Raw genomic sequence first — 56356 nt, 5'->3', positions numbered from 1 at the left:
AACCAGGCGGCGATGAGAAGAATTTCGCTGCAGGTGACAAAATCCTTTATACGCAAAGTGCGGTTGTGCTGGAAAATCTGATCAGCCAGTTCCTGTACAGCAAGGCGTCGGACGCCGCGTCGCCTGCTGCCGGCAGCGGCGACAGCGCTGCGCCGGCCGCTGCCCCTGCGGCAGCCCCCGCGGCTGCACCTTCCGCTGCGCCGACGGCTCCGACTCCTTCCGCCGGTTCACAAGAACCTGCCAACAAATAAAAAGAATCCACCGATGACTACCGCACTCAACAAGAACCTGCTGGGCCTGGCGCTGGTCGCCATCCTGTCTGGCTGCGCGACGCCACCGCCTTCCGGCGCCCCGGTTGGCCAGAATCCGCGTGACCCGCTCGAAGGCGTCAACCGCCAGGTCTACGCCTTCAACGACAGCGTGGACCGCGCCGTGCTCAAGCCGGTCGCTCAGGGCTACGTCAATATCGTCCCGGGTCCCGTCCGCAGTTGCGTGCGCAATGCATTCAACAACCTGGGCGACGTGTGGTCTGCCGCCAACAGCGTGCTGCAGAACCGCGTGCCGGAAGGCATCAACATGACGTTCCGCTTCATGTTGAACACCACGATGGGCGTCGGTGGCTGCTTCGACGTCGCCTCCAAGCAAGGCATTCCGCGCGTGCGCGCCGATTTCGGCCAGACGCTCGGCGTGTGGGGCCTGCCCACCGGTCCTTACCTGATGCTGCCGCTGCTTGGCCCCAGCACGATCCGTGAAGCCAGCGGCACCGCCGTGGACTTTGCCTTTGATCCGCTGGCCCTCAGCGCCGTTGTCGACAATGTGCCCGTCCGTAACTCGCTGTATGTGCTGAAGCTGGTCAACACCCGGGCGAACCTGCTCGACGTGGGCAACCTGCTGAACGACGTCGCGCTCGATTCCTACGCCTTCACGCGTGATGCCTATCTGCAGCGCCGTGACAGCATGGTCCGTGGCGTCAAGACCGACGGCGAAGGCAACCTGCCCGACTACTCGTTGCCTGACTACGGCGATGATCCTTCCACGTCGGCGACGCCCAATCCGACGGCGATCCCCGCAACACGTTGACACTGCAGGGGTCTGAACTCTGTGGTGTGCTACAGGTCAGACCCTTACTGCATTTCCCCTACAGGTTATCCATGAACGTACAAGCCCTTACCCAAGCGGCCCCGCAGCCGCTGTACCGCCGTTTTGCGGTGATTTGCGCGATGCTGGTTGGCCTGACCCTGGCTGTGACCGGTTTTCGCGCCCACGCGCAGGAAGCCGACGCGCCAGAAGCGCTGGTCCAGAAACTGACCAACGACGTGCTGGCCGCCATCAAGAGCGACGGCGCGATCCAGTCCGGCAACCCGCAGCGCCTGCTGCAGCTGGTCGACGAAAAGATCCTGCCGTACACCAACTTCGAAAAGACGACCCGTCTGGCCGCCGGCCGCTACTGGCGCCAGGCCACGCCTGAGCAGCAGAAGGCGCTGGTCAAGGAATTCCGCACGACGCTCGTCCGCACCTATAGCGGCGCCGTGTCGTCGGTCAAGCAGCAGACGTCGATCGAAATGCGGCCGGCCCGTCGCGAAGCCAATGCGACCGACACCGTCGTGCGCACGCAGATCAAGCAGCCCAACGGCGACCCGATTCCGGTCGACTACCGTCTTGAAAAGGCCGGTTCGGGCTGGAAGGTGTATGACGTGAACGTGCTGGGCGTGTGGTTGATCGAAAACTACCGCAACCAGTTCTCGCAAGAGATCACGAAGGGTGGCGTCGATGGCTTGATCAAGTCGCTGGCCGACCGCAACCGTTCGTTCGAGACTGCCGCCAAGTAATACGCAGGTCCGGGGGCAGGCGCCCCCGATCTTGCAGGCGCAGTGCTTATGCTTCGGGTCCCTGGCCATGCCATGGACCCGTTGTCGTTTCTGGCCGGGCGCCGGACGCGCGGGGCGAGTGCTGCGGCGCATACGCCTGGACGTCTGCGCGGCAAGGTGCGCAGCCCTGGATGTCCGCACTGTGGCGTCCGCGTAGCCGGCTTCCCGGCCTGATTTCCTGCCTTTCCGCGGCCGCGCCTATAATAGTGGGTTCAGCCTCCTGATCTGCCGGCGTGCACACGCCACCGCCCGCCGATCCCACGCAGCCGTCCTTGCAGCCCGCCATGCCATCCGCAGTTCGTATCGAACACGTTTCCAAGACCTATCCCGCCGCCACCTCCTGGTGGAAACGCGTGGGGGGCGCCTCGAAGGAAGGATTTCGCGCGCTGAATGACGTCAGCCTCGACGTCGCGCCGGGCGAATTCTTCGGCCTGCTCGGTCCGAACGGGGCGGGCAAGACCTCATTGATCTCCATCCTTGCCGGGCTGGCGCGCGCGTCGGCGGGCAAGGTGTCGGTCTGCGGGTACGACGTGGTCGACCAGTTTCGCGAAGCGCGCCGCTCGCTTGGCGTGGTGCCGCAGGAACTGGTGTTCGATCCCTTTTTCACGGTGCGCGAATCGCTGCGTATCCAGTCCGGCTACTTCGGGCTGCGCAACAACGATGCGTGGATCGACGAGATCCTGGAAAACCTGGGCCTGACGTCCAAGGCCGATACCAATATGCGCGCGCTGTCGGGCGGCATGAAACGCCGCGTGCTGGTTGCCCAGGCGCTGGTGCATCGTCCCCCCGTCATCGTGCTGGACGAGCCCACCGCCGGGGTCGACGTCGACCTGCGCCGGACGCTGTGGCAATTCATTGCCCGCCTGAACCGCGAAGGTCACACCATTCTGCTGACCACCCACTATCTGGAAGAGGCAGAAGAGCTCTGTCACCGCATCGCCATGCTCAAGAACGGGCGGGTGGTGGCGCTGGATACGACGCGGGCCCTGCTCGCGCGCGTCGGTGGCTCGCGCCTGGTGCTGCATATGGGCCCGGGCGGCTGGCCAGCCGGTCGCAACCCGCTGCTGGATGACCGGGTGGTCGACGTGCAGGGGGCTCGCGTCGCGCTGCGGCTCGAAGCCAGCCTGGAAGTCGAAGAGGTCCTGGCGCAAGTGCGTGTGGCGGGCGGCGTGGTCGAAGGCATTGAAGTCCTGCCTGCCGACCTGGAAGACGCCTTCCTCAATATCATGCACGACGATCCGGTGGCCGCCGCCGTCCTGAAGGAGGCCGCATGAGTTCCGTGCCTGGCACCCCCACTGCGCCCGCCGCGCCCGTGTTGCAGCCCGACCTGACCGCCGGGTCGGGCTTTCGTACGCTGTTCTACAAGGAAATGCTGCGGTTCTGGAAGGTGGGTTTCCAGACCGTTGCCGCGCCCGTTGTGACTGCCTTGCTGTACCTGCTGATCTTCGCGCACGTGCTCGAAGGGCGGGTGACGGTGTATGGCTCGATTCCGTACACGGCCTTCCTGATTCCCGGTCTCATGATGATGAGCATGCTGCAGAACGCCTTCGCGAATGCGTCGTCGTCGCTGATGCAGAGCCGCGTCACCGGCAACCTGGTGTTCATGCTGCTGCCGCCGATCACGCACTGGGAATTTTTCTGGGCCTACGTGCTGGCCGCCGTGGTGCGGGGCCTGGTGGTGGGAACAAGCATCTATATCGTTGCGCTGTTCTTTACCGGCCCGCACTTTGCCGCGCCCTGGTGGATGCTGGTGTTCGGCCTGCTGGGATCGGCGATCATGGCGGTGCTGGGCCTGATCGCGGGCATCTGGGCCGAGAAGTTCGACCAGATGGCGGCGTTCCAGAACTTCCTGATCATGCCGGCTACGTTCTTGTCCGGAGTGTTCTATTCCGTGCACTCGCTCCCGCCGTTCTGGCAGGCCGTGTCACACTGGAACCCTATCTTCTACACCATCGACGGCTTCCGTCATGGATTCTTCGGTGTGTCCGACGTATCGCCCTGGCTCAGCCTGGCGGTGGTCGGCGGCACTTTCATTGTGGTCGCGGCGATTGCGCTGCGGCTGCTGGCCTCGGGTTACAAGCTGCGCTACTGAACATGAATCTACCTCTCCCCACCCCTGAACAGGTCCGCCAGTACATTGTCGACGGCCTGGCCTGTGATCACGTCGATGTGCAGGGCGACGGTCAGCACTTCGAGGCAGTCATCGTCAGCTCGGCGTTCGAAGGCAAGCGCCCCGTTGCTCGCCACCAGCTGGTTTATGCCGCACTGGGCGAACGCATGCGCGCAGAAATTCACGCGCTGTCGATGCGCACCCTTACACCGCAAGAATACAAAGGCAATTGATGGACAAGCTGCTCATTACCGGCGGCACGCCGCTTCGTGGCGAGGTCGAAATCTCGGGCGCGAAGAACGCTGCCCTGCCCAGCCTGTGCGCGGCGCTGCTGACCGCCGATACCGTCACGCTGGAAAACGTGCCGGAACTCAACGACATCGGCACCACCCTGCGCCTGCTGCGCAAGATCGGCGTGCGCGCCGACCGCGGCACGCCCGGTGACGCATCCGACACCCACCGCGTCCGCCTGACCGCCAACCACATCGAATGCCTGGAAGCGCCCTACGAACTGGTCAAGACCATGCGGGCGTCGATCCTGGTGCTGGGCCCGCTGCTGGCGCGCTTTGGCGAAGCCAAGGTCAGCCTGCCGGGCGGCTGCGCCATCGGACAACGGCCGATCGACCAGCACATCAAGGGTCTGGCCGCCATGGGCGCCGACATCCGCATCGAACACGGTTTCGTGTTCGCCCGGGCGCGCAAGCTCAAGGGCGCGCGCATCCGCACCGACATGGTCACCGTCACGGGCACTGAAAACCTGTTGATGGCCGCCACGCTGGCTCAGGGCACGACAGTGCTCGAGAATGCCGCGCGCGAACCGGAAATCGTCGATCTGGCCGAACTGCTCATCAAGATGGGCGCGCAGATCAGCGGTCACGGCACCGACCGCATCGTGATCGAAGGCGTCGACAGGCTGCATGGCGCCACGCATCGCGTCATGCCCGACCGGATCGAAGCGGGTACCTTCCTGTGCGCGGTTGCCGCCACGGGTGGCGACATCACGCTGCGTCACGCCGACCCGAAAAGCATGGGCGCCACGCTGGACAAGCTGCGCGAAGCCGGCCTGAAGATGGAATGCGGCGACGACTGGATCCGCGCCTCGATGGCCGAACGGCCCCAGGCCGTGGGCTTTCGCACGCAGGAATACCCCGGTTTCGCCACCGACATGCAGGCGCAATTGATGGCGCTGAACACGGTGGCCGATGGCACCGCCATCATTGCCGAAACCATCTTTGAAAACCGCTACATGCACGTGCAGGAACTGCGGCGCCTGGGCGCCAGCATCGAGATCGACGGCCACACCGCCGTCGTGATCGGCACGCCCAAGCTGTCGGGCGCCATCGTCATGGCGACCGACCTGCGGGCCTCGGCCAGCCTGGTCATCGCCGGCCTGGTGGCCGAGGGCGAAACCACGATCGAACGTATCTATCACCTCGACCGCGGCTACGAACACATGGAACGCAAGCTTGTGAAGCTGGGTGCCCAGATCCGCCGGGTGGTCGGCACCGGAGCGCCTGAATGAGCGCCTTTTCCCCTGCCAATCCGCAAACCCCGATCACGCTGGCCCTGTCCAAGGGCCGGATCTTCGACGAGACCATGCCTTTGCTGGCCGAGGCCGGCATTACGGTGCTCGAAAATCCGGAAACGTCCCGCAAGCTGATCCTGCCGACCAGCGACCCGTGCGTGCGCGTCATCATTGTGCGGGCGTCCGACGTCCCCACCTATGTCCAGTACGGCGCGGCCGACCTGGGCGTGGCGGGCAAGGACGTGCTGATCGAGCATGCCGCCCAGCACCCGGGTGGGCTGTACCAGCCGATCGACCTGCGCATCGGCAAATGCCGCCTGTGCGTGGCCGTGCCCAATGGCTTCGATTACCCCAACGCGGTGCGCCAGGGCGCGCGCCTGCGCGTTGCCACCAAGTACGTCCAGGCCGCGCGCGAGCATTTCGCCGCCAAGGGCGTGCACGTCGACCTGATCAAGCTGTACGGATCGATGGAACTGGCGCCGCTGATCGGCCTGGCCGACGTGATCGTCGATCTGGTCTCGACTGGCAGCACACTGAAGGCCAACAACCTGGTCGCGGTGGAAGACATCATGGACATCTCGTCGCGGCTGATCGTCAACCAGGCGGCGCTCAAGATGCGGCGACATCGATTGCAGCCTTTGCTCGACGCCTTCTCGCGCGCCAGTCTGGCCATGCCTGGCTGACACGGGCGCAGCGGCCTCCGGGCCGCGGCCGAGACGGCGCGCAGGGGCTGCGATCCCGCAATCACGGCGCGCCCAGGCGCGCCCTCCGCAGGCTGGCTGCCTTTCCAGGCGCCGCCTGTCGGCCCCGAATCCCGAATTTCTGCAGAGCGTACCGCCATGTCTTTGATCCACAAACTGGATACCCGTAGCGACGATTTCCGTCACCAACTCACCACCTTGCTGGCGTTCGAGGCGTCCGAAGACGCGTCCATCGAACACGCCGTCACTGACATCCTGCTGGACGTCCGGTCGCGTGGCGATGCGGCCGTGCTCGAGTACACCCGCCGGTTCGACCGCCTGACAGCCGACAATATCGAAGCGCTGGAAATCCCGCGCAGCGAATGGCTCGCTGCGCTCGATGCCCTGCCTGCCGCCCAGCGCACCGCGCTGGAAAGCGCCGCCGACCGCATCCGCCGCTATCACAAGCGTCAGGTCATGCAGACCTGGACCTATACCGAGCCCGACGGCACGGTGCTGGGCCAGAAAATCACGCCCCTGGACCGCGTCGGCCTGTACGTGCCTGGTGGCAAGGCCGCCTACCCGTCGTCCCTGCTGATGAACGCCGTGCCCGCCAAGGTGGCCGGCGTGGCTGAAGTCGTCATGGTGACCCCGACGCCCGACGGCGTGCGCAATCCCCTGGTGCTGGCGGCTGCGGCGATTGCCGGCGTGGACCGCGCGATCGCGATCGGCGGCGCGCAGGCGGTGGGCGCCCTGGCCTATGGCACGGCATCGATCGCCGCGGTCGACAAGATCGTCGGCCCCGGCAATGCCTACGTGGCGGCCGCCAAGCGGCGCGTGTACGGCACGGTGGGCATCGACATGATCGCCGGTCCCAGCGAAATCCTGGTGATCTGCGACGGCAAGACGCCAGCCGACTGGATCGCGATGGACCTGTTCTCGCAGGCCGAGCACGACGAACTGGCGCAGGCCATCCTGCTGTGCCCCGACGCCGGCTACATTGCCGAGGTCGAAGCCGCCATCGCCCGCCTGCTGCCGACCATGCCGCGTGCCGAGATCATTCGCACCAGCCTGGCCAACCGCGGCGCGCTGATCCTGGTCAAGGACCTGGAAGAAGCCTGCGCGATCGCCAACGACATCGCGCCGGAACACCTGGAAATCTCCACCGAAAATCCCGATCGCTGGGCCGACCTGATCCGCCACGCGGGCGCGATCTTCCTGGGCCGTCACAGCTCGGAATCGATTGGCGATTACTGCGCCGGCCCGAACCACGTGCTGCCCACGTCGCGCACGGCGCGGTTTTCCTCGCCGCTGGGGGTGTATGACTTCCAGAAGCGTTCCAGCCTGATCAACGTGTCGCCGGCCGGCGCACAGACCCTGGGGCGCCTCGCGTCCGAACTGGCGCACGGCGAAGGTCTGCAGGCGCATGCGCGCAGCGCCGAGTTCCGGCTCGACGACTCGGGTTCCGATGCGTCGCGCGCCGACGCCGCCCGACCTGCCACGCCGGACTGACGCCATGACCGCCAGCGACGCCAGCACGGCCCGTGTGATCGCCGCGACCATCCGCCCGGATGTGCAGGCCTTGGCGCGCTACGCCGTGGCCGATGGCACGCAAGCCATCAAGCTCGACGCCATGGAAAGCCCGTACTCGCTGCCCGCCGATATCCAGGCGGCGGTGGCGCGCGCGGTGGGCAAGGTGGCGCTCAACCGCTACCCGAGCGCCGACCCCCGGCCGGTCAAGGATGCGGTGCGAACTGCGTTCGACATTCCGGCCGGCGCCGACATCATGCTGGGCAATGGGTCGGACGAACTCATCAGTCTTGCGATCCAGTCGACCTGCGTGCCGGGCGATGTGGTGATGTCGCCCTGGCCCTCGTTCGTGATGTACGAGGCCTTCGCCCGGCTGAACCACGCGACCTTCGCGGGCGTGCCCTTGACGGCCGACCTGCAGATCGACGTGCCTGCCATGGTCGACGCCATGGCGCGGCTTCGCCCCAAGATCGTGTTCCTGGCCGTGCCGAACAACCCGACGGGGCTGATGTGGAGCGCCGAGGCGATCCGCACCGTGGTGGAGGCCGCGCCCGGACTGGTCGTCATCGACGAGGCGTACCATGCCTTCGCGCGATCGACGTCCATGGACCTGGTGCTGTCGCATCCCAATGTCGTGATCGTGCGAACGGTGTCCAAGATCGGTCTGGCCGGCATGCGCCTGGGCTACCTGGCGGGGGCGCCGGCCTGGGTCGATCAACTCGACAAGCTCCGTCCGCCCTACAATCTGAATGTGCTGACCCAGGCGGCGATCGTTGCCGTGCTCGAGCACAAGCCCGTGCTGGATGCGCATGCCGCGCAGATCTGCGCCGACCGCGATGCGCTGATCGCGTCCCTGGCGGCGCTGCCGGGCGTGACGTCCTATCCGTCGGCCGCCAACTTCGTGCTGGCGAATTTTTCCGGCGCGGGCCCGCAGACCGGCAATGCGGTCCGCATCTATGACGCCCTGAAGGCCCGCGGCATCCTGGTGCGCAACGTGGGCCCCATGCATCCGCTGCTGGCCGAGTGCCTTCGCATCTCGATCGGCACCCCCGACGACAATGCTGCCCTGTTGGCAGCCCTGAACGACATTCTTCCTTCTATCCGGAACTGATCATGCGTACCGCCGAGATCACCCGCAATACCAACGAAACGCGCATCCGCGTGGCCGTCAATCTGGACGGCACCGGCAAGCAGAAGCTCAATTCCGGCGTGCCGTTTCTCGACCACATGATGGATCAGATCGCCCGCCACGGCATGTTCGACATCGAAGTGGACTGTGATGGCGATCTGCATATCGATGACCACCACACCGTGGAAGACGTCGGCATCACCATGGGTCAGGCGTTTGCCCAGGCCGCCGGCACCAAGGCCGGTTTGCGCCGCTATGGCCATGCCTACGTGCCGCTCGACGAGGCCCTGTCGCGGGTGGTCGTCGATTTTTCAGGCCGCCCGGGCCTGGAGTACAACGTGCCGTTCACCCGCGCAATGATCGGCCGCTTCGACGTGGACCTGGCCCGCGAATTTTTCCAGGGCTTCGTGAACCACGCGCTGATCACGCTGCACATCGACAACCTGAAGGGCGTCAACTCGCACCACCAGTGCGAAACGGTCTTCAAGGCCTTCGGCCGCGCGCTGCGCATGGCGCTGGAAGTCGATCCGCGCGCGGGCAGCACGATTCCGTCGACCAAGGGAGTGCTCTGACGTGACCACGATTGCCATTGTCGACTACGGCATGGGCAACCTGCTGTCGGTCGCCCGGGCCCTTGAACACGTCGCGCCCGAGGCCAATGTCCGCCTGTGCACCGATGCCGCCGGCATTGCCGCCGCCGACCGGGTGGTGTTTCCCGGGCAGGGCGCCATGCTCGATTGCATGCGCAACCTGGACGCGTCGGGCCTGCGTGACGCGGTGCTCGACGCGTCGCGCACCAAGCCGATGCTGGGCGTCTGCCTGGGCGAACAGATGCTGTTCGACCACAGCGAAGAAGGCCCGTCGAACGGCCTGGGCATCATGAAAGGCAAGGTCGTGCGCTTTGCCGGGAGCGCCTTCGACGGCGAGTCGCGCCTGAAGGTCCCCCACATGGGCTGGAACCGGGTCAAGCAGACCCTTGCCCACCCTTTGTGGGAGGGCGTGGCCGATGACACGTATTTCTACTTCGTGCACAGTTACTATGTCGTGCCCGAAGATGTAGGGGTAATTGCCGGGCAGACCGATTACGGTCTCGGCTTTACCTGCGCCGTGGCCAGAGATAACATCTTTGCAACCCAGTTCCATCCCGAAAAGAGCGCCAGCGCGGGCTTGCAGATCTACCGCAATTTCGTGCGATGGAACCCGTGATACGCATTCACTTCCTGCCGGCCTTCCTGGCCGGTTCTTCACTGGCTTGCCGCGTGCAGCCCTCCGACCCGAACGTCACTTTCTGACTCGTCATGCTCCTCATTCCTGCGATTGACCTCAAAGACGGTCGTTGTGTTCGCCTGCGTCAAGGCGACCTCGACGACGCTACCGTGTTTTCCGAAGAACCCGCGGTCATGGCCTCCCACTGGCTGGATCTCGGCGCACGCCGGTTGCACCTGGTCGACCTGAACGGCGCCGTGGCCGGCAAGCCCAAGAACGAGTCGTCGATCCGCGCGATCGTCAAGGCCGTCGGCGATGACATTCCCGTGCAGATCGGCGGCGGCATCCGCGACCTCGACACGATCGAGCGCTACCTCGACAACGGCATCTCGTTCGTCATCATCGGCACGGCCGCGGTCAAGAACCCTGGCTTCCTGCACGATGCGTGCAGCGCGTTCCCGGGCCAGATCATTGTCGGCCTGGACGCCAAGGACGGGAAAGTCGCGACCGACGGCTGGAGCAAGCTCACAGGCCATGACGTCATCGACCTCGCCAAGAAGTTCGAAGACTACGGCTGCGCGTCCATCATCTACACCGACATCGGCCGCGACGGCATGCTGTCGGGCGTGAACGTCGACGCCACCGTGCGCCTGGCGCAGCACGTGCGCATTCCGGTCATCGCTTCGGGCGGCATTGCCGACCTGCGCGACATCGAACAGCTGTGCGCGGTCGAAGAAGAGGGCGTCGAAGGCGCCATTCTGGGCCGCAGCATCTATGAAGGCACACTGGACTTCCAGGCCGCGCAAGCATTGGCCGACAAGCTCGGATCGGTCTGACGGCATGCTCACCCGACGCATCATCCCCTGCCTTGACGTGACCGCCGGTCGCGTCGTGAAGGGGGTCAACTTCGTGAACCTGATGGACGCCGGCGATCCGGTAGAAGTCGCTCGCCGCTACGACCTGCAGGGCGCCGACGAAATCACGTTCCTCGACATCACCGCATCCAGCGACCAGCGCGACATCATCGTGTCGGTCATCGAGCAGGTGGCGTCCCAGGTCTTCATTCCCCTGACCGTCGGCGGTGGCGTGCGCGAAGTCGGCGACGTGCGCCGGCTGCTCAATGCGGGCGCCGACAAGGTGGGCATCAACACGTCGGCGGTCACCAACCCGACGCTGGTGCGCGACGCGGCTCAGCGGTACGGCTCGCAGTGCATCGTGGTCGCCATCGACGCCAAACGCGTGTCGCAGCCGGGCGAAGCGCCGCGCTGGGAAGTCTTCACGCACGGCGGCCGCAAGGCAACCGGGCTGGACGCCATCGAATGGGCGCGCACCATGGCCAACTATGGCGCCGGAGAAATCCTGCTGACCAGCATGGACCGCGACGGCACGCGCTCGGGCTTTGACCTGGCGCTGACGCGCGCGGTGTCCGAAGCCGTGCCGGTGCCCGTGATCGCCTCGGGCGGCGTGGGATCGCTCGACGACCTGGCCAACGGCGTGACCGAAGGCAAGGCCGATGCGGTGCTGGCCGCCAGCATCTTCCACTATGGTCAACACACGGTCCAGGAAGCCAAGCGCTTCATGGCCGATCGCGGCATCGCCATGCGCCTGAATGACTGATGCAGCTGGATAATCGATAGCATGGCTTCAACCTCTGAAGCCGCGGACCTTTCCGCGGCATTTTCCCCGACGGCTTCGGCCGATGACGCCTGGCTCGACGAACTGGTGTTCGACGACAACGGCCTGATCCCGGGCATTGCGCAGGACGTGACCACCAACAAGGTGATCATGTTCGCGTTCCTGAACCGCGAATCGCTGCGCGAGACATTGCGCACCGGCAACGCCACCTACTGGTCGCGCTCGCGCGCCCGCCTGTGGCGCAAGGGTGAAGAGTCTGGCCACGTGCAAAAGGTGCGTGAACTGCGCCTGGACTGCGATGGCGACGTGGTGCTGTTGCGGGTCGAGCAAGTGGGCGGCATTGCCTGCCATACCGGCCGCGAACGCTGCTTCTACCGCCGTCTGGATACCGACGGCGGCACGCGCTGGGTCGAGACCGACCCGGTGCTCAAAGACCCCGAGAGCATCTACAAATGAGCGATTTCCTGTCCCGCCTGGCCGACACCATTGCCACGCGCCGCCCGGAGAACGGCGGTTCGCCCGACGCCTCCTACGTCGCGCGGCTGCTGTCCAAGGGTCCCGACTCGTTCCTGAAGAAGATCGGCGAAGAAGCGACCGAAACCGTCATGGCCGCCAAGGATGGCGATGCCGACCGTATCGTGTCCGAGACCGCGGACCTGTGGTTTCACTGCCTCGTCATGCTGGATTTCTACAAGTTGCGTCCTGAACAGGTGATCGCCGAGCTTGCGCGGCGTGAAGGCCTGTCAGGCCTGGAAGAAAAAGCGTCACGTCCTGCCTGAGGCCCGCCATGAGCGACAATTGCCTGTTCTGCAAGATCAGCCGCGGTGACATCCCGTCGCGCAAGGTCTACGAAGATGACGAGCTATATGCTTTTCATGACATTCATCCGATCGCGCCGGTACATTTTTTGGTGGTGCCCAAGCGACATATCACCTCGCTGCAGGATGTGTCACAAGAGGACGCCGGGGTGTTGGGTAGAATGACGGTCCTGCTTCCGCAGCTGGCCCTCGAACAGGGATGCCGGCCCGGACCGGAGGGCGGGTTTCGCGTCATGGTCAACAATGGTGCGGACGGTGGCCAGGAAGTCCCCCACCTCCACTATCATGTGATTGGTGGTCCCCGGCCCTGGAAGCGGGATTGAACCGGCGCTGACCACCCGGAATCGAGTACACGGAACTGAGTACCGAAGGCCAATCGGCGCTTCGGGTGACTGGACGAATTACCGCCTCGCGGCGCGGAGTATGCAATGGGAAGCTTTAGCATTTGGCACTGGCTCATCGTGCTGGTTATCGTCGTGCTGATTTTTGGCACCAAGAAACTGAAGAACATGGGCGGCGACATCGGCGGCGCGGTCAAGGGCTTCAAGGACGGCATGCGTGAAGGCGGCGAAGCAGGCGGCCCCACCACCACGCACACGACGGCCGATCCGAAGCGCGTTCCTGGCGAGACGATCGACGTCCAAGCCAAGGAAAAAGAACGCATCTGATAGCGGCGCGGCCTGCCGGCCGCGATCCGTGGTTGGCCCCAGCCGGACCTGTCCGGCTTGGGGCGTCTTGTTTTCTACTTATCTGCAACGGTGCGTGCTGAATGTTCGATGTCAGCTTTACCGAGATGCTAGTGATCGCCGTCGTGGCGCTAGTGGTCATCGGTCCCGAACGTCTGCCCAAGGTGGCCCGCACAGTCGGACATCTGCTGGGCCGGGCCCAGCGTTACGTCAGCGATGTCAAAGGTGACATCCGGCGCGAAATGGAACTCGACGAACTGCGCAATCTGCGCACGGAAATGGAAGAGGCGGCGCGCACCATCAAGTCGACCGTCGACACCAATGTCGAAGAAGTGCGCAAGGAACTGGATCACACGACCCGCGAAGTAAAAAGCCTGGCGGACGACGCCGCGCAGAGTGCGTCGACGGCCAGCGCCGCGGCGGACGTGGCGGTGCATGGCGGCGACGCCGTGTTCCTGCCCGAGGGCGCAGCGGGTGCGGCCCATGCGGCCGGCGTGTCGCCGCATGCCGATCCGGCCGATGCGGCGCCGGCCAGCAGCGTTGCGGCACACACGCCTGACGGCGCCGCGGCACACGTTCCCGAACTCGTTCCCGTGCCGAATCCCGCGATCACTCCGCGGGATTTGCCTGCCGACGCCCCCATGGTCACGCCCGACCCGGTGGTGACGGTTGCCTCGGCCCAGGTCACGCCGCAACCCGCGCCTCAGCCGTCCTCGGGTGCTGCGCCTGTCGCAGGCCAGCCGTCGGCTGACGACGGCGACGGCACCCCGGTGCCGCAGGCTTCACTGTTTCCGACTGACCAATTGCCGCCCGCCGTCCCGCCCGTTGCGAGCGTCGAGCCGGCCGCCGATACCCACCCAGCCGCAGCCCTGCCTGCGCGAGATCGGGAAAAAGCGTGAGCACAGAAGACAGTTTCATTTCCCACCTGGTCGAACTGCGTGACCGCCTGATCCGCGCCCTCCTGGCCGTCGGCGTCGTGTTCATCGTGCTGTTCCTGTATCCCGGCGCGTCCACGATCTATGACCTGCTCGCCCAGCCCATGCTGGCGACCCTGCCGCCCGGCACGCGCATGATTGCCACGGGCGTGATCACGCCCTTCATGGTGCCCGTCAAGGTGACCATGCTGGCCGCCTTCGTGGTGGCCTTGCCGGTCGTGCTGTACCAGGCGTGGTCGTTCGTTGCCCCCGGCCTTTACATGCACGAAAAGAAGTTGGCGCTGCCGCTGATTGTGTCCAGCACGTTGCTGTTCATCATGGGCATGTCGTTCTGCTACTTTTTCGTCTTCAAGACGGTATTCCACTTCATTGCGACGTTCGCGCCGCAGTCGATCACGCCGGCCCCGGATATCGAGGCCTACCTGAACTTCGTGATGACGATGTTCCTGGCCTTCGGCATCACGTTCGAAGTGCCGATCGCCGTGATCCTGCTGGTCAAGACCGGGGTGGTCACCACCGAGAAGCTGGCCGCCGCCCGGGGTTACGTGGTCGTGGGCGCCTTCGTGATCGCCGCGGTCGTGACGCCGCCCGACGTGGTCAGCCAGTTCATGCTTGCGGTGCCGCTGTGCATTCTGTTCGAATTGGGATTGTTGGTCTCTCGGTTCCTCAAGAAAAAAGAATCCGAAGATCGCGCGATCGTAGAAAAAAATTGAAATCGTCCCGCGCAGTGGCGGGGCGATTCGCAACTTGTTGGAGACTTGCATGCACGTGTTGAACAAACTGGCCGTCGCCATGGCGCTGGCCACGACGGCGCTTGCCGCACACGCCGACATCACTGTCGGCGTCAACGTATCCGCCACCGGTCCTGCCGCGTCGCTGGGCATCCCCGAGAAGAACACCTTCACGCTGATGCCCAAGACCATTGCCGGGCAGAAGGTCAACTACATCGTCCTCGACGATGCGACCGACACGACCACGGCCGTCAAGAACGCACGCAAGCTCACCACCGAAGACAAGGTCGACATCCTGGTCGGCTCCACCGTTACGCCCAATTCGCTGGCCATGATCGACGTGGCCGCCGAAACCGGCACGCCGCTGATTTCGATGGCCGCATCGGCCGTGATCGTCGAGCCGCTGGACGGCAAGAAGCGCTGGGCCTTCAAGACGCCGCAGAACGATGCGCAGATGGCGGGCGCGATCGTCGAGCACATGAAGGCCAACAACGTGAAGACCGTGGCCTTCATCGGCTTTGCGGACGCCTACGGCGAAGGCTGGTATTCGGAATTCAACAAGGCGGCCCAGGCTGCCGGCATCAAGGCCGTCACCAACGAGCGCTTCAACCGTACCGACACCTCGGTCACGGGGCAGGTGCTGAAGATGATGGCGACCAAGCCCGACGCCGTGCTGATCGGCGCGGCCGGCACTCCCGCCGCGCTGCCCCAGAAGACATTGAAGGAACGTGGCTACGCCGGCAAGTACTACCAGACCCACGGCGTCGCCAACAACGACTTCCTGCGCGTGGGTGGCAAGGACATCGCCGGCACCTTCCTGCCTGCCGGTCCGGTGCTGGTGTGGAACCAGTTGCCCGACAGCAACCCGGTCAAGGCGTCTGCCACCGAATACGTGCAGAAGTACGAAGCCGCCTTCGGCAAGGGTTCCGTCTCGACCTTCGGCGGCCATGCCTGGGATGCCGGCAAGCTGATCGAAGCCGCCGTTCCCGAAGCGCTCAAGAAAGCCAAGCCGGGCACGCCGGAATTCCGTGCCGCGCTGCGCGATGCGCTCGAGCAGGTCAAGAATGTGGCCGGCGCGCATGGCATCTTCAACCCGACCGCCACCGATCACGTGGGCCTCGACAACCGGTCACGCGTCATGGTGACGATCGAGAACGGCGGTTGGAAGCTGATCAAGTAAATCCAGGCGGAGGGTGGGCGAAGGCTCCGGCCCTTCCGGAGTCGAGATGGACCTCCAGATAGTTCTTTTCCTGGTGCAGGACGGCATCACCAATGGCGCGATCTACGCGCTGTTGGGGCTGGCGCTCGTCCTGGCCTTCACGGTCACCCGCGTGATCTTCATTCCCCAGGGCGAGTTCGTGGCCTGGGGCGCCCTGAGCCTGGCGGCGTTGCAGGCCGGCAAGCTGCCGGGCACCGTCTGGCTGCTGGTGGGCGCGGGCGCCGTGGTCGCCGTCGTCGAACTGTGGACCGCGTTCCGCGCCCGGTCATGGCGGCGCGTGCCGTCGGTGCTGGGCTGGAACGTGGTGTATCCGCTGGTGGTGCTGGCGATCGCGCGGTACGTGTCGTTCGTTGACCTGCCGTTGATCGTCCAGATCCTCTTCACCTTTGTGATGGTGGTGCCGCTCGGGCCGATGATCTGGCGTCTGGCATTCCAGCCCGTGGCCGAAAGTTCGGTGCTGGTGCTGCTGATCGTGTCGGTGGCCGTGCACATGGCGCTGGTGGGACTGGGCCTGCTGTTTTTCGGCGCCGAAGGCTCGCGCACCCCGCCGTTTTCCGAAGGCAGTTTTGAATTGGCCGGCGTGCCGATCAGCGCGCAGACCCTGTGGGTCGTGGGCTGCTCGCTGGCCCTGATCGTGCTGCTGTCCCTGCTGTTCGAACGCACGCTGTATGGCAAGGCGCTGCGCGCAACCGCCGTCAACCGGGTGGGGGCACGCCTGATGGGCATTCCGACCAGCCTGGCGGGCAAGCTCAGCTTCACGCTGTGCGCGCTGATCGGCGTGTTCTCGGGCATCCTGATTGCCCCCATCACCACCATCTACTACGACACCGGCTTCCTGATCGGGCTAAAGGGCTTCGTCGCGGCCATCATTGCCGGGCTGGCCAGCTACCCGATCGCGGCAGCGGGCGCACTGCTGGTGGGCCTGCTGGAAGCCTTTTCGTCCTTCAGCGCCAGCGCCTACAAGGAAGTGATCGTCTTCACCTTGATCATTCCGGTGCTGGTGTGGCGCTCGCTGTCGTCACGCCACGTGGAGGAAGAATGATGCGGGTGCGTCCTTCCTGGCTCGTTGCCGCGGGCGTGCTCGCGTTGCTGGGCGCCGTGTTCGGCCTGTCCGAATTCACCGTCACGCTGCTCAACTACATTGGCCTTGCGGCCCTGGTTTCGCTGGGCCTGGTACTGCTGACCGGGGTAGGGGGGCTGACGTCCTTTGGCCAGGCAGCCTTTGTCGGCCTGGGTGCGTATGCCACGGCCTGGCTCACCACCGCGACCTTGCCGACCTGGCTGGCGTGGACCGGAGGGTCGCCTTGGGCAGGGCTGCTGCTGGGGCTGTTGATTACCGGGGTATTTGCCTGGGTTCTTGGCGGGATCTCGTTGCGGCTGTCGGGCCACTATCTGCCGCTGGGCACCATCGCCTGGGGCCTGAGCCTGTACTTCCTGTTCGGCACGTTTGATTTCCTTGGCGGCCACACCGGTCTGTCCGGCGTGCCGCCAATCACGCTGTTCGGCACGCAACTGGTTGGCGGACGCGATCTGTTCTGGTTGATCTGGATCGCGCTGGGCGTGGCCATGCTGCTGATCAGCAACCTGCTCGACTCGCGGGAAGGCCGGGCGATCCGTGCACTCAAGGGTGGCATGGTGATGGCCGAATCCATGGGCGTCGATACCGCCCGGTCGCGCATCGCCATCTTCGTGATCGCGGCGCTGCTGGCCGCGCTGTCGGGCTGGCTTTACGCCCACATGCAGCGCTTCGTGAACCCGACGCCGTTCGGACTGGGTATCGGCATCGAATATCTGTTCATGGCAGTGATCGGCGGCGCGTCGCAGGTCTGGGGCGCGTTGCTGGGCGCTGGTGTGGTCACCCTGCTCAAGCAGTGGCTGCAGAACGTCCTGCCGTCCTTGCTCGGGGCGTCGGGCAGTTTCGAAACCATCGTGTTCGGCGTGTTGCTGGTCGTGTTGCTGCAGCGGGCGCGCGACGGTTTGTGGCCCCTGCTGGCGCAGCTCACGCGCAAGGTGCTGCCGTTCGCGCCGACCCATCGCACCATCGATACCGCTGCTGCGCCGCTGGCACGCCGTGCCATGCCCGAGCGGGGCGAAGAAGTGCTGGCTGCCGAACACCTGACCAAACGTTTTGGCGGCCTGGTGGCCAACAATGACATCAGCTTTTCGGTGCGCGCGGGCGAAGTGCTGGCCCTGATCGGCCCCAACGGCGCCGGCAAAAGCACCATGTTCAACCTGTTGTCGGGCGTGGACGATCCCACCTCGGGCGTGGTGCGCTTTCGCGGCGACGCTGTCACGGGCCGCAGCGCGCGGCGTATCGCGGCGCAGGGCCTGGGCCGGACGTTCCAACATGTGCGCCTGCTGCCGCAGATGAGCGTGATCGAGAACATCGCGATCGGCGCGCACCTGCGTGAGCGCCGCGGCATCGTCCACGGCCTGTTCACCGGCGCGCTCAAACTGGACCGGAAGGAAGAAGCGCGGCTCATGGCCGAAGCTGCCCGTCAGGCCGCGCGGGTGGGCCTGGGCGATCAGTTGTGGGTGGCCGCCGGGTCGCTTCCGCTGGGCCAGCAGCGCATGCTGGAAATCGCCCGGGCGCTGTGCGCCGACCCCTGCCTGCTTTTGCTGGACGAGCCGGCGGCCGGACTGCGTTATCTGGAAAAACGCGCCTTGTCGGACACCCTTGCCACCCTGCGCGCCGAGGGCATGGCGATCCTGCTGGTCGAGCATGACATGGACTTTGTCATGGGTCTGGCGGATCGGATCGTTGTCATGGAATTTGGCGAAAAGATCGCCGAGGGTCTGCCCGAGCAGGTCCAGAAGGACCCCCGCGTGCTCGAAGCCTATCTGGGAGGCGTCGAATGACCACAACGCCCGCATCACCTGATTCGGGCGGACAGGCCGGGTCCGCAAGCACGGCCGCCGCATCTTCGCCCGCCTTGCTGACGGTTTCCGACCTGCACGTTTCCTACGGCAAGGTCGAAGCCCTGCACGGCGCCGACCTGGTCGTGCCCGCTGGCAGCATCGTGACTGTCATCGGCCCGAACGGCGCCGGCAAGACGACCATGCTGTCCGCGATCATGGGCCTGCTGCCGTCGCGAGGCACGGTCGCCATCGACGGCGTCGTGCAGCCCCAGCCCGAGATTGAAAAGATGGTGGCGCTGGGCCTGAACCTGGTTCCCGAAAAGCGCGAGCTGTTTGGCGAGATGACGGTGGAAGACAACCTGCTGCTGGGTGCCTTTTCGCGTTATCGCCGCGGCGAGCGCGACCAGGCCGCGTCGATGGACGAAGTGTTCGTGCTGTTTCCCCGGCTGAAAGACCGCCGCAAGCAACTGGCCGGCACGCTGTCGGGGGGTGAACGCCAGATGCTGGCCCTGGGCCGCGCCCTGATGGCCAAGCCGCGCCTGCTGTTGCTGGACGAACCGTCTCTGGGGCTGGCGCCGCGGATCGTGAAAGAGATCTTCCACATCATCAACGAGCTGAAAGCGCGTGGCGTGGCCATCCTGCTGGTCGAGCAGAACGCGCGGGCGGCCCTGCAGACGGCCGACTACGCGTATGTGCTGGAAACCGGCAAGGTTGTTCTGTCCGGCCCGGCGGGTGAACTGGCCGATGACCCGCGGGTGGTGGAAAGCTATCTGGGATTGGGCAAGCACTGAGCGCGTGGCGCTGACGGCCGGGTAGCGATACAAGATTCCGTCGCCAAGACGCAAAAAAACGCCAGGCTGTGTCCAGCACTGGCGTTTTTTATTTGCGGTTGCAATGGGCAGGGGACACGCCCGCAACCCGTCCGCCCGCCTGCCTATCAAGGCGTCTGGGGTTCCCGGCGTGGCTGCGGCCGTGTGGCCACGGTCACCACGGAATCAAATTCCTGTCCGCCCCGCACCAGCTTGATCTTGACCTTGGTGCCCGGCGCCAGCGCGGCAATCGCGTTCAGCATGGTGGTCGTGTCGGTGATGCCCTTGTCGTCCACGGACACCACGATATCGCCGGTGCGGATGCCGGCCTTGGCTGCCGGGCCGCCGCGCACGACGCCCGCGATGATCACGCCTTCGCGGCGCGACAGCTTGAAGGCATCGGCCAGCTCGCTTGTCAGGTCTTGTGGTTCCACGCCGATATAGCCGCGCGTGACCGACCCGGACGTGATCAGCTGTTCCATGACCTGCCGCGCCGTGCTCACCGGAATGGCAAAGCCGATTCCCAGCGAGCCGCCCGACCGCGAATAGATCGCCGTGTTGATTCCCACCAGGTTGCCGCTGGCGTCGATCAGCGCACCGCCCGAGTTGCCCGGGTTGATGGCGGCGTCGGTCTGGATGAAGTTTTCAAAGGTGTTGATACCCAGGTGCGTACGGCCCAGCGCCGACACGATCCCCATCGTGGTCGTCTGCCCGACGCCGAAGGGGTTGCCGATGGCCAGCACCACATCCCCCACCGACAGGTCTTCGGCGCGGCCGAAAGTCACGGCGGGCAGGGTGGGCAGGGTCAGCTTCAGCACGGCCAGGTCGGTTTCGGGATCGGCGCCGACCAGCATGGCCTTGCCCTTGCGGCCATCGGCCAGGGCGACTTCGATCTCGTCGGCCGCTTCGATCACGTGATTGTTGGTCAGTACATAGCCTTCGGGGCTGACGATGACGCCCGAGCCCAGGCTGGATGTCTGTTGCCGGCGCGGATTGAACTCGTCGCCAAAGAAGCGCCGAAACACCGGATCATCGGCAAAGGGGTGCGTGTTCGACTGCGGCGCGTCCTTGCTGGTGAAGATGTTGACCACGGCAGGCGCGGCCTTGCGCGTCGCCAGCGCGTACGACGACGTTGCGGCCGCCGCCGGTGCGGTGGCGGGGGGCGCCGCTTCGAAGAAGGGAACCACCATGGCGCCGTTGGGGCCGCCGCTGCGCGGCAGCCATTCGGGGCGCAATGTCGCCACGATGAATAAAATGGCCAGACAGACAGTCGTGGTCTGGGCGAATATCAGCCATAGTCGGCGCATGTAAACACTTCTGGACGTAGGAGATTGACAATGATGGCAGGCGAACCACTGCAAACGCAAACCGGATTGCCCTTGCCGAACCACCCGGGTCCGGAGGAGCGGGGCAGCGTGCGCACCGAAGATCTGGTGTCATGGCTGGCCGCCGAGCTGCAGTCGGACCGGTTCCGCGACTACTGTCCGAACGGGCTCCAGGTCGAAGGACGCCCCGTGATCCGCCATATTATCGCCGGGGTGACGGCTTCCGAGGCAATTATTCGTCATGCGATTTCGGTCGGGGCCGATACGCTGCTGGTCCATCACGGCTGGTTCTGGAAGAACGAAGACCCGCGCGTGCGCGGCATCCGCCGCACCCGGCTGGCGTTGGCACTGGGGCACGACCTGAATCTGCTGGCCTACCACCTGCCGCTGGATGCGCATCCGGTGCTGGGCAACAACGCCCAGCTGGCCCGCGTGCTGGGCATCACTCCCAACCGGGTCGATGGCAAGCCGGAGCAGACGGGCAGCGATGGCCTGATCTGGATCGGCCAGGCCGAGGGCATCCGCACCGTGGGCGCCCTGGGCGACCGGATAGCCCAGCGCCTGCAGCGTCCGCCGCTGGTCGTGGGAGATCCGAACCAGCCGGTGTCACGCATCGCGTGGTGCACCGGCGCCGCCCAGGGCATGCTGCAGGACGCGATCGACGCGGGCGCCGATGCCTACATTACCGGCGAAGTGTCCGAACCCACCGTGCACCTGGCGCGGGAATCCCGCGTGGGGTTTGTTGCCGCCGGGCACCACGCCACCGAACGGTACGGCGTGCAGGCGCTGGGTGAGGCCATTGCCGCACGGTTCGGGGTGCGCGTGGATTTCGTCGACATCAACAATCCGGTGTGACGACCGGGCTGCGGGGTGGCTACGGTGCGGCTGCGGGGCGGGCCAGGATGGCCCGGGTGCCCCGGCAGGGCCTTGTCAGCTCAGGCGCTGGCGCGTCAGCGCATCGCGGATTTCGCGCAGCAGCACCACGTCTTCAGGCGTGGCCGCTGGCGCCGCATGCTCTTCGCGTTCGAAGCGTGCCTTGGCGCGGTTCATCAGCTTGATCATCCAGAAGATCACGAATGCCAGCAGGATGAAGTTGATCAGGATGGTGACGAAGTTGCCCCAGCCCAGCACGGTCGCGCCCGCTTTCGTCAGCGCGTCGTAGTTCATCGGCCCGCTGTAGTCTGCCGGCAACCGCAGGATCAGGAATTTGTTGCTGAAGTCGACCGATCCCCCCAGGATCAGGTTGACCAGCGGCATGATGATGTCCTTGACCAGCGAATCGACGATCTTGCTGAACGCCGCCCCAATGATCACGCCGACCGCCAGATCGACCACATTGCCGCGCATGGCGAACGCGCGGAACTCCTTCATGATGCTCATACCTGCCCCTTTCCCCGGTTGTGAACCTGCTGTCGCGCCAAGTATCAACTGCCTTTCACACAATGCGCAACCGTTTCCTCAACATCTGGGGAACTTTCACCATAAGCTGTAGAACACCGCAGTCATTACGGTATAATCGAAGGTTAAGAAGTCCCTGTAAGGTCGTTGACTCAGCCCGTTGCCTGAACCTTGTTGCAAGCGGCGCTCAACCACTGCACGGCACGAGACAGAATAGCTACAAAAAACGCACGCAAGAACATACGCAAGACCGCACGCAAAAACACGCTTAACAGAACACCGCACTAGCACCATCGCAATGAGTCATTGCCCGGTTTGCATGATTGCAGGCGGGCAATGGAAAGCACAACAGCGCATGACACGCGCGCATGCGGGTGACGGGTGACTGACGGAGACGGTTGTACCGGACAGTGTCCCAGCCTGGGCGTGCAGGAATGCACGAATCTAGTACTGCGGGCGGTAAATGCCGCGGGTTAAGGATCTGAGGGTCGTTCAATGAGTCAGGACAATGTGATGGATGCCGAACGCCGCTTCTGGGTTGGCACCACCTGTGCCGTCGGTGGCGCCGCTGCAGTCGGTGTCGCCGTCCCCTTCGTCAGCACGTTCGCGCCGTCCGAGCGCGCCAAAGCTGCCGGCGCGCCGGTCGAGGTCGACGTCGGCGACCTGAAGCCGGGCGAAATGCGCACGGTTGAATGGCGCGGCAAGCCGGTCTGGATCGTGCGCCGCACGCCGGAACAGCTGGCCTCGCTCAAAACGACCGACCCGCTGGTGGCCGACCCCAAGTCCGAACGCAATCCAGCCGAAATCACGCCTGAATACGCCCGGAACGAATACCGGTCCATCAAGCCGGAATATCTGGTTGCGGTCGGCATCTGTCCGCACCTGGGTTGCTCGCCCTCCACACGCTTTGCCGAAGGCCCGCAGCCCAGCCTGCCGGCCGACTGGAAGGGCGGCTTCCTGTGCCCCTGCCACGGTTCCACGTTTGACATGGCCGGCCGGGTATACAAGAACAAGCCATCGCCAGACAACCTGACGATTCCCCCCTACGAGTTCCTGTCCGATTCCCGCATCATCGTGGGTGTCGATGCCAAGACCAAAGCCTGACGCTGTTCCTCGGGTTGTTCGATACGGCGCGGGTCCGCCCGCGTTACTGAAACAGTACACACACGTTAGTGAATGCCGGATCCCGTCAGGTGCGCCATGTGCGCAGCAGGGGTCCGGTAAACCGCCGAGCAAAAGGAGCAGCACGTCATGGCTGGCGAGAAGAATGTCGAAACAACAGGCATCGTAGGTTGGGTCGACGCCCGCTTTCCGCTCACCTCGACCTGGAAAGCGCACCTGTCCGAGTACTACGCACCGAAGAACTTCAACTTCTGGTATTTCTTCGGTTCGCTGGCGCTGCTGGTCCTGGTGATCCAGATCGTGACCGGGATTTTCCTGGTCATGCACTACAAGCCCGATGCGGAACGCGCGTTCCAGTCGGTCGAATACATCATGCGCGAAGTGCCGTGGGGCTGGCTCGTCCGCTACATGCATTCCACCGGCGCATCCATGTTCTTTGTCGTGGTGTACCTGCACATGCTGCGCGGCCTGTTCTACGGGTCGTACCGCAAGCCGCGCGAACTGGTCTGGGTATTCGGCGTCGCGATCTTCCTCTGTCTGATGGCCGAGGCCTTCATGGGCTACCTGCTGCCCTGGGGCCAGATGTCGTATTGGGGCGCCCAGGTGATCGTGAACCTGTTCGCCGCGATTCCCTTCATCGGCCCTGACCTTGCCCTGCTGATCCGCGGCGACTACGTCGTGTCCGACGCGACCCTGAACCGCTTCTTCTCGTTCCACGTCATTGCCGTGCCGCTGGTGCTGCTGGGCCTGGTCGTGGCGCACATCGTTGCGCTCCACGAAGTGGGTTCGAACAACCCCGACGGCATCGACATCAAGAAGCACAAGGACGAAAACGGCATTCCGCTCGACGGCATCCCGTTCCATCCCTACTACTCGGTGCATGACCTGTTCGGCGTTGGCGTCTTCCTGATGATCTTCAGCGCGATCGTGTTCTTCGCGCCGGAAATGGGCGGCTACTTCCTCGAGTACAACAACTTCATCCCGGCCGATGCGCTCAAGACGCCGCCGCACATTGCCCCGGTCTGGTACTTCACGCCGTTCTATTCCATGCTGCGTGCCGTCACGTCCGACTTCGCCATGGTGCTGACCGTCCTGGCCGTGCTGGCCGCCGCGGCGATCTTCGTCAAGGGCCGCTTCAACTTCAAGCTGAAGCTGGCGATCACGGTGGTGTTGCTGGTCCTGGCCGTCCTGCTGCAGGTGTTCGACGCCAAGTTCTTCGGCGTGGTGATGATGGGCGGCGCGGTTGTGATCCTGTTCTTCCTGCCGTGGCTGGACCACTCGCCGGTGCGCTCGATCCGCTACCGTCCGGGCTGGCACAAGGCGCTGTACGCCGTGTTCATGATCAACTTCCTGATCCTGGGCTATCTCGGCACGCAAGCACCAAACGACGTCTTCAACCTCATGTCGCAGATCGGTACCTTGATCTACCTGGCGTTCTTCCTGCTCATGCCGATCTGGAGCCGCCTGGGTACATTCAAACCGGTACCTGACCGCGTGACGTTTGCCGCCCACTGAAGATTTCGACCGGGTCCGGGCGCCAACGCCCCGGACCGGCATGCCATTACGGATATCAAGATGAAGAAGCTTCTCGGTGCCCTGATCCTGATGCTGACCTGCTCGGGGGCCTATGCCGCTGAAGGCGGGTTCCCACTGGATACCGCGCCTTTCCGCAGCAACGACCTGTCGGCTTTGCAGAACGGCGCGAAACTGTTCGTGAACAACTGTCTGAACTGTCATTCCGCGTCGTCCATGCGCTATAACCGCCTGCGCGACATCGGCCTGACCGACGAGCAGATTGCCAAGAACCTGCTGTTCACAGGCGAAAAGGTCGGCGACCTGATGACAGTCGCCATGACGCCAAAAGACGCCAAGACCTGGTTCGGCGCCGCGCCGCCCGACCTGTCGGTGATCGCCCGCGCCAAGTCGGTCAACGCCGGCCCCAGCGGTTCCGACTACATCTATACGTACCTGCGCACTTTCTACCGCGACCAGGCCCAGGCCACCGGCTGGAACAACCTGGTCTTCCCCAGCGTGGCCATGCCGCATGTGCTGTGGCAGGAACAGGGTCCGCACACGGTCACCACCGTGGCCATGCACGCCGCCGAAGGCGAGCACGGCTGGGAGCGCATCACCACCGTCCATGACGAGAATGGCGTTCCGACCGTGACTCGGGAGCCCGTCCCGAACTATCATGGGCACGAAAGTTCGGTCAGCCGTATCGTTCCGAAGAACCCGGTCCAGGCCGCGGCCTTCGACAATCAGGTGGCCGACCTGGTCGCCTTCATGACCTGGATGTCCGAACCCGCGGCCCAGCAGCGCACCCGCCTTGGCGTCTGGGTTCTGCTCTTCCTTGCCGTGTTCACGATCATCGCCTGGCGACTGAACTCGGTGTACTGGAAAGACATCAAGTAGCATTTCAGGCTACATTTCCGGGGCCAGCGTCCGCAATGCGGCCGCTGGCCTTTCACGCTTCTATCTTTAACATCTCACGGGGACCCTGCCATGATGGTGCTTTACTCCGGAACCACGTGTCCGTTTTCCCAGCGCTGCCGCTTTGTGCTGTTCGAAAAAGGCATGGATTTCGAGATCCGCGACGTCGATCTCTACAACAAGCCTGAAGACATCTCTGTGATGAATCCGTATGGCCAGGTGCCGATCCTGGTCGAACGCGACCTGGTGCTTTACGAATCCAACATCATCAACGAGTACATCGACGAGCGTTTTCCGCATCCGCAGCTAATGCCCGCCGACCCCGTCATGCGCGCCCGCGCGCGTCTGTTCCTGTTCAATTTCGAAAAGGAACTGTTCGTGCACGTGACCACGCTGGAATCGCGTGAGTCCAAGAGCGACGAAAAGGCGCTGGACCAGGCTCGCCTGCAGATCCGCGACCGTCTGGCGCAACTGGCGCCCATGTTCCTGAAGAACAAGTTCATGCTGGGCGACGAATTCTCGATGCTCGACGTGGCCATCGCGCCCCTGCTGTGGCGCCTGGACCATTACGGCATTGAACTGCCGAAGAACGCGGCGCCGCTGCAGAAGTACGCCGAGCGGATTTTCTCGCGCCCGGCCTACATCGAAGCGTTGACGCCGTCCGAGAAGGTGATGCGCCGTTGATTCGGCACGTCCAGATAGCTGGCAGACACGTATGAGCGAAACCTCCACCAAGCCTTATCTCATCCGCGCGCTGCACGAGTGGTGTACCGATAACGGCTACACCCCGTTCCTTGCGGTCACGGTCGACGAACGTGTCACCGTGCCGCGAGAGCACGTCAAGGATGGCGAGATCGTGCTGAACGTCGGCCGTCTTGCGACCAGCAAGCTCGATCTCGGCAACGAGTACATCGAATTCCAGGCGCGCTTCGGCGGCGTCGCACGCCAGATCTCGGTGCCGGTTGACGCCGTCACCGCCATCTATGCGCGCGAAACCGGCCATGGCATGGCCTTCGAAGCCACACCGCCCGCCGCCAAGCGGCCGGTCGGGCTGGCTGGCGCGGTGGATGACGACAGCACATCCAACGCAGCCGACGGCGAGGCATCGTCCGACCATGGCGCCCGTCCGGCTCTGGCGGCCGTGCCCGCGCTGGACGACGACGCAACGGGTTCGGAGTCCGACGACGACACCGATCCGCCATCGCCGCCCACACCGGACAAGGGTCGTCCACGCCTGACGGTAATTAAATAAGGCGTCTGCTCCAGAGGTCCGCATTTTCGTGGCTATAATGCTGACCTTGTTGCCGGCTTAGCTCAGTTGGTAGAGCAGCGCACTTGTAATGCGAAGGTCATGGGTTCGACTCCTATAGCCGGCACCATCCAGAATCATTGATGTACGACGAAGGGCCAGTCCATTGGACTGGCCCTTCGTTCGTCTGGGCAGTAATAGCGCAAGACTTGCATGCTGACGCAAGCGCTTGCCTGACGATACGCATGCGTCTTCAACCGCTTCCCCTTCGGCGAGCGCCCTGGTCGCTGGCCTTTCATTGCATGCGGCCGGCTTCTGGACAAAGCGCCATTTGCGTTCAGCAGTACGGACGACACTGCACGACGTACAGCTAGGCATTGACGATTAGGCGGTCCGCCAGAGCTTCCGACAACATATGGTGCGGGTTCGCTCGAAGGCATCGACGAGACTGGCGCGCTCGCGATACTTTTGAGCAGCGACGTACGCGATCGGCCAGCGCCCTTTACGGGGCTAAAGTTGTAGCAGACGAGTTGATTCCCGAATGAGCGTAAGTCCAGCAACAGAGCGAATGCGTGCACGAGCACAAGCCACCATTGATTGCTGGCACCACTTCCTATGGCGGGGTTGTCGTTGCTGCTCTGCTTCGATGAAGCACTTTCACGCCGCCTTGCGTAAGATTGCACGAGCGTTGTAGTGGTACTGCCCCAAGCGCAATGGCTTGGTTGGCTCTGCGGCTTTGAAACGGGTTGGTCTTAGTAAGTGACAGTCACGATCAACGTGTCTGCATAGCTGCCGGCGTGCACATTCTGCCGAGCGGGAATTCGACCGTACACCGGAAACGTTACAGCGGTTCCCGAGCCGCTGACGCTTGCGCTTCCCCCGCTGCCGTCCCCCCAGACGACGGTGCGCGTGGCTTCGGTATAGAGGTTGTAGTTCAGCCGGTATGCCCCAAAGACCATCGCGCGGTCCAAGCTGCTGCTCGCGCCTGCATTGAGAGCAATCATGTAGCTGGTCACTACGTCGCAGGTAATTTGCACGCTGCCGTTGCTGTCCAGGGGTACTGCGCTAAACGGGTCATAGGCGCCAAAGGCTATGCTGGAGGCAGACGCTGTGCACTGCGCCGCATCACTGGGTGCGCCAGCGCCGAGCAACCCTACCAAGACCGCGGTACCGTGCAACCAGCGGCAGGTGATGCGTTTCATCGATTGACCCCGTGGCAGAAGAAAGTGCCAAGGTGCGGCAGCGGATCGGTTGTCTCAGGAAAAACCACCTTGATCGTGCAGCGTTGCTGAAGCCAGCTGACTTCCATCGTGTTTTCCCTGGAAAGTTGGGTCAGATAGATTTCGCCCTGCTGTGCCGCTGGGAATTCCTGCTCGTTTCCGGCCAACCGGGCGACGGCGCCGGAAGGAAGCGGGCCGCCGTCGTCGAGCAGTACCGTCACCAGGCCACCGCGCGAGCGGCGAACCGGAAACTGGGCCAGGACACCGCTTCGATAAGTCGGCACGACATCGAATGCCAAGGTGTCGACCGTGGCATCGAGCGGCAGGTCTGCCTGCTCGATGCGGATTGAATTGGCTTGATAGGGAAGCAGTCTCGGCACCATGGCTGCCCCGCTGGAATTAGTGCGACCGACTAACTGATTGGCGGCATAGACGCGCACGTCGGAATAGCCGGGAACCTTCACTACAGAAAAACTCTCGCGGATAGTCCGGCTTGCAAACGCATCAGTGCCAATCATCGCAAAGCCGCCGGCCATACCGGCGCGGTAAGCCATGTCACCACCATAGGTCGAGGCGCCGACCTCGTAGGTTCCATAGTCGCTTTGCATCATGACTGCGCCTTCTGTGCGTGCGACGTCTCCGCCGGCCGTCATCAACCGGTACCCGACGCCACTTCCTACCGGAAGGTTACGCTGCACCTGGGCCTGCACATTCCGGTTGTCGCCTCGGGTGTTGGTACTTGCGCTGGCGCTCATGCTCGTCCTGGCATCCAGGGCGCGGCTGAATGTCAACCCGACCCGAGTCTGGTCCCCACGAAGCTCACGCTGCACAGCGAGCGACAGGTACCCGACGCGGCCGATGGCAAGACCCCAGCTCGCGCTGACGAGTTGAACACCGCTGCGCTCGCGAAAATCCTGCTGGATATAGTTCAGTGCAACCGCCCCGTAGTTCGGGGTGGCGTAGCTGGCAAAGGCTTGTGCAAGCTTCTTGGGCACGCTCGGATCGGTCGGCAGGCCCAGTGCGGTGTAATTGCCGCTGGTCATTGTGACGCTGCCTCCAAAACTCAGCTGTCGGGTCTGGCGTTGAAACCCGGCCGAGGCGAGCCCACCCACTCCTTGGCGACCCCGACTGGTCGCGAGGGAGGCCGTGAACACCCCTGCCGATGGCCACAGCCAGGCGGCGCCAACTCCTGCCGCCTGGCGGTCTTGCGTCACTTCCCCGTGCAACTCGCCCGTCAGGGTGTCACTCAAGCCTCGGCGCTCGGTGCCGACTGCTGCAAGTCGCCCGTAGTCCGCACTCAAGGTTCCGTAGTTCGAGCGAATCGCTCCGATTTCATAAGAAAAGTCACGCAGTCCCTGCCGCAGCAACTGAGTGCTGGCATAGAACGGCGTCACCAGGGTCTGTTGGCGGCCCAGCAGGTCCCTCACCACGACCCGCGCCTCACCCATGCCTGTCAAGGCAGGTAACTGGGGAATGCTGAAGGGGCCTGCCAGCACATCGCGGCGCATGCGCAGTGCATCGTTGACATAGATGTCCACCGTAGAGGGCAGTGCCGCTTCGCCGGCAAAGCCGGGCATCGGGAAGGTGATAAATCCTGGCCGCGTCGTGAAATTGGTGGCGTACTGGATGCCACCAATGCGCACAGGCCGCCCCCAACTGCCCGCTTGGCTGATCGTGTCGCCAATGCGCCACGTAGCCGCCTCGCCGGGACGATCCAGCGTCCAGGTCGTGTTCAGGCGCGTGAAGTTGTTGCCCGTACGTCCGTCTATGTCGCTGGTCACGCCACTGCGCGCTACGGCGGTGGCCGCCAGGGATCCCCAGGGACTGAAAGCCACCGCTTCGAACAACCCCCCGTAAAACGTCTGGTGGTTGATCGACTGCGTCGACAGGTCGTAGTTGAAAAACCCGCCTACTGGCGGCGGTGGTGCCGTGCGCGCGGCATCCACTGACATGACGGTCGGAAGGAAGTTGCTTGCCACCGTGTCGATGGCGAGTGTTTGCGTGTCCGGCTCGATACGCCACCGGACGCCGGCAATCGCGTCGAGTGATAGAAAGCTGTCACCCTCGTGCGTGACGGTGGTGCCCTGGGGCAGCACAAAGCGCCAGCGCAGCAGATCTGACGTCCGGGCCATCACCCGTCCGTCCGGCTCCTGCAACAAGAGCGTAACGGGCATCATCTCACCATTGACACGCACTGCCAGAAAGCTCTCTGCAAGGCGTGCTGCGTCGGGTGCCGGAGCACCAGCCAGCGACAGGTGCGAAAGCAGTGCGGCGAACAGCCCGGAAAAGTACGCGACCTGCGGCCGGCTTCGCGGGCTAGGGCACAACGACATCGGCGCCTGCAACCCCACGCTCAGTGGTCGCAGAGAGCCGCAACTGGGTACCGGACACAGGGATGCCATTGCCGTGGACTGGCCACTGGCGCTCTTGACCCGCGTGCACATCGTCTGCGATGGCCTGCCCGGACACAGGAGCGCCGTCGCTTGTTGACAGCGAAATGGACTGGATGCGGTCGTGCAACGCGCTGTGGTTCCGGGCAGCTATTACAAGCTTTCCGTCGGGCCTTTTAATAAGTTGCCACTGCAAGGCTTGCGCACTCGGCGCCGCTGGCGTCACGAAAATCGGTACGCCGAGCCGCAGGGCAACGCGCATGCCGACAAAGTCCGGCGGTGGTGGGGGCGGGACTTCGACAAGATAAAGACGGTAGGTCAGCTCGATGCGGGGGTCAGGCGCGCGGCGCAGACCGAGCCGCACAATCTGCGTGCCGTGCGGTGGCAGCGTGAAGATGGGAGGCGTGGCGATCAGGTCGCGGGTGGGTTCGTAACGATCGACACCGTCCTGCTGCGTCCAACTGGTCGGCTCCAGTTGTATCAGCGCAGGCGCGTCACTGCTGTTGCGAATCACCAGTGCGACGATGGGCGCGCTGGCTGTCAGCGTCAGGCGGACTGGATCCACTGAGAAGGATCCAGCCACCGCCGTGCCACTCACGTACAGGGCCGCCATTACAGCACCCCACATTAAGGCACGCAAACACATCAGAACGTCACTGTAGCGACCACTGTGTCGGCATAGGTGCCAGCAGGCACGTTCTGATCAGCTGCGATCCGTCCGTAGACAGTCAAAATGGTGGCCGTGCCGGTACCGGTATGCGCGACGCCAGTCAAATTCTCCCAGACCGTTGCCATGGTCGCTTCAGTAGACAAAGAATAAGGCAGCAAGTTTGCGCCGCTGATCATCTGCCGTACCGGTACAGCGTCTGTCGATGGGCCAGTCGGATTAAGACCTTGGTTAAGTTTCACCACCGTGGCGGCGCCCAGCGTGCATGTCACCGTGACGCTGCCCGTCGTGTTGATCTCGGCCTTGGTCACAGCGTCATAGGCTCCAAAGGCAATTGGCGCGGTCGAAATCGCGCATGTGTTGGCGACTGTCGCGCCCACTGCCATGCTACTGGTGGCGTCTGCCGCGTAGGCATTCACGGCCGTCAGCGGCGCACCAAGCAGGAAAACCGATGACAGTGCGAGCTTGATCGCAGCAATTCTGAAATTCGCTTTCATAATATTTTCCGGCCAGTTAAGGCGTGTGGACTCGGGGTATTCCGAGTTTTACGGCCGCATTCCCGAATGGGAATTTGGCAATATTGCTGATTCACGCAACAGTAATTCACCGGAGTCAGGGAATTTTGATGAATGAACGTCCTTGGAGGTTTTCATCAATTACAGGAACGCCGATGACCCATTTAAGCAGGATTAAGCCTAGGGAGTAGTTTTATTTGGTGTGCGCAAAGCAACAGCTGTTTTGCAACGACGGATGGGAGCCGGTCTAGCGGCCGATCCAGGGTTTACCAGATGCGCGCACGGGCAGGCCTGCCCGATTCAGGCCCTGGCGCAGCACGTGATCAGTGTTTGCACGCGGTTTAATAAGCGCGCAACGTTGCCGTTCTTCGACCTCGACCAATTCAAGCAGATTAATGACACGTTTGGCCACGCCGAGGGAGACCGTGCGTTGATCCGCTTCGCGGGCATGCTGCTCGATGCATTCCGCGAGTCAGATGTGCTCGGACGTCTAGGCGGCGACGAATTTGTCGTTATGGTCGCGGCCGGTGAGCCGGGGACGATAGCGGCACCTCTTGCCCGTTTGCAGACTGCCATTGACCAATACAATGATGCGACGCAATCCGGCCCCACGTTGGCGTTTAGTTTTGGTTCCGTCGAGTTTGAACCGTCCTGCCATGCAATCGTCCAGGAATTACTAACTGCGGCAGATCGAAATATGTACAAACAGAAGCGCGGCAGGCGTCCCCGGACGCCAATCCAGCCATGACTTTCAAATGGACGAACTCGCCGTCCACTAGATTCTAAATATAATGCGGTCTTGCGACGTACCTCGAGATCGATTTAGTCATTGGCACGCGGGGCTAATGGTATTTGGAAACGATCTCTTTTCTCGGCAAAGGAGTGCTTGGCTTAAGGCCGTAATATACCGACAGGCGCATGTCTTTTTAGGGCTTCGTTACACATTAATGGCAGTGCGCCAGCCCGCGAATGCGATGATGTTAACGCTTGCCGAGCGCAGCGCATTTAACGGCAGTTAAGGCTGCCTTGAATAGTATTGCCTGTGACATATGCGACCGTCGTATTTTTCCTCATCGATTAGTCTTCGAATCGATTTTTATAGCGAGTCGAAGAACGAGCCGCGCGTATCTCACTGAAGCGCTCAGCCTGGTGCGCGGCCCGCAGCCAAGAGGAAACAAGGTGCAGCTTCCAGATGTCTCAGCCGCCCAGCAATTGGCGTTGCTAGACCGATTTGTCGAAGATAACGTCAGGGGTGTGGTGGTCACCGACGCGCGGCGCATCGACAATCCGGTCGTCTTCGTCAACCGCGCCTTCGAAGTCATTACCGGCTATACCAGTGCAGAGGTGGTCGGGAGAAATTGCCGCTTTCTGCAGAGCGGCGGGAGCGACCAACCGGGGTTGCTGTCATTGCGCGCCGCCCTGGCCGCTGGCACAGGCATCAAAGTGCTTTTGCTTAACTGTCGAAAAGACGGCGCTCCGTTTTTCAACGAACTTTCGCTCACGCCGATCCGTGATGAAAGCGGCATCCTTACCCACTTCTTGGGATCCATCGAAGACGTATCTGCTCGCGAAGCCGTCAAGAAAGCACTCGAGGTCGAGCATTCGCGCACACGTGCCCTTGTCGAAAGCATCAGCGACGCCTTCTTCTCCCTCGACGCGCATTGGCGCTTCACCTTCGTGAACGGGCAGGCGGAAAGACTCTTAGGCAGGCAGCGTGAACAGCTTCAGGGATTCAGTGTCTGGGACTCGTTCCCCGAGCTAAGCGACAGCGGATTTGGCCGTTCTTACCGGCAAGCGGTCGCATCAGGCTCACAGGGCGTCCACACGGAGTATTACGCGCCGCTCGACAAGTGGTTCGAAGCCCGCATCTACCCTACCGACAATGGGCTGACCGTACTCTTTCAGGACGTCACCGAGCGACAGACTCGCGAAAGCCGCAGGCGGTACGAGGCCGAGCATGACCGCCTCACTGGCCTGCCCAACCGAGCAGCTTTTTTGACGAAAGTTGCGCAAGTCATTACACCTGCTGTTGGCAACCGCTGCGCCTTTTGCGCCATTGCGTTTTTCGACCTTGACGAATTCAAGGAAGTGAACGATATGCTCGGACACGGGGCAGGTAACGACGTGCTCCAAAACGTCGCCCGACGTTTGCAGGCCTTTTGTGGATCAGAGCACTTGCTCGCACATATGAATGGCGACGAGTTTGCAGTCCTGTGGCGGTGTGCGGACGTCCGGAAGGCGTGCGCGTTGACCGAGGACCTGCTCGCGTGCATTGCACAGCCGATGCGCGTCTCCGACACGGACCTGTCGCTCGGAGCCAGTGCTGGCGTGGCCTGTTACCCAGACGCCGGCGCAAGTGTGGAAGACCTGCTGCGCCATGCCGAGACCGCGATGTACGAGGCAAAGGCAGCCGGTAAGTTTACGTTCCGCGCCTATCACGGTGACATCGCCGCACGCGCCGTGCACAAGCTTACGCTGCTGCGCGAGCTGTCCACGGCTTTGGAACACGGTGAGTTCTTTCTGGTGTTTCAGCCGCAAGTGTCGCTGCCCGACAGGCGCATAGTAGGAGGCGAGGCGTTGATCCGGTGGATGCATCCTGCCCGCGGTTTGATCATGCCATGCGCTTTCATCCCTATCGCCGAAGAGTTCAGCCATATCCTGCGTATTGGCGAATGGGTGGTCGATGCTGCGTGCCGTCAATTAGGTCTGTGGCTCCCTAGACTTTCTCCGGACTTCCGGCTGGCGGTGAACATTTCGGCGCGACACGTGATGGATCCATCACTGGCGGCTTTCATACAGCGGTGCCTGGAGCATTACGGCGTTCCCGGCCGGCACCTGGAGCTCGAACTGACCGAAGCATCGCTTGCTGCTGACGTTGTCAGCGTTGCCCGCAGCCTGGAGGCGGTGCGCGACATAGGTGTGAGTATTTCCGTCGATGATTTTGGCACCGGCTACTCCAACCTTCGCTATCTGCACCAGTTTCCGATTTCCACACTGAAAGTGGACCGCTCGTTTATCGAAGACCTGCCAGCGAACGTCGCGTCCGCAAAGATGGTTAATGCCATTATCGGGATCGCCCGGTCGCTTGGATTGAAGACGCTGGCGGAAGGCGTCGAAACGTCTGAGCAGCTTGCTTGTGTCGAAAGCCTCGGCTGCGATCTTTATCAGGGGTATGTCCTGAGCCGACCGGTATCAGCAGCGGACTTCGAGGTATTCTTGGATTAAGCGTGAGTCCTGTCGGCTATTTGCAGGCATTTTAGATTACGAAAACCTAAGGAACGGCAGCACGAGCTAGTCACGCAAGCAGTAGCGAACAAAAACAGGACCTGATCGAGCGAGACCGCAATTGGGCGCTGCCTGGTGATAACGCCTTGGTTGTTTGCATGTGGAGCACCATACAAGCTTGGCAGGCAGACGCCGTCGTCCGTCGTCTGGCAGGCAGACGCCGTCGTCCGTCGTTGTTCTGTTAAGCCTGGGAAGCGCCGCCATCGGCAAATAGTTCGACACCGTTGACGTAGCTCGACGCATCGCCGGCTAGAAACGCAGCCACCGAGGCGATCTCGTCTGGCTCGCCGATCCGTGCCAGCGGACTTTTTGCGTGTAGGAAGGCTAAACCCTCCTCCGCTTTGTCTCCGAAGGCCGCGCGCAGGGACTCGGTGTTCGTTGGGCCGGGGCTCAACATGTTGATGCGGATGCCTGATCCCTTGAGTTCGGTTATCCAGCTGCGCATCATGTTGCGTACCGCTGCTTTCGTACCGCCATAGATGCTCATAGTCGGCCCTGGATCAATGGACGCACTTGAACCAATGATCACCACGCTCGAACCGGGCGTCAGCAGGCTCAGTGCTCCCTGGATGGTTAAGACGACACCTTTCACATTGGTCGCGAACTGTTGGTCGATCTGTGCCTCGGTAATTTGGCCTAGCGGAGCATGAACCCCACCCCCCGCGTTGACAACGAGCACGTCAACTCGCCCAAAGCGACGCTGCACGCTTGCATATAACGCGTCCAGACTCGACGATTGACTCACGTCTGCAACGACCGCTGTAGCAGCGTCGCCAAGCACCGCCACAGCCTCGTCCAGCACGCCTTGCCGCCTTCCCGTGATCACGACGTGCGCTCCCTCGTTGGCCAGCCGCTTCGCAATGGCAAGCCCTATTCCGCTTCCGCCACCGGTGACAACTGCAATTTTCCCATTCAATGTAGACATTAGACACCTCGTGTTGTAGTGATCGCTACAGTAAGTTATAGTGATCGCTAAAGCAAGAGTGAATTGCACGAGCCTCACTTGTCTTTATAGTTGTTCATCGCTGACAGCCGAGTCACATTGAGAGATATCGCCGTGGATAAGAAGCCATCAACCTTGACGTCAAAAAGCGTCGGGAAATTCTCGGCCCGCCCGTCTCGGCGCGCCTTCGACCGCGATGCAGGGATAGCGATTGCAAAAGACCTGTTCCATGAGCGCGGCTATGACTCTGTCGGCGTCGCGGAGATCACTCGTGCCCTCGGCATCAATCCACCAAGTCTTTATGCCGCCTACGGCAGTAAAGCTGGCTTGTTCGGGCATTGCTTGGCAGCTTATGTAGAAGAAGCCAACCTGCCTGCGGACAAGATCCTGACGCCAGATCGCCAGGTGCCTGAGGCTATCAATGAATTGCTGCTGAATGCAGCGTTGCTATACACAAAGTCGGCGACGAAGCGCGGTTGCCTGGCAACCGAAGGAATGCGCGCTGACGATCCTCAGGCACGGGCACTGGCCACTGCGCACGGCAAGGCTGCCGCAGCTTTTATTGAGAATTACATTGCCCAAACGCATCCGACCCGGGCGCGAGAACTTGCCGACTTTGTGGTCACGATGCTGCAAGGGCTGTCTGCCGCTGCACGCGCCGGCTTATCCAAGCCTCGACTCGTTTCCGTAGCAAAGCTGGCGGGCCAAGGCTTCGAGACGTTGCTCCATACCCCCTGAAAGGCGAAACCCATGACTTTTCTTGATCACGTTGAATTTGCTGTGCGGGACATTGAAGCCTCTCGAAGCTTTTACGAACGGGCGCTCGCACCCCTGGATATCGTTCGCCTGATTACCGTTGGACCCGAGCGTACGCGGGCAGGTAGCACCCGTCACGGTTTTGGAAAGGACGGGTATCCGCGGCTGTGGATCCACGATAAGGAAAGGCCAGGCTCTGGAACCCATATTGCATTCGCCACAAAAAAGCGAGCGGTAGTCGACGCCTTCCACTCGGCAGCGCTGAGCGCCGGAGGCATAGACAACGGTCCACCCGGGATCCGGCCGCGCTATCACGCGGACTATTACGCGGCCTACGTACTGGATCCTGATGGCGTCAATGTAGAAGTGGTATGCCAGGAGCCTGCCTAACGCGAAGCGCACCAGAGGGCGCTCGCGCTTTCTAAGCTCAGATCTGTGAAGCGCCGCCGTCCACGAACAGCTCGACGCCATTGATATATGCAGCGGCATCGCTCGCCAGGAAGGCAACAGTGTGTGCGATGTCTTGTGGCACGCCGATCCGACCGACCGTGCTTTGTTCGGCTAACGATGCGAAGGCCGCGTCGGCTTGGTCGGGCGGGAAGAAGTTGTCGAGACCTTCTGTGCGAACCGGGCCCGGACTCACAACATTTATGCGGACGCCGCTGCCTTTGATTTCCTGGATCCAGGCGCGTACCAAGGCGCGTACTGCGGCTTTCGACGCGCCGTAGACACTCATGCCGGCTGGCGGATTGAACGAGGCTGTCGATCCGATAATCACAATGGCGCCGCCGGAAGCCATGAGCGGCAGCGCGCCTTGGACCGTGAAGATGACGCCTTTGACATTCGCGCCCAGCGTCTGGTCGACTTGCTGCTCGGTGATTTTGCCTAACGAGAGGATGGTGCCAGCGCCTGCGTTCGCCACAACCAGGTCGAGCCGCCCCGCGTCGCGCTGAACTGTTTGGTACAGCGTGTCGATGTCCTGGGTTTTCGTGAAGTCGACGACCCTACCGGATGCGTTGGGCCCTAGGGCCTGTACCGCTTTGTCGAGTTTTGCGATATCGCGCCCGGTGATGATGACTCGAGCACCCTGGTCAGCCAAGTGTCGTGCAATGCCGAAACCGATTCCGGACGATCCGCCAGTGACCAAGGCGATCTTGTTCTCAAAAAAAGACATGTCGAATTTCCCTATTCATATATAGCGATCGCTATATTAGCAGTCACTATATGGAGCACATGGCGCTAATGCAAGTACTATGTAGCGACCGTTAGCTTTCCAGAATCCATTTTTCGTGCCTTGCCCGTCATGACCCGCCAACCTGCTCCTGTGAAGACCCCTGCGCGCCAGCGCAAGCCTGCGTTCGATCGCGAGTGGGGAGTCGATGTTGCTGAGGCCTTGTTCCACACGCGGGGCTATGACGCAGTCGGAGTGGCCGAGTTGACGCAGGCCATGGACATCGTGCCGCCAAGCCTTTATGCGGCGTACGGGAGCAAGCTCGCGCTCTTTGAACGCGCCCTGATCAAGTACGCCACACGCAACTCGCTGCCGCTGGAGCAATTGCTCTCGGACAAGGGAACGCCCCCTGCGGTGCTGACCCGGTTGTTCGTGGCGGCGGCCCAGCACTACACGCAAGACCCGGTACGGCGCGGCTGCATGGTGACCGAGGCCATGCGGGCCGATGACGCGGAAGCGGCCGGCATTGCGACCGCGTTGGCGGCAAAAGGCAGTGACGCTATCCGGGCCTATATCGAGCAGTTTGTCTCAGGCGCTGATGCGGAGCGAATTGCCGACTATGTACTGCTAACGCTGCGTGGAATCTCGTCTTACGCGTGCCTGGGGTACTCGCAAGCCAAACTGGTCGAGTGCGCCAAGGTGGCAGGTCGGGCGCTGAGTGCCGAGTTCAAGGCTAGCAGCCGACCTAGGTAGCTTGGTCAGGTTGCCTTGCGTGGTGCACCTGAATTGGTCTCCACTTAGGCGGCTCCCTCTAAAGCCGCTTCCGACCTGGAATGTATCGACCGCTATATAAGTGTTGCGGTGCGCCGATCCGCGTGCAATGATGATTATAGCGATTGCTATATAACTTCTTGCGCCTCAGGAGCGACACCTATGACCGATATACGCACCAGCCTCGACCACGTTGAGCGCCTCACCGCGGAAAGTGCGATTCAACGCCTTCTATCCACGTACACCCATCGTCTCGATGGCGGCGACTTCGACGGAGTGGCTGAGCTGTTTCAGCACGCTGAAATGGATGTTCTGGGCAACGTTGTTTCCGGCCGCGACGGCGTCAGGGATTTCCTCGAGATGGGTCTCCAAGTTCATGCAGACGCGACGCCGCGGACCTGGCACACCTTGGCCAATGTCCTTGTAGACATTGCTCCAAGCGGCGACAAAGCGACCTCCGCGAGCTATTACACGGTGCATCAACAAACAGACGGCCTACGATTGCAGCCTATCTGCACGGGCAAGTATCTCGATGAATTCGAGCGGCAGGAAGGCCAATGGCGCTTTACCCGACGTGTGCTGACCCTGCATCTGGTTGGTGACCTCAGCGATCACGTCAAAGGGTCGAACGAAGAAGTCGTTTCGCGGAGCGCGAAGTCATGACGACAAAAAAGCAGGCCCTTGTCACCGGCGCAAACAAGGGGATCGGACTGGCCATCGCCAAGGGGCTCGCTGAAGCGGGCTTGTCCGTCTGGATGGCCGCTCGTGACGCGACCCGGGGTGCGCAGTCAGTCGAACGCTTGAGAAACGATGGGCTCGACGTGAGGTTGCTGGAGATGGACGTCGCGGACGACGCAAGTGTGCAGCGAGCCAGCGCGATCCTTGCGTCTGAGATCGATTCACTGGACGTGCTCATCAACAACGCAGGCATCATTCTGGACGCCGCGACGCCTCCGAGCCAAGCGGTAATGGCTGACATGAAGGCGGTTTTTGAGGTCAACGTATTCGGCCCCGTTCGCGTCACTCAAGCAGTGTTGCCGCTCCTCAAGGCATCGGGCGACGCTCGCGTGGTGATGATGAGTAGCGGGCTGGGTTCGCTGACGTTGATCAACGATCCAACGTCGATTTATTCGAGTGTGAACATGATCGGCTACACCGCTTCGAAAGTTGCCTTGAACGCCGTGGCAGTCTGCTTTGCAAGAGAACTGGAAGCGCTCGGCATCAAGGTCAACGCAGTCGAACCTGGGCATGTCCGAACCGACCTCAACGCGAATACCGGGTTCTTGACGCCTGCCGAAGGCGCGGCAACCGCCATAAAGATGGCGCTGATTGGGGCAGATGGGCCGACTGGCGGCTTTTTTGGCAGTCACGGCCGCCAGCCCTGGTGATACGTTCCAGGTGCAGCATGACAAGCGGCCTGGCGAGCCGCCGTCTCGTGATCCGGTCAGTGATCGATGATCCTGGCGCCTGCAATGGTCGCAGCAAAGACGCCGTAAGGCGGCCCACATAGCCGGTCGCGCCATAGATCAGAAGCCTGCTCATGATGCGTGCTGCCAATTCTTGTAGACGAATTCCAGGCTGTATCCATCCGGGTCCAAGACATTGGCCGCGTAGTAGTTTGGGTCGTAGTGCAACCTAGCGCCTGGCGCCCCGTTATCCGTGGCACCGTGCGACATAGCCACCGCATAGGCGGTATCGACCTCTTCCTTGCTGTGCGCAACGAAACCGACATGTACCGACCGACTGTCAACCAGGCCATTGCGCAGCCAGAAGAAAACCCGGCCATCGGCGCCATATCCTTTTAGATCGGGATGCCCAGGTGGGCCTTGCTTACCGTCGTAGTCAAGCCTTGCGGTGATGCCGACCGCGGGCAATGTCGCATCGTAGAAATTGATGGAACGTTCGACGTCGCGGACAGATATGAAAATATGGTCAAGCATGGCGGAAGCTCCTTGATCAGATGACATAGCCGCCCGCGACCTCGATGGTCTGGGCGTTTATCCATTGGCTTTCGTCGGCGAGCAGCATGGCAATGACACGACCGACGTCGTCCGGCTCGCCAACTTTGCCGAGCGCAGTTTGGGAAGCAAGCAGCGCTTCAAAATCGCTGGTCAGTCCACCGCCCAGTTCTGTACGGATTGCGCCCGGGGAAACGGCGTTGGCGCGGATGCGCCGTGATCCGAACTCCTTGGCCATGTATCGGGTCAGCACTTCGAGGCCGCCCTTCAATGCTGCATACGGTGCCACACCTGCGGTTGCGACACGTGTCGTCGCACTGGTCAAATTGACGATGCTTGCGCCATCGGTCATCAACGGCAGCAACGCCTGGGTCAGAAAGAAGGGGCCTTTCAGATGCACATTCATCAGACGGTCGAATTGGTCCTCTGTCACAGTGGAAATGGGGTTGTACAGTCCGAAGCCTGCGTTATTGACTAGACCGCTGATAGCCCCAAGGGACCAGGTGTCGATCAGCGCGCGCGCCACGTCAGCGCGAAATACCGGAAAGGTGGCTGGCGCGCTCACATCCAGCTTCAGTGCGACTGCCTTGCCTCCTTCCTCCGTGATACGTAGCACAACGCCTTCTGCCGCGGCGAGGTTGTCGTTGTAGGTAAGGATGACGCCCATTCCGCGACGGGCGCAGTGCAAGGCAGCACTGGCTCCGATGCCTCGGCTGCCGCCGGTGATGACGATAACGCTCATGTTTGCTCCGTGTTGCCTGAATAGGTGACCACGATAGGCGGCAGCCACATTTCGAGCCCGTACGATCCTGCCCAAAACTTGCCTGATCCTGCTTTTCTGCTTGTCGCGCTCCGTGCTTTGCGGTCAGATGTCGGCATGGACGACAAGCTGCATGAACTCAGACACCTCGCGAGCAGGGCTGGCAACGGACGCACGCCAACGGGCATCCCGCGTGTGGCGATGGTCCAGGGCGCGATTCCCGAACACGAGCTCGCTGCCGTCTATGACCCGATGGTCAATCTGATCCTGCAAGGCAGCAAATCGATGACGGTCGGCGATCAGACGCTTTACTACGATCCCGCCACGTACTTCGTGATGACGGTAGATTTGCCAGCCGTGGGCAATGTCAGGGCAGCGGCTTCGGGGGAGCCGTATCTTGCGGTTGCCCTGACGTTGACGCCTGAAGTGATTGCAACGGTCATCGCTGACCTGCCTGAAACAGCTCGGTCCAGCGACTCCGAAAGGCCGGGCTTCTGCGTGGCCGAACTCACACCGGAGTTGATGGATGCTTGGCTGCGTCTGCTGCGCCTGATGGACCACCCTGCGGACATCGACGCCCTGGCGCCCTTATACGAACGTGAGATCATCTACCGCGTCCTGCGTGGACCCCATGGGCAGATGCTGCGCGATATCGCGACTCCGGACAGCGCCATGGCACGCGTGAGCGCGGCGATCCAGTGGATACGTCGCGATTTCGCGCAGCCCCTGCGCATCGGTGCACTCGCCGACCGCGCGGCCATGAGCGTTTCCGCATTTCATCGGCATTTCAAGACGGTCACGGCGCTTAGTCCTCTGCAATATCAAAAGCGCATCCGCCTGCTGCGCGCGCGCACGCTGATCGTGACACGAAAGCGAAACGTGACGGCAGCAGCGTTCGAAGTCGGGTACGAAAGTGCCACGCAGTTCAGTCGTGAATACGCCCGTGTGTTTGGGCTGGCGCCGCACCAGGATGCAGCGCGACTACGGGGCGGTAAGTCAGTACAGAAAGGGTGACCCAGGCCACGAGCGTAACGATCCTGCGGTAATTGCATTCCATCGGCAACACATTCCCTCCCACCGGTTGCGCTTGCAGCTCTGTTGCTTGCCGCACAGACGCCGGCAGTCCACTGCGTCAAGCTTTGCGTCGAACGTCCTCACTCAGGACGTCAACCAAGGCTTCCCCATGTTCGAGCTTCCCGACGCACTGCTGCTGGCCCGTGTGCAGTTTGCGTTCACCATCAGTTTCCACTTCCTTTTTCCTGCCATCACCATCGGCCTGGCCAGTTATCTCGCGGTGCTCGAAGGCCTGTGGTTGAGGACGGGACGCGAGCACTACATGGATCTGTATCGCTACTGGATCAAGATCTTTGCGTTGGTGTTCGGCATGGGCGTGGTCTCGGGCATTGTCATGTCCTACCAGTTCGGCACCAATTGGGCGGTGTTTTCCGACAAGGCGGGACCGATCATCGGGCCACTGATGGCCTATGAGGTGCTGACAGCGTTCTTCCTGGAAGCCGGGTTTCTTGGGGTGATGCTGTTCGGGATGAAGCGCGTCGGAAAAGGCTTGCACTTCACGGCCACACTGATGGTGGCGCTAGGGACGTTCGTCTCGACCTTCTGGATCCTGTCGGTCAATAGCTGGATGCACACGCCCGCTGGATACACGATGAACGCGGCAGGCCAGTTCATTTCGGCAGGCAGCTGGCTGGCCATCATCTTCAACCCGAGCTTTCCGTACCGATTGGCGCACACCCTCTCGGCGGCCTATTTGACGACAGCCTTCATCGTTGGGGGCGTGGGCGCCTGGCACCTGCTGAAGGACAGCAGCAATCCACGCGCGCGTCTGATGTTCTCGATGGCCATGTGGATGGCCGCCATCTTCGCACCCCTGCAGATCATCCTCGGCGACATGCATGGCATCAACACGCTCGAGCATCAGCCGGTCAAGGTCATGGCCATGGAAGGCCACTTTCAGAGCCACCCCGACGGCGCGCCGCTGATCCTTTTCGGCATTCCGAACAGCGCCGAAAACCGGGTCGACTACGCAATCCAGATACCCAAAGCGTCTTCGCTCATCCTCAAACACGACAGGAATGCGCCGCTGGCCGGGCTGGATACCGTGCCAGAGGCTGACCGGCCGCCCGTTGGCATCGTCTTTTGGGCGTTTCGCGTCATGGTCGGCCTCGGGCTGCTAATGGCTGCCCTGGGGGGGGCCAGCCTTTGGGCCCGCGCGCGCGGCAGGTTGTATGAATGGAAATGGCTCCACCGCTTCGCGCTGGTGATGGGTCCCTCCGGACTGGTGGCAGTACTGGCGGGCTGGGTCACCACCGAAGTGGGCCGTCAACCCTGGACCATCCATGGTCTGATGCGCACCGTGGACTCTGCCTCACCCCTGGCGGCGCCCGCGGTTGCCGCCTCGTTGCTGGCTTTCGTGCTGGTGTACTTCGCCGTCTTTGGCGCGGGCATTCTCTACATTCTCAAACTCATGGCCAAGCCGCCTGTCCTTCATGAGTCGCCACCGCCCAACACGCCCGAGCGCGCCGCCGGCACCACGCCCGCCGTGGCAGTGCGGCCCGACCATCTGTCAACGGACTGACGACGACCTATGCAATTCGACCTCACCATCATCTGGGCCCTGCTCATCGTCACGGCCGTTTTTATCTACGTGGTGCTCGACGGCTTCGATCTGGGCATTGGCATCCTGTTCCGACGCTTTCCGGTCGGCCCCGAGCGCGACACGGCCATGAACAGCATTGCTCCTGTCTGGGATGGCAACGAGACCTGGCTGGTACTGGGCGGAGGCGGCCTGCTGGCGGCCTTTCCGCTGGCTTACGGGTTGATCTTCTCGGCCTTGTACGCGCCGATCATCGCCATGCTGCTGGCGCTCGTCTTTCGGGGTGTGGCGTTCGAGTTCCGCTGGCGGGACCCGGCCCATCGCGGTGTGTGGGATCTGGCGTTCAGCGGCGGCTCGTTGCTGGCGGCGTTCTCGCAGGGGGTCGTGCTCGGCGCGCTTCTGCAGGGCATTACGGTCAAGGACCGGGCCTATGCCGGCGGCTGGTGGGATTGGCTCACGCCATTCACGATGATCACCGGCGCCAGTGTCGTCATTGCCTACGCGTTGCTGGGCGCCACCTGGCTGGTGATGAAAACCGAAGGTCAATTGCAGCAGCAGGCCCGCGCCCTGGCATGGCCGCTGGGCGTCGCCGCGCTCGTCGCCATTGCTGCCGTGAGCGCCACAACGCCTTTTCTCAAGGCCAGCTATTTCGACAACTGGTTGCGTTGGCCCGACATGCTGGCCGTGGCGCCGGTGCCCGTGCTGGTGGCGCTTGCCAGCGTCGCCTTTGCGCGCACCCTGAAAGCCGGTCGCGAGGCTGCGCCGTTCCTTTTGACTCTCGGTATTTATTTCCTGTGCTTCACCGGTCTGTGCATCAGTGTCTTTCCCTACGTGGTGCCGGGTGCAGTCACGATATGGGAGGCAGCGACCGACCCGCAAAGCCAGGTATTCATGCTGTGGGGCATCGTCATTGTTCTACCCATGATTCTGGGCTACACGGCCTGGTCCTACTGGGTCTTTCGGGGCAAGGTGGATGCTGACGGGTACCACGCATGAAGTGGCCCGCGCTGCGCTGGCCCGCCATCGAGGCGCCGCAATCCGATCGTCCGCTGCCCCCCTGGCGGATCCGGCTGGCGTGGATGGCCGGGATCTGGGCGGGCAGCATCGGCGCCCTGTTGCTCGTGGCCTGGTTGATACGGCTGGTGCTGAAGACGTGACCGTCGCAGCCATCCGTGGCAGACGATTGTTCAAGGAACGGGTGGATGCTTGTGCTGCCACGCGCGCCACAATGCCTTCCTCAGCTCGTCGTACCACAGCACAACGCTTCCCATCGCGAAACATACTATCCATTGGTCCCACTGCAAAGGAACCGTGCCGAACGCAATATTCAATATCGGAACGTTGACGACCGCGACTTGAAGCGATGCGGACAGCAGCACCGTGCCCCAGAGCCAGGGGTTCACGAATGGGTGAGAAAACGCGCTGACCGTTTCCGAGCGTGCATTGAAGCAGTTGAACAGTTGGGCAAATACGAGCACGGTGAATCCTGCAGTGCGGGCGGTGTCCAAGTCGTGCGTGCCTTCGATCAGACCACCTGGCAGCAGCATATCGATTGTCGCCAGGGTGACTACTGCCATGACCGCGCCGATCTGAAGTACCCCTGACCACATCCGCGCATCGATCACGCGCTTGCCCAATCCGCGTGGCTTGCGCGCCATCAAGTCCGATGCGGGCGGATCAACGCCCATGGCCAGCGCAGGACCCGAGTCGGTGACCAGGTTGATCCATAGGATCTGCGTGGCAAGCAAGGGAAGAACGACATCGCCGCCGTGGCCCGTCAGGCCGATGACCCCGGCACCAACGACGCCAAGAAATACGGTAAGAAACTCACCCATGTTGGAAGACAGCAGGTAGCGCAAAACTTTCCGAATGCTGTCAAAGATGCCACGACCTTCCCGCACGGCTTGCACGATGGTCGCGAAGTTGTCATCAACCAGGATCATCTTGGCCGCCTGCTTGGTGACCTCGGTGCCCGTGATACCCATCGCTACACCGATATCGGCAGATTTCAACGCGGGTGCATCGTTGACCCCGTCGCCTGTCATTGCGACGACGTTGCCGTCGGCCTGAAGCGCATCCACGATACGCAGCTTGTGAGCCGGCGCCACGCGCGCAAATACCGATGTAGCGCGCACCGCCGCAGCAAAGGCATCGTCATCGAGAGCATCGATGTCGGCACCGGTGAGCGCAACGGCTCCGGCGTCCACGATGCCAAGATCGGCGGCAATTCGTGCAGCCGTTCGTGGGTGGTCCCCGGTGATCATGATGACCCGGATGCCCGCCCTGCGCGCCTCGGCAATCGCGACTACGGCCTCTGTGCGAGGCGGATCGATCATGCCAACGACACCCACGAATATGAGGTCGCGCTCCAGCAACTCCGTGTCGTCCTGGCTATCTGCCGTCGCCAACGGACGGTACGCCACGGCGAGGGTCCGCAGCGCCGCATCCGACAGCATGTCGACGTCGGCAAGCATTCGTGAACGCATCACGTCATCGAAGGCGACGACGTCCATCCCGACACGCGCACGACTGCACCTCTGCAGCAGAACGCCCGGTGCGCCTTTGGCGATCACGATCAGTTCGTCGCCGTGCTCGTGGTCCCGTTCGATCGTCGACATCATCTTGCGTTCGGACGTGAACGGATGCTCTGCGACCCGTTCGAAACGTGTGATCCGCCGCTCCGACACACCCAGTTTTTGTTCTGCGACCAGGAACGCAGCTTCCGTCGGATCACCCTCGATCTTCCACTCGCCGCCCGGGTCCTGCCGAAGGTGGGCGTTGCCGGCAAGACTTCCCCCGCTCAGGGCGACAATGTTCTCGATCCGAACCGCGCCCGGCGTCAGCACGCTGCCACGATGGTCGCCTTCCGCAAACTCGACCTGGCCTTCGGGCGCATAACCTACCCCGGTAATGCGGGTGCTTCCGCTCAGCGTCACGACGCGTTCGATGGTCATTTCGGCGCGGGTCAGCGTGCCGGTCTTGTCGGAGCAGATGATGGATGCGGAACCCAAGGTCTCCACCGACGACAGATTCTTGACGATGGCCTTGTGTCGTGCCATGCGTCGTACGCCTAGAGCCAGCACGACAGACAGGATGGCAGGCAGCCCCTCGGGCACGGCAGCAACGGCCAATGAGACACCCAGCAGCATCACGTCAACGAGGTCACGGGTGCTGTGAATATCAGAGATCAGCAGGATCGTGCCCATGACGACGAAGGCAATGATGACCACGGCGATTCCGAGCATGCGCCCGATGCTTTGCACCTCTTTTTCAAGCGGTGTCGGTTTGTCTTTGGTTGCTTCAAGCATCCGGGCAATCGAGCCCACCTGGGTGCGCATACCTGTAGCGGTGATCACCGCATGTCCCGTGCCCTGCGCCACGGAGGTACCTTTGAAGACCATGCACAAGCGGTCGCCAAGCGCTGCCGGCGCAATCAAGGTCGTGGTGTCTTTCAGGACGGACTCGCTTTCGCCGGTCAGCGATGCCTCCTGAATCCGTAACGATGCGGCTCGGACCAAGCGCGCGTCGGCCCCGACCACGTCTCCTTCGCCGAGTACCAGCAAGTCGCCCCGGACCAATTCCGCGCTCGGAACGCGCAGCGGTTGCCCGTCGCGGATGACGGCCGAGGAGGCCGTAGTCATCCGAGCCAATGCCGCCACCGCATCTTGCGCCTTGGCTTCCTGCAGATATCCTAGCCCGGCATTCAATAGCACGACCGCCAGGATCACGACAGCGTCGACCGGCCATCCTTCGCGGCCCTCAACCAGCCAGGCCGTCAAAGCGATGGCAATCGCTACCAGCAGCAGGTAAACCAAAGGGTTCTGGAACTGCGATAAGAGGCGGCGCCAGGTTGGTATGCGTAGTGCCGCGTGCAGTTCGTTGGGACCCTCTTCGGCCAGGCGTCTGGCGGCTTCGCCGGTCGTCAGTCCAACTGTCGCATTCCCAGCCATTTGAATGACGACATCATCGATGTCGAAGGTCGACGGGTCCTTGAGCACATCGTCATTCGTCGTGGCGGCCGGTGGAGTCTTGAAGTGGCCGACAGACTCAGGAGCTTGCCCCATGCCCTTAGCGGACAATGAGTACCGGGACAGTGCATCTTGCGAGAACTTGCGTAGCGACGGACCCGGCAGCGCGATCTGAAATCTTGAGGGCAGCTGTGATGACCGTGTAACCATGCTTCGGCCCAAGTAGATCTTCATGAGTTCCGATATAGGCGAGCATGCGTTCTGTGTAAGGACTGCCGTCGGCGGCGATCAGGATGTTCATGGTGTTCCTCCGGTATTATCGAAAGGTCAGATCGTGAAAAAAAATGCGCAGCACTGCGACGCGGCGTCATCGATCCACGATGACATCGATACCCTGCACGGTCTGTCTGCCAGCGCACAGAGCGGCCAAGGATCGGGTCTTTGATGTCCCCAATGGATTGCCCAACCTGTGCATTCTTGGCCCTTACCAGTATCCAAGCGCCTTCCACCAGAAACCTCCGACGACGGCGAAGATAAGGAGCTCGAGGACGCACATGACAAGACCGATGCCCCACCACTTTCCCATCGTGACGTAGCCGCTACCGAAGATGATGGGTGAGGTGCCTGTCGCGTAATGGGTCAGCGTCATCATGATGGCCGAGCCGGCAGTCATCATCAGCGCAAAGGGCACCCAATAGTCGGCGGGAATGATCTGGGTGCCAACGCCAAGGAAAGCGAGCATCATGGCGCTGATGTGCGCAGTGGTGCTGGCGAACAGGTAGTGAGAAAAGACAAACACGAGCACCAGAATGACTGCGATGAGTTCCCAGCCCAGACCGCTGGCAACCACAGCGTGATTCATGCCGGCCGAGAACCAGGCAATGACTCCCACCTTGTTCAATTGGTCGGCCATCATCACCAGCGCGCCGAACCACACGAGTGTGTCCCATGCGCTTTTCTCTGAAAGCACGTCATTCCAGTCGATGGTGCCCGTGATGATCAGAACGAACAGGCCGACAAAAGCCACTACGGTCGGATCCAGGGTAAAAGCGGTTCCGAACAGCATTGCCGGCACGTTCGCCCACAGCAAGAGCAGGAGGGCAAAGGTGCCCAGCATGACTTTTTCTTTGGATGCAAGCGGCCCCATCCTGGTCAGCTCTGCTTGCGCGATGGTGACTGCGTCAGGCGTCACCTTCAGTTGCGGCGGGGACAAGACGTAAAGGACCAGCGGCATGACAAGCAGGCAGATGAGCCCGGGTAACACCATGCATAAGGCCCATGTGGTCCATGAAAGCTGGAAGGTCTGGTTGGTCGCGCGGGCGATGTAATCCACGACGAGCGGATTGGGCGCCGTAGCAGTCAGGAACATTGCCGAGGTAATCGGATTGGCGTGGTAATTGACCAAGGCCAGGTAGGTACCCACCTTGCCCTGGGTTCCCTTGACCGGGTCGGAGTCGAACGCGGTGGCGATCGACTTCATGATGGGATGCACGATGCCGCCGCCGCGTGCCGTATTGCTGGGCGTGAAGGGGGCGAGGATCAGCTCGCAGATGGCCAATCCATAACCAATGCCCAAGGTCCTCTTGCCGAGCAGCGCAATAAATATCATGCCCACGCGATTGCCCAGGCCGGTCTTTCTCAAACCTCGGGAGATCAGTATGGCCACGACGATCAACCAGATCAACGGGTTCGAAAAGCTTGCAAGGGCGTCGGCGATGGCGCCCTTTGACGAGGTGGAGGTCACCTGCGACAGGGCGATGATGACGATTGCCATCATCGCCATCACCCCAATAGGCATCACCTTCAAAATGATGGCGACGATCGTGGTAAGAAATATCGCCACCAAGCCCCATGCCTTGGGCGTCAGGCCTTCGGGAGTGGGTACCAACAGCAGTGCAACCAACACGGCGGTAGCAACCAGCGCTGGCCCCAGCTTGAAAGGGACCGCCTTGCTGAAGTAGCCAAACATCGCTTTGATGCGTTCAAAAAGCATTTCTATCCTGGTAACGGGAATCGTTGCATTGCGGATGAGCCGGTCGCATTTCAACAACAGCGGCCGGATCGTTATCCATGACTGAGGTCTGAGGCCGAAGACCCTGCAGTCTGGTTTCGTAAGGCATCGGCCCCCAAGCAACCAGGAGGATCAAAGCAGGGCTGAATATAGGCGCGTCGCTTGGCGCCGTCGGTACGGTAGGCAACATAGCGAGTCCCATCCTCACATTGCGATGAAGAAGAGGAGATCGCCAAACCTCTGGCAATGTTGCTGCCTTCGGTATGTTCGCTGGCAGACGGTGAAGGCTGATTGAACATTGCAGAATGGGGGCCCCTGTTGCTTTGCGACCGACCTCAGAACACTGTGCCTAACTCCGACAATCTGCTTATCGCACGTCTCCCCCGTAACGACCGGGTGCGCCTCCTGTCAGCCAGCGAGCATGTCGAGATGCCGTCCGGGCTAGTGGTTGCCAGGCCGGGAAGCGCCATTGATCACGTCTACTTTCCCGAAAGCGGGCTGATTTCGATGGAGACAGTCATCGACGGCGACGTCAGGCTGGAAGTAGGGATGGTGGGACATGAAGGCATGTGGGGTGCCAATTTGGCCCAAGGCGTGGCCATTTCGTCCTTGCACGCATGTGTGAGAGAAGCGGGCGTCGCCTGGTGTGTCGACAGCGCTACCTTTCGTTCGCAACTTGCCGACAGTGCCGCGCTTCGCGGCATGCTGGGCCGCTACAGTTACGTCGTATCAACCCAGCTGGCATTGGCGATGGGATGCCAGCACTTTCACTTGCTGGGCGCGCGGCTCGCTCGGTGGATGCTGATGCGACACGATCGCGCGCACGGCGATACCTTTCTCGTGACGCAAGAGTCGCTCGGGCAATTGTTGGGGGTGCGCCGCGTCAGTGTCACAACCGAAGCCGGTGCGCTGCAGGGCGGGGGGCTGATTGCGTACAGTCGAGGCACCGTGACGGTGCTCGATCGCAAGGGACTGGAAAATGCAGCCTGCAGTTGCTATGCCATGGACCGCGACATCTACAGGCTGTTTGTTTCGAAAACAGGTCCTGCGACAGTCCTGACTTGAAGGCCTGATGGCGACGAACGTGCGGTAACGAACAGACCGGATCACCGGATCGCGTCTACAAAAAAGAACATTGCTGCCGGCTGGCTGTATTACATAAAGGAATGCGCGAAATGATGGTGGGTCGAAAAGGCAATGAACGGGAAGCAGTAGCATGAACAGCACCAGAAAACTCTGGATCGCGTTGGCGGCGCTTCTTATCGCATCCTTTGGCACCCTATTGTGGACGGGCGGAGAAATCTACCGGGCGGCACCGCCGATGCCGGAGCGGGTCGTCGCGACCGATGCCCGGGTGATATACACGCGTGCCGACATCGAATTGGGCCGTCAGGTCTGGCAGTCGATGGGCGGAATGCAGCTCGGATCGATTTGGGGGCACGGTGCCTACGTGGCGCCAGACTGGAGCGCCGACTGGCTGCACCGCGAAGCGGTAGGCATCCTGGATCTGTGGGCGCAGCGCGATGCAGGGGCGACCGGCTACGCAGCGTTGCCGGAAGAGCAGCAAACCATCCTGCAGGGCCGTCTTCAAACGCGCATCCGAAAAAATACCTTCGATTCCGCCACTCAGACAATCATGTTGAGCGCGGATCGTGCGGACGCGATTGCTAGCGTCGCGGCGCATTACCAAAGCCTGTTCGGCAATGACCCGGCAACGGCCGACTTGCGTAAAGCCTACGCAATGAAGAACGACACCGTGCCCCATGCCGACTATCGGCGCGCCTTGACTGCCTTCTTCTGGTGGACTGCGTGGGCGACCGTGACCGAGCGTCCTGGCAGCGACATTACCTATACCAACAATTGGCCAGGTGAACCGCTGGTGGGTAACACGCCTCCTGCAAGCCTGTTCCTGTGGTCGGCATTCAGCGTGGTGTTGTTGCTTGCAGGCATCGCGCTGCTCGGCTGGCACCATGCAGTGACCACGGGCCGCCACGACAAACCGCATGAGCTGCCAGTCACCGACCCGATGCGGCAGGTCGTCGTCACGCCGTCCATGAAGGCGACCGCAAAGTATTTCTGGGTACTGCTGGCAATGTTTCTGCTGCAGGTGTTGCTGGGTGCCATCACGGCGCATTATCAGATCGAAGGCCAGGAGCAATATGGCTTCAATCTGTCGGCCATTCTTCCGTACTCGCTGTCGCGCACCTGGCACACCCAGCTGGCCATCCTGTGGATCGCCACGGCGTGGTTGGCAACGGGTCTGTATATGGGGCCGGCCATCTCGGGTCACGAACCCAAATACCAACGTCTTGGCGTCAACGTGCTTCTGGCGTGTCTGCTGATCATTGTCGTGGGCGCATTCACCGGACAGTGGTTCGCGGTCATGCAGAAGCTTGGCCTGGAGTACAACTTCTGGTTCGGCCACCAGGGCTGGGAATACACCGATATCGGCCGCTTCTGGCAATGGTTCTTTTTCGTTGGCCTGATGTTGTGGTTGGTGTTGGTGGGACGGGCGTTGTGGCCGGCGCTGAGAGCCGATAACGAATCCCGATCACTCGTGGCCCTGCTTTTCCTGTCGACCGTCGCCATTGGATTGTTCTACAGCTCGGTGCTCGTATGGGGCGAGCACAGTCACCTTTCCGAAGTGGAATATTGGCGGTGGTGGCTGGTGCACTTGTGGGTTGAAGGCTTCTTTGAGGTCTTCGCTACTGCGGTGCTTGCCATCCTGTTCACCCGCTTGGGCTTGTTGCCGGCAAAGATCGCTACGGTGGCGGTGCTGTTCGCCACCATCGTGTTCATGGCCGGCGGGGTGCTCGGGACCTTGCACCACCTGTATTTCAGCGGCACGCCGACGGCAGTGATCGTATTGGGTGCGAGCTTTTCCGCGCTTGAGGTCGTGCCGCTTGCCTACATTGGCTTTGAAGCCTACGAACGCTACAAGCAAGGCCACGCGACGCCCTGGATGGCGCGCTACCGTTGGCCGGTGATGTTCTTCCTGTCGGTCGCCTTCTGGAACATCGTCGGCGCCGGCCTGCTCGGCTTCCTGATCAATCCACCGCTGTCCTTGTATTACATGCAGGGCCTGAATCTGACTCCACTGCACGCGCATACGGCGTTGTTCGGGGTGTACGGGATGCTCGGCATCGGACTCGTCCTGTTCTGCCTGCGAGGACTCAAGCCAGACCTTGTCTGGTCCGAGCGACTGCTCAAGACCAGCTTCTGGTCGTTCAACATCGGCCTGGCACTCATGGCCGCGCTGACTCTCCTGCCCATCGGTGCCTTGCAGTTGCTGGCTGCCATCGACCACGGGTATTGGTATGCACGATCGGCCGATTTCATGCAGCAACCCATCATCAAGGTGCTGGTGTGGATGCGGGTGCCCGGAGACATTCTTTTCAGCATCGGGGCGCTAACCTTTGCATGGTTCGTGGCAAGCCTGTGGCTCCGGCCCCGTCGCGACATCCTGTCGACGGCCGCGCCGTAACGCCGCGCGTCCATTTTTTTTACTGACGCAAAGGAATCACCGTGGCTCTGCATCATGCTTCTTCTGGCGAACTGATCAACGTTCGTCCTTATCGCGATGAGTTGGCGACGTCTGTCACGCGCACGCTCTACAACACCGACACGCTGAAGGTGTTTCGCGTTGTCCTGCCTGCGGGCAAGCAGGCGCCAATGCACAAGGTCGAGGGGGAGTTGACGGCTCAATGTCTGGAAGGAAGCGTCGAGTTCACTGCGGGGGATACCGTCCACGTCATGCATGAAGGCGATCTGCTGTGCCTTGCCGGCAATGTCATGCATGGCCTGAAGGCCATCGAAGACGCGTCGGTCCTCGTCACGCTTCAGCGACCTACGCAACCATCGGGTGGAGCGTGAAAACATCGCAACCACGGCCCGATTGCGCAAATCGATTGTGACAGCTGCGGGCTGATGCCCGGGCGGTCCCATCGGCCGTCCAATCCCTGTCCCTAAGTGCGATAGCGCACCGACCGAAGCGGTACATCGTGGTCTCCTGTCAGTACCGACTTTCAGGAGCCTTCCATGTCCAACCCTTTGACACCCGAGCAATTGCACCGCATGCACGCCTGGTGGCGCGCAGCGAATTACCTCTCGGTAGGTCAGATCTATCTGCGGGACAATCCGCTGCTCGCTGTCCCGCTTGTGCTTGAACACATCAAGCCGCGCCTGCTTGGGCACTGGGGTACGACACCCGGGTTGAACTTGATTTACGTGCATTTGAACAGGTTAATCAAGGCACATGAACTGGACATGTTGCTGGTGGTCGGGCCGGGCCATGGCGGGCCGGGAATCGTAGCGAACACCTACCTCGAAGGGGCCTACACGGAACGGTACCCGGCCATTGAGCGAGATCGCAGTGGTATGCGGCGCTTGTTCAGGCAGTTCTCCTGGCCCGGCGGAATCCCCAGCCACCTGGCACCGGAGACGCCAGGCTCGATCCATGAGGGTGGCGAGCTGGGCTATTCGCTGGCGCATGCGTACGGGGCGGCGTTTGACAACCCAGGGCTCATTGTTGCGTGCGTGGTCGGTGATGGGGAGGCCGAAACCGGGCCTCTTGCTGCCAGCTGGGACTCGAACAAGTTCCTGAATCCTGCGCGCGACGGCGCCGTGCTGCCCATCCTGCATCTGAACGGGTACAAGATTGCCAATCCGACGGTCATGTCGCGTATTGGCCGGCCCGCATTGTTCGAACTGATGCATGGGCACGGCTATGAACCGATCCTTGTCGAGGGAGATGACCCTGCTCATGTCCATCAAGCGATGGCGGCTGCATTGGACAAGGCGCTGGCCGAAATTTCGCGCATCCAGCAGGTTGCGCGTGTTCCCGATGCGCCGCAGCCCGCTGCGCTGCCCAGGTGGCCAATGATTATCCTGGACACCCCGAAAGGGTGGACCGGACCAAAAGAAGTCGACGGCCTGCCGGTCGAAGGCACTTGGCGCGCCCATCAGGTTCCCATCGCCAGGTTCACCGAGCCGGAACACCTGCAATTACTTGAATCGTGGCTCCGCAGCTATCGGCCGGAGGAGCTGTTCGATGAGACAGGCACATTCCGTGAAGAGTTTGCCACGCTTGCCCCGACAGGCCAGCGGCGCATGGGCCTCAATCCGCATGCGAACGGGGGGCAGTTGCTGGTGCCTCTCGTCATGCCTCGTCTGGACGAACACGCAGTCGTTGTGGGCTCGCCTGGAACCGTCACCGCAGAAGCCACCCGTGTGCTGGGATACATGCTGCGTGAGGTGATGCGATTGAACTTGCCAGCAGCAAATTTTCGAATGTTCGGCCCCGATGAGACCGCATCAAATCGCCTGGATGCCGTGTACGCCGTCTCTGGCAAAGCATGGATGGCCGAAACGGTCCCTGACGACACAAACCTCAGCGCCGACGGGCGGGTCATGGAGGTGCTGAGCGAACACCTGTGTGAAGGGTGGCTTGAAGGCTATCTGCTCACGGGGCGGCACGGCCTGCTTTCTTCCTACGAGGCGTTCATCCATCTGATCGATTCGATGTTCAATCAGCACGCCAAGTGGCTGAAGGTCAGTCGGAAGATTCCGTGGCGTGCGCCGATCGCCTCGCTCAACATTGTGCTGTCTTCGCATGTCTGGCGGCAGGATCACAACGGGCTGTCTCACCAGGACCCCGGCTTCATGGACCATGTTGCCAACAAGTCGCCTGACGTCGTGCGGATCTATCTGCCGCCGGATGCGAACAGCCTGCTGTCCGTGGCGAATCACTGCCTGCGCAGCCGCCACTACGTCAATGTCATCGTGGCAGGCAAACAGCCTTCATGGCAGTGGCTTGATATGGACGCGGCCGTCCGTCATTGTGCTGCCGGGGCGGGAATCTGGTCCTGGGCTGGCAATGAGGCTTCTGCAAACGATGCCGAACCGGACGTGGTGATGGCCTGCGCCGGTGACGTGCCGACCCTCGAGTGCCTTGCCGCCGTCATGCTGCTTCGCGAGGATATTCCCGACATTCAAATCCGCGTCGTCAATGTCGTGGATCTGCTCGCCCTGCAGTCGCCATCGGAACATCCGCACGGCCTGAGC

At 62.2% G+C, this 56356-nt stretch carries 58 protein-coding genes and 1 tRNA gene (2 of these 59 running past the window's edge); 47 read left to right on the top strand and 12 right to left on the bottom strand.

Annotation, left to right across the window (positions count from 1 at the left end):
- From mlaD to IE116_RS14255, 24 genes are all read left to right on the top strand, one after another.
- A protein-coding gene (mlaD, locus tag IE116_RS14370) for an outer membrane lipid asymmetry maintenance protein MlaD (protein WP_189613470.1) crosses the window boundary here: on the top strand, nt 1-251 show its 3' portion. Its footprint begins 340 nt before the window's first position; 251 of the gene's 591 nt are visible here — the last part of the coding sequence; its start codon lies off the left edge, out of view; the stop codon is at nt 249-251.
- A 13-nt stretch (nt 252-264) separates the two neighbouring features.
- Nucleotides 265-1080: an MlaA family lipoprotein gene (locus IE116_RS14365; protein ID WP_189613468.1), complete on the top strand. Its 816-nt coding sequence runs from the start codon at nt 265-267 to the stop codon at nt 1078-1080.
- Between the two features lie 71 nt (nt 1081-1151).
- Entirely contained in the window at nt 1152-1829 is a 678-nt protein-coding gene (locus tag IE116_RS14360) for an MlaC/ttg2D family ABC transporter substrate-binding protein (protein ID WP_229828174.1), read from the top strand.
- 323 nt (nt 1830-2152) lie between these two features.
- A complete protein-coding gene (locus IE116_RS14355) occupies nt 2153-3142 on the top strand; it encodes an ABC transporter ATP-binding protein (protein ID WP_189613466.1) in 990 nt (329 codons plus the stop codon).
- Entirely contained in the window at nt 3139-3960 is an 822-nt protein-coding gene (locus tag IE116_RS14350; protein ID WP_189613463.1) for an ABC transporter permease, read from the top strand. The genes IE116_RS14355 and IE116_RS14350 overlap by 4 nt, the downstream gene beginning before the upstream one ends.
- Nucleotides 3961-3962: 2 nt before the next feature.
- Nucleotides 3963-4211: a BolA family protein gene (locus IE116_RS14345; RefSeq protein ID WP_179583856.1), complete on the top strand. Its 249-nt coding sequence runs from the start codon at nt 3963-3965 to the stop codon at nt 4209-4211.
- Nucleotides 4211-5500, top strand: a complete 1290-nt coding sequence (gene murA / locus IE116_RS14340; RefSeq protein ID WP_189613461.1) for a UDP-N-acetylglucosamine 1-carboxyvinyltransferase — start codon at nt 4211-4213, stop codon at nt 5498-5500. Before IE116_RS14345 ends, murA begins: the two co-directional genes overlap by 1 nt.
- Complete coding sequence (gene hisG / locus IE116_RS14335) at nt 5497-6186, top strand: ATP phosphoribosyltransferase (RefSeq protein WP_189613459.1); 690 nt, start codon at nt 5497-5499, stop codon at nt 6184-6186. Before murA ends, hisG begins: the two co-directional genes overlap by 4 nt.
- Before the next feature lie 156 nt (nt 6187-6342).
- Nucleotides 6343-7695 carry a histidinol dehydrogenase gene (hisD, locus tag IE116_RS14330; protein WP_189613457.1) on the top strand — a complete coding sequence of 451 codons (1353 nt, stop codon included), beginning with the start codon at nt 6343-6345 and terminating at the stop codon, nt 7693-7695.
- Nucleotides 7696-7699: 4 nt separating this feature from the next.
- A complete protein-coding gene (gene hisC / locus IE116_RS14325) occupies nt 7700-8824 on the top strand; it encodes a histidinol-phosphate transaminase (RefSeq protein ID WP_189613456.1) in 1125 nt (374 codons plus the stop codon).
- 2 nt (nt 8825-8826) lie between these two features.
- Nucleotides 8827-9414, top strand: a complete 588-nt coding sequence (hisB, locus tag IE116_RS14320; protein WP_189613454.1) for an imidazoleglycerol-phosphate dehydratase HisB — start codon at nt 8827-8829, stop codon at nt 9412-9414.
- Nucleotide 9415: 1 nt separating this feature from the next.
- On the top strand, nt 9416-10048 hold the full coding sequence (gene hisH, locus IE116_RS14315) for an imidazole glycerol phosphate synthase subunit HisH (RefSeq protein WP_189613452.1): 633 nt from the start codon (nt 9416-9418) through the stop codon (nt 10046-10048).
- 92 nt (nt 10049-10140) lie between these two features.
- Nucleotides 10141-10884 (top strand): 1-(5-phosphoribosyl)-5-[(5-phosphoribosylamino)methylideneamino]imidazole-4-carboxamide isomerase, encoded by a 744-nt coding sequence (hisA, locus tag IE116_RS14310; protein ID WP_189613450.1) that lies wholly within the window; start codon nt 10141-10143, stop codon nt 10882-10884.
- Nucleotides 10885-10888: 4 nt separating this feature from the next.
- Complete coding sequence (gene hisF / locus IE116_RS14305) at nt 10889-11665, top strand: imidazole glycerol phosphate synthase subunit HisF (protein ID WP_189613448.1); 777 nt, start codon at nt 10889-10891, stop codon at nt 11663-11665.
- A 21-nt stretch (nt 11666-11686) separates the two neighbouring features.
- Nucleotides 11687-12139, top strand: coding sequence for a phosphoribosyl-AMP cyclohydrolase (hisI, locus tag IE116_RS14300; protein WP_189613446.1), 453 nt, complete (start codon nt 11687-11689; stop codon nt 12137-12139).
- Nucleotides 12136-12462 (top strand): phosphoribosyl-ATP diphosphatase, encoded by a 327-nt coding sequence (locus IE116_RS14295; protein WP_179583876.1) that lies wholly within the window; start codon nt 12136-12138, stop codon nt 12460-12462. Before hisI ends, IE116_RS14295 begins: the two co-directional genes overlap by 4 nt.
- A gap of 8 nt (nt 12463-12470) precedes the next feature.
- Nucleotides 12471-12824 (top strand): histidine triad nucleotide-binding protein, encoded by a 354-nt coding sequence (locus IE116_RS14290; RefSeq protein WP_189613444.1) that lies wholly within the window; start codon nt 12471-12473, stop codon nt 12822-12824.
- 105 nt (nt 12825-12929) lie between these two features.
- Nucleotides 12930-13169 carry a Sec-independent protein translocase subunit TatA gene (gene tatA, locus IE116_RS14285; protein WP_189613442.1) on the top strand — a complete coding sequence of 80 codons (240 nt, stop codon included), beginning with the start codon at nt 12930-12932 and terminating at the stop codon, nt 13167-13169.
- A gap of 101 nt (nt 13170-13270) precedes the next feature.
- Nucleotides 13271-14086, top strand: a complete 816-nt coding sequence (gene tatB / locus IE116_RS26180) for a Sec-independent protein translocase protein TatB (protein WP_189613440.1) — start codon at nt 13271-13273, stop codon at nt 14084-14086.
- Nucleotides 14083-14835, top strand: coding sequence for a twin-arginine translocase subunit TatC (gene tatC, locus IE116_RS14275; protein ID WP_189613438.1), 753 nt, complete (start codon nt 14083-14085; stop codon nt 14833-14835). The genes tatB and tatC overlap by 4 nt, the downstream gene beginning before the upstream one ends.
- A gap of 49 nt (nt 14836-14884) precedes the next feature.
- Entirely contained in the window at nt 14885-16033 is a 1149-nt protein-coding gene (locus tag IE116_RS14270) for an ABC transporter substrate-binding protein (protein WP_189613437.1), read from the top strand.
- A 46-nt stretch (nt 16034-16079) separates the two neighbouring features.
- On the top strand, nt 16080-17114 hold the full coding sequence (locus IE116_RS14265) for a branched-chain amino acid ABC transporter permease (protein ID WP_189613435.1): 1035 nt from the start codon (nt 16080-16082) through the stop codon (nt 17112-17114).
- A complete protein-coding gene (locus IE116_RS14260) occupies nt 17114-18931 on the top strand; it encodes a branched-chain amino acid ABC transporter ATP-binding protein/permease (protein ID WP_189614650.1) in 1818 nt (605 codons plus the stop codon). Before IE116_RS14265 ends, IE116_RS14260 begins: the two co-directional genes overlap by 1 nt.
- Nucleotides 18928-19722 carry an ABC transporter ATP-binding protein gene (locus IE116_RS14255; protein ID WP_189613433.1) on the top strand — a complete coding sequence of 265 codons (795 nt, stop codon included), beginning with the start codon at nt 18928-18930 and terminating at the stop codon, nt 19720-19722. Before IE116_RS14260 ends, IE116_RS14255 begins: the two co-directional genes overlap by 4 nt.
- Before the next feature lie 146 nt (nt 19723-19868).
- Here IE116_RS14255 and IE116_RS14250 read toward each other — a convergent pair whose 3' ends face one another.
- The gene (locus tag IE116_RS14250; RefSeq protein ID WP_189613431.1) at nt 19869-21047 is read right to left on the bottom strand and encodes a trypsin-like peptidase domain-containing protein; all 1179 of its coding nucleotides are present in this window, start codon (nt 21045-21047) and stop codon (nt 19869-19871) included.
- A gap of 108 nt (nt 21048-21155) precedes the next feature.
- Here IE116_RS14250 and IE116_RS14245 point away from each other — a divergent pair, with 108 nt between their 5' ends.
- Entirely contained in the window at nt 21156-21920 is a 765-nt protein-coding gene (locus IE116_RS14245; protein ID WP_229828461.1) for a Nif3-like dinuclear metal center hexameric protein, read from the top strand.
- 75 nt (nt 21921-21995) lie between these two features.
- On the opposite strand, the gene mscL is transcribed toward IE116_RS14245, so the two are convergent.
- Entirely contained in the window at nt 21996-22445 is a 450-nt protein-coding gene (mscL, locus tag IE116_RS14240) for a large conductance mechanosensitive channel protein MscL (protein ID WP_189613429.1), read from the bottom strand.
- A gap of 513 nt (nt 22446-22958) precedes the next feature.
- Between mscL and petA the strand changes: the two genes are divergently transcribed.
- From petA to IE116_RS14210, 6 genes are all read left to right on the top strand, one after another.
- Nucleotides 22959-23567: a ubiquinol-cytochrome c reductase iron-sulfur subunit gene (gene petA / locus IE116_RS14235; RefSeq protein WP_189613427.1), complete on the top strand. Its 609-nt coding sequence runs from the start codon at nt 22959-22961 to the stop codon at nt 23565-23567.
- 147 nt (nt 23568-23714) lie between these two features.
- Nucleotides 23715-25100: a cytochrome b gene (locus IE116_RS14230; RefSeq protein WP_189613425.1), complete on the top strand. Its 1386-nt coding sequence runs from the start codon at nt 23715-23717 to the stop codon at nt 25098-25100.
- Nucleotides 25101-25160: 60 nt separating this feature from the next.
- Entirely contained in the window at nt 25161-25997 is an 837-nt protein-coding gene (locus IE116_RS14225) for a cytochrome c1 (RefSeq protein WP_189613424.1), read from the top strand.
- Between the two features lie 90 nt (nt 25998-26087).
- Nucleotides 26088-26699, top strand: a complete 612-nt coding sequence (locus tag IE116_RS14220) for a glutathione S-transferase N-terminal domain-containing protein (protein WP_179583902.1) — start codon at nt 26088-26090, stop codon at nt 26697-26699.
- A 31-nt stretch (nt 26700-26730) separates the two neighbouring features.
- Nucleotides 26731-27267 carry a ClpXP protease specificity-enhancing factor gene (locus IE116_RS14215; RefSeq protein WP_189613422.1) on the top strand — a complete coding sequence of 179 codons (537 nt, stop codon included), beginning with the start codon at nt 26731-26733 and terminating at the stop codon, nt 27265-27267.
- Nucleotides 27268-27318: 51 nt separating this feature from the next.
- Nucleotides 27319-27394: transfer RNA gene (locus IE116_RS14210), tRNA-Thr, on the top strand.
- Nucleotides 27395-28016: 622 nt separating this feature from the next.
- On the opposite strand, the gene IE116_RS14205 is transcribed toward IE116_RS14210, so the two are convergent.
- Genes IE116_RS14205 through IE116_RS14190 form a run of 4 tightly spaced genes read right to left on the bottom strand, consistent with a single transcriptional unit; the run spans nt 28017 to nt 32038 of the window.
- Complete coding sequence (locus IE116_RS14205; protein WP_189613419.1) at nt 28017-28466, bottom strand: Csu type fimbrial protein; 450 nt, start codon at nt 28464-28466, stop codon at nt 28017-28019.
- Complete coding sequence (locus tag IE116_RS14200; RefSeq protein ID WP_189613417.1) at nt 28463-30817, bottom strand: fimbria/pilus outer membrane usher protein; 2355 nt, start codon at nt 30815-30817, stop codon at nt 28463-28465. Before IE116_RS14200 ends, IE116_RS14205 begins: the two co-directional genes overlap by 4 nt.
- Nucleotides 30801-31487: a fimbrial biogenesis chaperone gene (locus tag IE116_RS14195; protein ID WP_189613415.1), complete on the bottom strand. Its 687-nt coding sequence runs from the start codon at nt 31485-31487 to the stop codon at nt 30801-30803. The genes IE116_RS14200 and IE116_RS14195 overlap by 17 nt, the downstream gene beginning before the upstream one ends.
- 32 nt (nt 31488-31519) lie before the next feature.
- Entirely contained in the window at nt 31520-32038 is a 519-nt protein-coding gene (locus IE116_RS14190; RefSeq protein WP_189613413.1) for a Csu type fimbrial protein, read from the bottom strand.
- 220 nt (nt 32039-32258) lie between these two features.
- Here IE116_RS14190 and IE116_RS14185 point away from each other — a divergent pair, with 220 nt between their 5' ends.
- Together IE116_RS14185 and IE116_RS14180 are read left to right on the top strand one after the other, a co-directional pair.
- Nucleotides 32259-32804, top strand: coding sequence for a GGDEF domain-containing protein (locus IE116_RS14185; RefSeq protein ID WP_189613411.1), 546 nt, complete (start codon nt 32259-32261; stop codon nt 32802-32804).
- Nucleotides 32805-33235: 431 nt separating this feature from the next.
- Nucleotides 33236-35281: a GGDEF domain-containing phosphodiesterase gene (locus tag IE116_RS14180; protein WP_189613409.1), complete on the top strand. Its 2046-nt coding sequence runs from the start codon at nt 33236-33238 to the stop codon at nt 35279-35281.
- A gap of 241 nt (nt 35282-35522) precedes the next feature.
- On the opposite strand, the gene IE116_RS14170 is transcribed toward IE116_RS14180, so the two are convergent.
- A complete protein-coding gene (locus IE116_RS14170) occupies nt 35523-36266 on the bottom strand; it encodes an SDR family NAD(P)-dependent oxidoreductase (RefSeq protein ID WP_189613406.1) in 744 nt (247 codons plus the stop codon).
- A 132-nt stretch (nt 36267-36398) separates the two neighbouring features.
- Between IE116_RS14170 and IE116_RS14165 the strand changes: the two genes are divergently transcribed.
- Both IE116_RS14165 and IE116_RS14160 read left to right on the top strand, forming a co-directional pair.
- On the top strand, nt 36399-37022 hold the full coding sequence (locus IE116_RS14165; protein ID WP_229828172.1) for a TetR/AcrR family transcriptional regulator: 624 nt from the start codon (nt 36399-36401) through the stop codon (nt 37020-37022).
- A 12-nt stretch (nt 37023-37034) separates the two neighbouring features.
- The gene (locus IE116_RS14160) at nt 37035-37430 is read left to right on the top strand and encodes a VOC family protein (protein ID WP_189613404.1); all 396 of its coding nucleotides are present in this window, start codon (nt 37035-37037) and stop codon (nt 37428-37430) included.
- A gap of 37 nt (nt 37431-37467) precedes the next feature.
- On the opposite strand, the gene IE116_RS14155 is transcribed toward IE116_RS14160, so the two are convergent.
- Entirely contained in the window at nt 37468-38214 is a 747-nt protein-coding gene (locus tag IE116_RS14155; protein WP_189613402.1) for an SDR family NAD(P)-dependent oxidoreductase, read from the bottom strand.
- Between the two features lie 129 nt (nt 38215-38343).
- On the opposite strand from IE116_RS14155, the gene IE116_RS14150 reads away from it, so the two are divergent.
- The 3 genes from IE116_RS14150 (at nt 38344) to IE116_RS14140 (ending at nt 40370) form a co-directional block, all read left to right on the top strand.
- Nucleotides 38344-38964, top strand: coding sequence for a TetR/AcrR family transcriptional regulator (locus IE116_RS14150; RefSeq protein WP_189613399.1), 621 nt, complete (start codon nt 38344-38346; stop codon nt 38962-38964).
- A gap of 180 nt (nt 38965-39144) precedes the next feature.
- Nucleotides 39145-39645 carry a nuclear transport factor 2 family protein gene (locus IE116_RS14145; protein WP_229828171.1) on the top strand — a complete coding sequence of 167 codons (501 nt, stop codon included), beginning with the start codon at nt 39145-39147 and terminating at the stop codon, nt 39643-39645.
- A complete protein-coding gene (locus IE116_RS14140; RefSeq protein WP_189613396.1) occupies nt 39642-40370 on the top strand; it encodes an SDR family oxidoreductase in 729 nt (242 codons plus the stop codon). The genes IE116_RS14145 and IE116_RS14140 overlap by 4 nt, the downstream gene beginning before the upstream one ends.
- A 150-nt stretch (nt 40371-40520) precedes the next feature.
- On the opposite strand, the gene IE116_RS14135 is transcribed toward IE116_RS14140, so the two are convergent.
- Nucleotides 40521-40922 (bottom strand): VOC family protein, encoded by a 402-nt coding sequence (locus IE116_RS14135; RefSeq protein ID WP_189613394.1) that lies wholly within the window; start codon nt 40920-40922, stop codon nt 40521-40523.
- 16 nt (nt 40923-40938) lie between these two features.
- Nucleotides 40939-41682: an SDR family NAD(P)-dependent oxidoreductase gene (locus tag IE116_RS14130; protein ID WP_189613392.1), complete on the bottom strand. Its 744-nt coding sequence runs from the start codon at nt 41680-41682 to the stop codon at nt 40939-40941.
- A gap of 135 nt (nt 41683-41817) precedes the next feature.
- On the opposite strand from IE116_RS14130, the gene IE116_RS14125 reads away from it, so the two are divergent.
- The 4 genes from IE116_RS14125 (at nt 41818) to IE116_RS26075 (ending at nt 45471) form a co-directional block, all read left to right on the top strand.
- On the top strand, nt 41818-42714 hold the full coding sequence (locus IE116_RS14125; protein ID WP_189613391.1) for an AraC family transcriptional regulator: 897 nt from the start codon (nt 41818-41820) through the stop codon (nt 42712-42714).
- A 169-nt stretch (nt 42715-42883) separates the two neighbouring features.
- Entirely contained in the window at nt 42884-44296 is a 1413-nt protein-coding gene (locus IE116_RS14120; RefSeq protein ID WP_189613389.1) for a cytochrome ubiquinol oxidase subunit I, read from the top strand.
- A 9-nt stretch (nt 44297-44305) separates the two neighbouring features.
- Nucleotides 44306-45310: a cytochrome d ubiquinol oxidase subunit II gene (gene cydB, locus IE116_RS14115; protein WP_189613388.1), complete on the top strand. Its 1005-nt coding sequence runs from the start codon at nt 44306-44308 to the stop codon at nt 45308-45310.
- Entirely contained in the window at nt 45307-45471 is a 165-nt protein-coding gene (locus IE116_RS26075; protein WP_189613386.1) for a DUF2474 domain-containing protein, read from the top strand. Before cydB ends, IE116_RS26075 begins: the two co-directional genes overlap by 4 nt.
- 30 nt (nt 45472-45501) lie before the next feature.
- Here the strand turns inward: IE116_RS26075 and IE116_RS14105 are convergent, their stop codons facing one another.
- On the bottom strand, nt 45502-48516 hold the full coding sequence (locus IE116_RS14105; RefSeq protein WP_268249236.1) for a cation-translocating P-type ATPase: 3015 nt from the start codon (nt 48514-48516) through the stop codon (nt 45502-45504).
- Here IE116_RS14105 and IE116_RS14100 point away from each other — a divergent pair.
- Entirely contained in the window at nt 48515-48727 is a 213-nt protein-coding gene (locus IE116_RS14100) for a hypothetical protein (RefSeq protein ID WP_189613383.1), read from the top strand. The genes IE116_RS14105 and IE116_RS14100 overlap by 2 nt on opposite strands.
- Nucleotides 48728-48766: 39 nt before the next feature.
- Here IE116_RS14100 and IE116_RS14095 read toward each other — a convergent pair whose 3' ends face one another.
- Entirely contained in the window at nt 48767-50275 is a 1509-nt protein-coding gene (locus IE116_RS14095) for a DASS family sodium-coupled anion symporter (protein ID WP_189613381.1), read from the bottom strand.
- Between the two features lie 309 nt (nt 50276-50584).
- Here IE116_RS14095 and IE116_RS14090 point away from each other — a divergent pair, with 309 nt between their 5' ends.
- The 4 genes from IE116_RS14090 to IE116_RS14075 all read left to right on the top strand — a co-directional run.
- A complete protein-coding gene (locus tag IE116_RS14090; RefSeq protein ID WP_229828170.1) occupies nt 50585-51358 on the top strand; it encodes a Crp/Fnr family transcriptional regulator in 774 nt (257 codons plus the stop codon).
- 151 nt (nt 51359-51509) lie between these two features.
- Nucleotides 51510-53777: a nitric-oxide reductase large subunit gene (locus tag IE116_RS14085; RefSeq protein WP_189613379.1), complete on the top strand. Its 2268-nt coding sequence runs from the start codon at nt 51510-51512 to the stop codon at nt 53775-53777.
- A gap of 41 nt (nt 53778-53818) precedes the next feature.
- On the top strand, nt 53819-54166 hold the full coding sequence (locus IE116_RS14080; RefSeq protein ID WP_189613378.1) for a cupin domain-containing protein: 348 nt from the start codon (nt 53819-53821) through the stop codon (nt 54164-54166).
- A gap of 165 nt (nt 54167-54331) precedes the next feature.
- A protein-coding gene (locus IE116_RS14075) for a phosphoketolase family protein (protein WP_189613375.1) crosses the window boundary here: on the top strand, nt 54332-56356 show its 5' portion. 357 nt of this gene lie beyond the right edge of the window; 2025 of the gene's 2382 nt are visible here — the first part of the coding sequence; it begins with the start codon at nt 54332-54334; its stop codon lies off the right edge, out of view.

The sequence above is a fragment of the Pigmentiphaga litoralis genome, assembly GCF_014651835.1.
GTDB lineage: Bacteria > Pseudomonadota > Gammaproteobacteria > Burkholderiales > Burkholderiaceae_B > Pigmentiphaga > Pigmentiphaga litoralis.
Note: the sequence above shows the minus strand (reverse complement) of the source record. Positions and strands in the feature narration are given on the sequence as shown.

Coding starts and splice junctions, on each gene's coding strand:
- cydB (WP_189613388.1), top strand. CDS start 44,306: ATGCAATTCGACCTCACCATCATCTGGGCCCTGCTCATCGTCACGGCC.
- IE116_RS14120 (WP_189613389.1), top strand. CDS start 42,884: ATGTTCGAGCTTCCCGACGCACTGCTGCTGGCCCGTGTGCAGTTTGCG.
- IE116_RS14215 (WP_189613422.1), top strand. CDS start 26,731: ATGAGCGAAACCTCCACCAAGCCTTATCTCATCCGCGCGCTGCACGAG.
- hisB (WP_189613454.1), top strand. CDS start 8,827: ATGCGTACCGCCGAGATCACCCGCAATACCAACGAAACGCGCATCCGC.
- IE116_RS14345 (WP_179583856.1), top strand. CDS start 3,963: ATGAATCTACCTCTCCCCACCCCTGAACAGGTCCGCCAGTACATTGTC.
- hisD (WP_189613457.1), top strand. CDS start 6,343: ATGTCTTTGATCCACAAACTGGATACCCGTAGCGACGATTTCCGTCAC.
- IE116_RS14350 (WP_189613463.1), top strand. CDS start 3,139: ATGAGTTCCGTGCCTGGCACCCCCACTGCGCCCGCCGCGCCCGTGTTG.
- mscL (WP_189613429.1), bottom strand. CDS start 22,445: ATGAGCATCATGAAGGAGTTCCGCGCGTTCGCCATGCGCGGCAATGTG.
- IE116_RS14135 (WP_189613394.1), bottom strand. CDS start 40,922: ATGCTTGACCATATTTTCATATCTGTCCGCGACGTCGAACGTTCCATC.
- IE116_RS14190 (WP_189613413.1), bottom strand. CDS start 32,038: ATGAAAGCGAATTTCAGAATTGCTGCGATCAAGCTCGCACTGTCATCG.
- IE116_RS14130 (WP_189613392.1), bottom strand. CDS start 41,682: ATGAGCGTTATCGTCATCACCGGCGGCAGCCGAGGCATCGGAGCCAGT.
- IE116_RS14365 (WP_189613468.1), top strand. CDS start 265: ATGACTACCGCACTCAACAAGAACCTGCTGGGCCTGGCGCTGGTCGCC.
- IE116_RS14230 (WP_189613425.1), top strand. CDS start 23,715: ATGGCTGGCGAGAAGAATGTCGAAACAACAGGCATCGTAGGTTGGGTC.
- hisC (WP_189613456.1), top strand. CDS start 7,700: ATGACCGCCAGCGACGCCAGCACGGCCCGTGTGATCGCCGCGACCATC.
- IE116_RS14140 (WP_189613396.1), top strand. CDS start 39,642: ATGACGACAAAAAAGCAGGCCCTTGTCACCGGCGCAAACAAGGGGATC.
- IE116_RS14295 (WP_179583876.1), top strand. CDS start 12,136: ATGAGCGATTTCCTGTCCCGCCTGGCCGACACCATTGCCACGCGCCGC.
- hisF (WP_189613448.1), top strand. CDS start 10,889: ATGCTCACCCGACGCATCATCCCCTGCCTTGACGTGACCGCCGGTCGC.
- IE116_RS14225 (WP_189613424.1), top strand. CDS start 25,161: ATGAAGAAGCTTCTCGGTGCCCTGATCCTGATGCTGACCTGCTCGGGG.
- IE116_RS14125 (WP_189613391.1), top strand. CDS start 41,818: ATGGACGACAAGCTGCATGAACTCAGACACCTCGCGAGCAGGGCTGGC.
- IE116_RS14095 (WP_189613381.1), bottom strand. CDS start 50,275: ATGCTTTTTGAACGCATCAAAGCGATGTTTGGCTACTTCAGCAAGGCG.
- IE116_RS26075 (WP_189613386.1), top strand. CDS start 45,307: ATGAAGTGGCCCGCGCTGCGCTGGCCCGCCATCGAGGCGCCGCAATCC.
- hisI (WP_189613446.1), top strand. CDS start 11,687: ATGGCTTCAACCTCTGAAGCCGCGGACCTTTCCGCGGCATTTTCCCCG.
- tatA (WP_189613442.1), top strand. CDS start 12,930: ATGGGAAGCTTTAGCATTTGGCACTGGCTCATCGTGCTGGTTATCGTC.
- IE116_RS14150 (WP_189613399.1), top strand. CDS start 38,344: ATGACCCGCCAACCTGCTCCTGTGAAGACCCCTGCGCGCCAGCGCAAG.
- IE116_RS14355 (WP_189613466.1), top strand. CDS start 2,153: ATGCCATCCGCAGTTCGTATCGAACACGTTTCCAAGACCTATCCCGCC.
- IE116_RS14360 (WP_229828174.1), top strand. CDS start 1,152: ATGAACGTACAAGCCCTTACCCAAGCGGCCCCGCAGCCGCTGTACCGC.
- IE116_RS14290 (WP_189613444.1), top strand. CDS start 12,471: ATGAGCGACAATTGCCTGTTCTGCAAGATCAGCCGCGGTGACATCCCG.
- petA (WP_189613427.1), top strand. CDS start 22,959: ATGAGTCAGGACAATGTGATGGATGCCGAACGCCGCTTCTGGGTTGGC.
- IE116_RS14260 (WP_189614650.1), top strand. CDS start 17,114: ATGCGGGTGCGTCCTTCCTGGCTCGTTGCCGCGGGCGTGCTCGCGTTG.
- IE116_RS14255 (WP_189613433.1), top strand. CDS start 18,928: ATGACCACAACGCCCGCATCACCTGATTCGGGCGGACAGGCCGGGTCC.
- hisG (WP_189613459.1), top strand. CDS start 5,497: ATGAGCGCCTTTTCCCCTGCCAATCCGCAAACCCCGATCACGCTGGCC.
- IE116_RS14205 (WP_189613419.1), bottom strand. CDS start 28,466: ATGAAACGCATCACCTGCCGCTGGTTGCACGGTACCGCGGTCTTGGTA.
- IE116_RS14100 (WP_189613383.1), top strand. CDS start 48,515: ATGAGTTCCGATATAGGCGAGCATGCGTTCTGTGTAAGGACTGCCGTC.
- IE116_RS14155 (WP_189613402.1), bottom strand. CDS start 38,214: ATGTCTTTTTTTGAGAACAAGATCGCCTTGGTCACTGGCGGATCGTCC.
- IE116_RS14265 (WP_189613435.1), top strand. CDS start 16,080: ATGGACCTCCAGATAGTTCTTTTCCTGGTGCAGGACGGCATCACCAAT.
- IE116_RS14085 (WP_189613379.1), top strand. CDS start 51,510: ATGAACAGCACCAGAAAACTCTGGATCGCGTTGGCGGCGCTTCTTATC.
- IE116_RS14160 (WP_189613404.1), top strand. CDS start 37,035: ATGACTTTTCTTGATCACGTTGAATTTGCTGTGCGGGACATTGAAGCC.
- IE116_RS14170 (WP_189613406.1), bottom strand. CDS start 36,266: ATGTCTACATTGAATGGGAAAATTGCAGTTGTCACCGGTGGCGGAAGC.
- IE116_RS14145 (WP_229828171.1), top strand. CDS start 39,145: ATGACCGATATACGCACCAGCCTCGACCACGTTGAGCGCCTCACCGCG.
- tatB (WP_189613440.1), top strand. CDS start 13,271: ATGTTCGATGTCAGCTTTACCGAGATGCTAGTGATCGCCGTCGTGGCG.
- IE116_RS14220 (WP_179583902.1), top strand. CDS start 26,088: ATGATGGTGCTTTACTCCGGAACCACGTGTCCGTTTTCCCAGCGCTGC.
- IE116_RS14270 (WP_189613437.1), top strand. CDS start 14,885: ATGCACGTGTTGAACAAACTGGCCGTCGCCATGGCGCTGGCCACGACG.
- murA (WP_189613461.1), top strand. CDS start 4,211: ATGGACAAGCTGCTCATTACCGGCGGCACGCCGCTTCGTGGCGAGGTC.
- IE116_RS14200 (WP_189613417.1), bottom strand. CDS start 30,817: ATGTCGTTGTGCCCTAGCCCGCGAAGCCGGCCGCAGGTCGCGTACTTT.
- hisA (WP_189613450.1), top strand. CDS start 10,141: ATGCTCCTCATTCCTGCGATTGACCTCAAAGACGGTCGTTGTGTTCGC.
- IE116_RS14105 (WP_268249236.1), bottom strand. CDS start 48,516: ATGAAGATCTACTTGGGCCGAAGCATGGTTACACGGTCATCACAGCTG.
- IE116_RS14195 (WP_189613415.1), bottom strand. CDS start 31,487: ATGGCGGCCCTGTACGTGAGTGGCACGGCGGTGGCTGGATCCTTCTCA.
- IE116_RS14250 (WP_189613431.1), bottom strand. CDS start 21,047: ATGCGCCGACTATGGCTGATATTCGCCCAGACCACGACTGTCTGTCTG.